The sequence below is a fragment of the Pseudomonas sp. SDO524_S393 genome, assembly GCF_054071875.1.
In genome coordinates this window covers 1-55,823 of sequence record NZ_JBSVVZ010000014.1, presented here as the reverse complement: position 1 = coordinate 55,823, position 55,823 = coordinate 1, and the positions used below count along the sequence as shown (strand labels likewise).

The 55,823-nt window shown below is 63.3% G+C and carries 50 protein-coding genes (1 of these 50 running past the window's edge); 19 read left to right on the top strand and 31 right to left on the bottom strand.

The features are described 5' to 3' along the window. Nucleotides 1-467: the 5' portion of an AraC family transcriptional regulator gene (locus ACW9IB_RS08765; RefSeq protein ID WP_457364064.1), read on the bottom strand. 322 nt of this gene lie to the left of the window's left edge; the window shows 467 of its 789 coding nt (coding positions 1-467); its start codon is at nucleotides 465-467; its stop codon lies beyond the left edge, outside the window. An 85-nt stretch (nucleotides 468-552) separates the two neighbouring features. On the opposite strand from ACW9IB_RS08765, the gene ACW9IB_RS08760 reads away from it, so the two are divergent. The 3 genes from ACW9IB_RS08760 to ACW9IB_RS08750 all read left to right on the top strand — a co-directional run bounded on the left by ACW9IB_RS08760 (nucleotide 553) and on the right by ACW9IB_RS08750 (nucleotide 3,194). Beyond that, nucleotides 553-1,551, top strand: coding sequence for a bile acid:sodium symporter family protein (locus ACW9IB_RS08760; RefSeq protein WP_457364063.1), 999 nt, complete (start codon nucleotides 553-555; stop codon nucleotides 1,549-1,551). Between the two features lie 87 nt (nucleotides 1,552-1,638). Further along, nucleotides 1,639-2,823, top strand: coding sequence for a sugar transporter (locus ACW9IB_RS08755; protein WP_457413262.1), 1,185 nt, complete (start codon nucleotides 1,639-1,641; stop codon nucleotides 2,821-2,823). A gap of 11 nt (nucleotides 2,824-2,834) precedes the next feature. Next, the gene (locus ACW9IB_RS08750) at nucleotides 2,835-3,194 is read left to right on the top strand and encodes a lysozyme inhibitor LprI family protein (RefSeq protein ID WP_457413260.1); all 360 of its coding nucleotides are present in this window, start codon (nucleotides 2,835-2,837) and stop codon (nucleotides 3,192-3,194) included. An 18-nt stretch (nucleotides 3,195-3,212) separates the two neighbouring features. Here the strand turns inward: ACW9IB_RS08750 and nadS are convergent, their stop codons facing one another. Beyond that, nucleotides 3,213-3,500, bottom strand: coding sequence for a NadS family protein (gene nadS, locus ACW9IB_RS08745; protein WP_457364060.1), 288 nt, complete (start codon nucleotides 3,498-3,500; stop codon nucleotides 3,213-3,215). A 2-nt stretch (nucleotides 3,501-3,502) separates the two neighbouring features. Further along, nucleotides 3,503-3,817: a type II toxin-antitoxin system RelE/ParE family toxin gene (locus tag ACW9IB_RS08740; protein ID WP_457413258.1), complete on the bottom strand. Its 315-nt coding sequence runs from the start codon at nucleotides 3,815-3,817 to the stop codon at nucleotides 3,503-3,505. A 280-nt stretch (nucleotides 3,818-4,097) separates the two neighbouring features. On the opposite strand from ACW9IB_RS08740, the gene ACW9IB_RS08735 reads away from it, so the two are divergent. Together ACW9IB_RS08735 and ACW9IB_RS08730 are read left to right on the top strand one after the other, a co-directional pair. Then, nucleotides 4,098-4,793, top strand: coding sequence for a hypothetical protein (locus tag ACW9IB_RS08735; RefSeq protein ID WP_457364058.1), 696 nt, complete (start codon nucleotides 4,098-4,100; stop codon nucleotides 4,791-4,793). After that, nucleotides 4,790-5,689 (top strand): hypothetical protein, encoded by a 900-nt coding sequence (locus tag ACW9IB_RS08730; RefSeq protein ID WP_457413256.1) that lies wholly within the window; start codon nucleotides 4,790-4,792, stop codon nucleotides 5,687-5,689. Before ACW9IB_RS08735 ends, ACW9IB_RS08730 begins: the two co-directional genes overlap by 4 nt. A 32-nt stretch (nucleotides 5,690-5,721) precedes the next feature. On the opposite strand, the gene tal is transcribed toward ACW9IB_RS08730, so the two are convergent. The 7 genes from tal to ACW9IB_RS08695 form a co-directional block, all read right to left on the bottom strand. Further along, nucleotides 5,722-6,645, bottom strand: a complete 924-nt coding sequence (gene tal / locus ACW9IB_RS08725; protein ID WP_457364056.1) for a transaldolase — start codon at nucleotides 6,643-6,645, stop codon at nucleotides 5,722-5,724. 24 nt (nucleotides 6,646-6,669) lie between these two features. After that, nucleotides 6,670-7,623, bottom strand: coding sequence for a sugar-binding transcriptional regulator (locus tag ACW9IB_RS08720; protein WP_457364055.1), 954 nt, complete (start codon nucleotides 7,621-7,623; stop codon nucleotides 6,670-6,672). Between the two features lie 45 nt (nucleotides 7,624-7,668). Continuing rightward, complete coding sequence (locus tag ACW9IB_RS08715; RefSeq protein WP_457413254.1) at nucleotides 7,669-8,469, bottom strand: glucose 1-dehydrogenase; 801 nt, start codon at nucleotides 8,467-8,469, stop codon at nucleotides 7,669-7,671. Nucleotides 8,470-8,493: 24 nt separating this feature from the next. Next, nucleotides 8,494-9,258 (bottom strand): SDR family oxidoreductase, encoded by a 765-nt coding sequence (locus ACW9IB_RS08710; RefSeq protein WP_457413253.1) that lies wholly within the window; start codon nucleotides 9,256-9,258, stop codon nucleotides 8,494-8,496. 106 nt (nucleotides 9,259-9,364) lie between these two features. After that, nucleotides 9,365-10,873: a sugar ABC transporter ATP-binding protein gene (locus ACW9IB_RS08705; RefSeq protein WP_457364052.1), complete on the bottom strand. Its 1,509-nt coding sequence runs from the start codon at nucleotides 10,871-10,873 to the stop codon at nucleotides 9,365-9,367. Nucleotides 10,874-10,887: 14 nt separating this feature from the next. After that, complete coding sequence (locus tag ACW9IB_RS08700; RefSeq protein WP_457364051.1) at nucleotides 10,888-11,820, bottom strand: substrate-binding domain-containing protein; 933 nt, start codon at nucleotides 11,818-11,820, stop codon at nucleotides 10,888-10,890. 50 nt (nucleotides 11,821-11,870) lie between these two features. Next, complete coding sequence (locus ACW9IB_RS08695; protein ID WP_457364050.1) at nucleotides 11,871-12,878, bottom strand: ABC transporter permease; 1,008 nt, start codon at nucleotides 12,876-12,878, stop codon at nucleotides 11,871-11,873. A 350-nt stretch (nucleotides 12,879-13,228) separates the two neighbouring features. Between ACW9IB_RS08695 and ACW9IB_RS08690 the strand changes: the two genes are divergently transcribed. From ACW9IB_RS08690 to ACW9IB_RS08680, 3 genes are read left to right on the top strand one after another with little or no spacing between them, the layout of a single operon-like run. Then, the gene (locus tag ACW9IB_RS08690) at nucleotides 13,229-14,065 is read left to right on the top strand and encodes a transketolase (protein ID WP_457364049.1); all 837 of its coding nucleotides are present in this window, start codon (nucleotides 13,229-13,231) and stop codon (nucleotides 14,063-14,065) included. Further along, nucleotides 14,055-14,987, top strand: a complete 933-nt coding sequence (locus ACW9IB_RS08685; RefSeq protein ID WP_457413251.1) for a transketolase family protein — start codon at nucleotides 14,055-14,057, stop codon at nucleotides 14,985-14,987. The genes ACW9IB_RS08690 and ACW9IB_RS08685 overlap by 11 nt, the downstream gene beginning before the upstream one ends. 4 nt (nucleotides 14,988-14,991) lie before the next feature. Further along, nucleotides 14,992-16,467, top strand: coding sequence for an FGGY family carbohydrate kinase (locus ACW9IB_RS08680; protein WP_457364047.1), 1,476 nt, complete (start codon nucleotides 14,992-14,994; stop codon nucleotides 16,465-16,467). A 144-nt stretch (nucleotides 16,468-16,611) separates the two neighbouring features. Here the strand turns inward: ACW9IB_RS08680 and ACW9IB_RS08675 are convergent, their stop codons facing one another. Then, a complete protein-coding gene (locus ACW9IB_RS08675) occupies nucleotides 16,612-16,911 on the bottom strand; it encodes a YciI family protein (protein WP_457364046.1) in 300 nt (99 codons plus the stop codon). Nucleotides 16,912-16,985: 74 nt separating this feature from the next. Then, on the bottom strand, nucleotides 16,986-17,930 hold the full coding sequence (locus ACW9IB_RS08670) for an aliphatic sulfonate ABC transporter substrate-binding protein (RefSeq protein WP_457413249.1): 945 nt from the start codon (nucleotides 17,928-17,930) through the stop codon (nucleotides 16,986-16,988). A 246-nt stretch (nucleotides 17,931-18,176) separates the two neighbouring features. On the opposite strand from ACW9IB_RS08670, the gene ACW9IB_RS08665 reads away from it, so the two are divergent. Beyond that, nucleotides 18,177-19,115, top strand: a complete 939-nt coding sequence (locus tag ACW9IB_RS08665; protein ID WP_457413248.1) for an aliphatic sulfonate ABC transporter substrate-binding protein — start codon at nucleotides 18,177-18,179, stop codon at nucleotides 19,113-19,115. After that, nucleotides 19,112-20,431 carry an LLM class flavin-dependent oxidoreductase gene (locus tag ACW9IB_RS08660; RefSeq protein ID WP_457413246.1) on the top strand — a complete coding sequence of 440 codons (1,320 nt, stop codon included), beginning with the start codon at nucleotides 19,112-19,114 and terminating at the stop codon, nucleotides 20,429-20,431. The genes ACW9IB_RS08665 and ACW9IB_RS08660 overlap by 4 nt, the downstream gene beginning before the upstream one ends. A 163-nt stretch (nucleotides 20,432-20,594) precedes the next feature. Here the strand turns inward: ACW9IB_RS08660 and ACW9IB_RS08655 are convergent, their stop codons facing one another. After that, a complete protein-coding gene (locus ACW9IB_RS08655) occupies nucleotides 20,595-21,137 on the bottom strand; it encodes a thioesterase family protein (RefSeq protein WP_457413245.1) in 543 nt (180 codons plus the stop codon). A 108-nt stretch (nucleotides 21,138-21,245) separates the two neighbouring features. Between ACW9IB_RS08655 and ACW9IB_RS08650 the strand changes: the two genes are divergently transcribed. Continuing rightward, the gene (locus tag ACW9IB_RS08650; RefSeq protein WP_457413243.1) at nucleotides 21,246-22,205 is read left to right on the top strand and encodes a GlxA family transcriptional regulator; all 960 of its coding nucleotides are present in this window, start codon (nucleotides 21,246-21,248) and stop codon (nucleotides 22,203-22,205) included. An 82-nt stretch (nucleotides 22,206-22,287) separates the two neighbouring features. Here ACW9IB_RS08650 and ACW9IB_RS08645 read toward each other — a convergent pair whose 3' ends face one another. Beyond that, nucleotides 22,288-22,557 carry a hypothetical protein gene (locus ACW9IB_RS08645; protein ID WP_457413242.1) on the bottom strand — a complete coding sequence of 90 codons (270 nt, stop codon included), beginning with the start codon at nucleotides 22,555-22,557 and terminating at the stop codon, nucleotides 22,288-22,290. Between the two features lie 156 nt (nucleotides 22,558-22,713). After that, the gene (locus ACW9IB_RS08640; protein WP_457413241.1) at nucleotides 22,714-23,436 is read right to left on the bottom strand and encodes a pirin family protein; all 723 of its coding nucleotides are present in this window, start codon (nucleotides 23,434-23,436) and stop codon (nucleotides 22,714-22,716) included. A 179-nt stretch (nucleotides 23,437-23,615) separates the two neighbouring features. Here ACW9IB_RS08640 and ACW9IB_RS08635 point away from each other — a divergent pair, with 179 nt between their 5' ends. Next, nucleotides 23,616-24,566 (top strand): GlxA family transcriptional regulator, encoded by a 951-nt coding sequence (locus ACW9IB_RS08635; RefSeq protein WP_457413240.1) that lies wholly within the window; start codon nucleotides 23,616-23,618, stop codon nucleotides 24,564-24,566. Between the two features lie 149 nt (nucleotides 24,567-24,715). Beyond that, a complete protein-coding gene (locus ACW9IB_RS08630; protein WP_457413239.1) occupies nucleotides 24,716-26,167 on the top strand; it encodes a winged helix-turn-helix domain-containing protein in 1,452 nt (483 codons plus the stop codon). On the opposite strand, the gene ACW9IB_RS08625 is transcribed toward ACW9IB_RS08630, so the two are convergent. After that, nucleotides 26,114-28,876, bottom strand: a complete 2,763-nt coding sequence (locus tag ACW9IB_RS08625; protein WP_457413238.1) for an ATP-binding protein — start codon at nucleotides 28,874-28,876, stop codon at nucleotides 26,114-26,116. The two genes, ACW9IB_RS08630 and ACW9IB_RS08625, sit on opposite strands and share 54 nt — an antisense overlap. A gap of 58 nt (nucleotides 28,877-28,934) precedes the next feature. Continuing rightward, the gene (locus ACW9IB_RS08620) at nucleotides 28,935-29,333 is read right to left on the bottom strand and encodes a helix-turn-helix domain-containing protein (RefSeq protein WP_457413237.1); all 399 of its coding nucleotides are present in this window, start codon (nucleotides 29,331-29,333) and stop codon (nucleotides 28,935-28,937) included. Between the two features lie 204 nt (nucleotides 29,334-29,537). Between ACW9IB_RS08620 and ACW9IB_RS08615 the strand changes: the two genes are divergently transcribed. The 5 genes from ACW9IB_RS08615 (at nucleotide 29,538) to ACW9IB_RS08595 (ending at nucleotide 35,015) form a co-directional block, all read left to right on the top strand. Continuing rightward, nucleotides 29,538-30,458, top strand: a complete 921-nt coding sequence (locus ACW9IB_RS08615; protein ID WP_457413236.1) for a LysR substrate-binding domain-containing protein — start codon at nucleotides 29,538-29,540, stop codon at nucleotides 30,456-30,458. Between the two features lie 413 nt (nucleotides 30,459-30,871). Then, entirely contained in the window at nucleotides 30,872-31,462 is a 591-nt protein-coding gene (locus ACW9IB_RS08610; protein WP_457364033.1) for an antibiotic biosynthesis monooxygenase, read from the top strand. Further along, the gene (locus ACW9IB_RS08605; RefSeq protein WP_457364032.1) at nucleotides 31,459-33,297 is read left to right on the top strand and encodes an amidohydrolase; all 1,839 of its coding nucleotides are present in this window, start codon (nucleotides 31,459-31,461) and stop codon (nucleotides 33,295-33,297) included. The genes ACW9IB_RS08610 and ACW9IB_RS08605 overlap by 4 nt, the downstream gene beginning before the upstream one ends. Before the next feature lie 33 nt (nucleotides 33,298-33,330). Further along, nucleotides 33,331-33,945 carry an isochorismate family cysteine hydrolase YcaC gene (ycaC, locus tag ACW9IB_RS08600; RefSeq protein WP_457364031.1) on the top strand — a complete coding sequence of 205 codons (615 nt, stop codon included), beginning with the start codon at nucleotides 33,331-33,333 and terminating at the stop codon, nucleotides 33,943-33,945. A 182-nt stretch (nucleotides 33,946-34,127) separates the two neighbouring features. Then, a complete protein-coding gene (locus tag ACW9IB_RS08595) occupies nucleotides 34,128-35,015 on the top strand; it encodes a LysR family transcriptional regulator (protein ID WP_457364030.1) in 888 nt (295 codons plus the stop codon). Here the strand turns inward: ACW9IB_RS08595 and ACW9IB_RS08590 are convergent, their stop codons facing one another. The 14 genes from ACW9IB_RS08590 to ACW9IB_RS08525 form a co-directional block, all read right to left on the bottom strand. Beyond that, nucleotides 35,016-37,472 carry a TonB-dependent receptor plug domain-containing protein gene (locus ACW9IB_RS08590; protein ID WP_457413234.1) on the bottom strand — a complete coding sequence of 819 codons (2,457 nt, stop codon included), beginning with the start codon at nucleotides 37,470-37,472 and terminating at the stop codon, nucleotides 35,016-35,018. 36 nt (nucleotides 37,473-37,508) lie between these two features. Further along, on the bottom strand, nucleotides 37,509-38,000 hold the full coding sequence (locus ACW9IB_RS08585; protein WP_457413233.1) for a RidA family protein: 492 nt from the start codon (nucleotides 37,998-38,000) through the stop codon (nucleotides 37,509-37,511). A 25-nt stretch (nucleotides 38,001-38,025) separates the two neighbouring features. Then, on the bottom strand, nucleotides 38,026-39,600 hold the full coding sequence (locus ACW9IB_RS08580) for an FAD-dependent oxidoreductase (RefSeq protein WP_457413232.1): 1,575 nt from the start codon (nucleotides 39,598-39,600) through the stop codon (nucleotides 38,026-38,028). A 25-nt stretch (nucleotides 39,601-39,625) separates the two neighbouring features. After that, nucleotides 39,626-41,746, bottom strand: a complete 2,121-nt coding sequence (locus tag ACW9IB_RS08575) for a TonB-dependent receptor (RefSeq protein WP_457413231.1) — start codon at nucleotides 41,744-41,746, stop codon at nucleotides 39,626-39,628. A 575-nt stretch (nucleotides 41,747-42,321) separates the two neighbouring features. Next, complete coding sequence (locus ACW9IB_RS08570) at nucleotides 42,322-43,266, bottom strand: D-isomer specific 2-hydroxyacid dehydrogenase family protein (protein ID WP_457413230.1); 945 nt, start codon at nucleotides 43,264-43,266, stop codon at nucleotides 42,322-42,324. Beyond that, entirely contained in the window at nucleotides 43,263-44,441 is a 1,179-nt protein-coding gene (locus ACW9IB_RS08565; protein ID WP_457413228.1) for an acyl-CoA dehydrogenase family protein, read from the bottom strand. Before ACW9IB_RS08565 ends, ACW9IB_RS08570 begins: the two co-directional genes overlap by 4 nt. A gap of 27 nt (nucleotides 44,442-44,468) precedes the next feature. Then, nucleotides 44,469-45,479, bottom strand: a complete 1,011-nt coding sequence (locus ACW9IB_RS08560) for an ABC transporter substrate-binding protein (RefSeq protein WP_457364023.1) — start codon at nucleotides 45,477-45,479, stop codon at nucleotides 44,469-44,471. A 13-nt stretch (nucleotides 45,480-45,492) separates the two neighbouring features. Next, complete coding sequence (locus ACW9IB_RS08555; RefSeq protein WP_457413227.1) at nucleotides 45,493-46,176, bottom strand: peroxiredoxin-like family protein; 684 nt, start codon at nucleotides 46,174-46,176, stop codon at nucleotides 45,493-45,495. Continuing rightward, nucleotides 46,173-47,537: an LLM class flavin-dependent oxidoreductase gene (locus tag ACW9IB_RS08550; RefSeq protein WP_457413225.1), complete on the bottom strand. Its 1,365-nt coding sequence runs from the start codon at nucleotides 47,535-47,537 to the stop codon at nucleotides 46,173-46,175. The genes ACW9IB_RS08555 and ACW9IB_RS08550 overlap by 4 nt, the downstream gene beginning before the upstream one ends. A 30-nt stretch (nucleotides 47,538-47,567) precedes the next feature. Beyond that, nucleotides 47,568-48,542 carry an ABC transporter substrate-binding protein gene (locus tag ACW9IB_RS08545; protein WP_457413224.1) on the bottom strand — a complete coding sequence of 325 codons (975 nt, stop codon included), beginning with the start codon at nucleotides 48,540-48,542 and terminating at the stop codon, nucleotides 47,568-47,570. A 344-nt stretch (nucleotides 48,543-48,886) separates the two neighbouring features. Beyond that, a complete protein-coding gene (locus tag ACW9IB_RS08540) occupies nucleotides 48,887-51,340 on the bottom strand; it encodes a TonB-dependent receptor plug domain-containing protein (protein ID WP_457413223.1) in 2,454 nt (817 codons plus the stop codon). 159 nt (nucleotides 51,341-51,499) lie between these two features. Continuing rightward, on the bottom strand, nucleotides 51,500-52,330 hold the full coding sequence (locus tag ACW9IB_RS08535) for a TauD/TfdA dioxygenase family protein (protein WP_457413221.1): 831 nt from the start codon (nucleotides 52,328-52,330) through the stop codon (nucleotides 51,500-51,502). 92 nt (nucleotides 52,331-52,422) lie between these two features. Next, nucleotides 52,423-54,006, bottom strand: coding sequence for a rhodanese-related sulfurtransferase (locus ACW9IB_RS08530; RefSeq protein WP_457413219.1), 1,584 nt, complete (start codon nucleotides 54,004-54,006; stop codon nucleotides 52,423-52,425). Beyond that, a complete protein-coding gene (locus tag ACW9IB_RS08525; protein ID WP_065906162.1) occupies nucleotides 54,003-54,614 on the bottom strand; it encodes a cysteine dioxygenase family protein in 612 nt (203 codons plus the stop codon). Before ACW9IB_RS08525 ends, ACW9IB_RS08530 begins: the two co-directional genes overlap by 4 nt. Nucleotides 54,615-54,833: 219 nt before the next feature. Here ACW9IB_RS08525 and ACW9IB_RS08520 point away from each other — a divergent pair, with 219 nt between their 5' ends. Next, nucleotides 54,834-55,739, top strand: a complete 906-nt coding sequence (locus tag ACW9IB_RS08520) for a LysR family transcriptional regulator (RefSeq protein ID WP_457413218.1) — start codon at nucleotides 54,834-54,836, stop codon at nucleotides 55,737-55,739. The last annotated feature ends 84 nt before the right edge of the window (nucleotides 55,740-55,823 follow it).

The window sequence follows — 55,823 nt, the reverse complement described above, 5'->3', positions numbered from 1 at the left end:
ATCAGGTCGACTTGCGGCGCCGCTGCCAACTGGTCCAGCACCACCTGGGCCAGGCGCCCGTCGGGGCCATCTTCGGCATATTCCACCGGCAACTGGCTGAAGCTGCGGATCAGCTCGCGCAGCAGGCTGCTGACTTCCAGCACATGGCAGCGCTCGGCGGCCCAGGCGGTGACGCTGCAATCCAGGTACAGGCTGCGCATCTCGGTATGGGGCGAGCTGAATACCCGATGCGGCACGCCCGCCGGGATCCACACCGCACGTTGGGGCGGGGCGACGAAACGTCCGACGCTGGTCTGGATCTCCAGCACCCCGGAAATCGCGTAGGACAGCTGCACCCACGGGTGGCTGTGCCGGCGGGTCAGTGCGCGATTGGGCAAGGATTCGGTGCGTCCATACACCGGCCTTGGCAGGCTGGAGAGCCCGGGGACACTGCGGCGGACGGTTTTGTCATGTCCTTTAGGCGGCATTTACTGGCTCATTGGCGTTAGTCGGTAACAGGCTGTTACGTTAGAGTCGCGGCGATGCTCTTGGCAACCCCTGGAAGATTTGCTTATGACCCGCCCGCGTTTTTTGCCTGACAATTTCACCCTGACGCTGATCGCCACGGTGGTTCTCGCCTCCCTGTTGCCCGCCAGCGGCCAGACCGCCGTGGCCTTCGGTTGGGTGACCAACCTGGCCATCGCGCTGCTGTTTTTCCTGCATGGCGCCAAACTGTCCCGCGAGGCCATTCTTGCCGGTGCCGGCCACTGGCGCCTGCACCTGCTGGTGTTCAGCCTGACCTTCGTGCTGTTCCCGCTGCTGGGCCTGGCGCTCAAGCCGGTGCTGTCGCCGCTGATCGGCAAAGACCTGTACATGGGCATGCTGTACCTCTGCGCCTTGCCGGCCACGGTGCAATCGGCGATTGCCTTCACCTCCCTGGCGCGCGGCAATATCCCGGCGGCGATCTGCAGTGCGGCGGCGTCGAGCCTGTTCGGTATTTTCCTTACGCCGTTGCTGGTGACCCTGCTGCTCAATGTGCATGGCGATGGCGGCTCGACCGTCGACGCCATCGTGAAGATCAGCGTGCAACTCTTGCTGCCGTTTGTCGCAGGGCAAATTGCCCGGCGCTGGATCGGTGCCTGGGTGGGGCGCAATAAAGCCTGGCTGAAGTTCGTCGACCAGGGTTCAATCCTGCTGGTGGTCTACGGCGCGTTCAGCGAAGCGGTCAACGAAGGCATCTGGCACCAGATTCCGCTGTGGGAACTGGGCGGCCTGGTGGTGGCGTGCTGTGTGCTGCTGGGGCTGGTGCTGGTGGCGTCGACCGTCCTGGGCAAGGCGTTCGGGTTTAATCAGGAAGACCGCATCACTATCTTGTTCTGCGGTTCCAAGAAAAGCCTGGCGACCGGGGTGCCGATGGCACAGGTGCTGTTCGCCGGGGCCACCATGGGCGTGTTGATCCTGCCGCTGATGCTGTTTCACCAGATTCAGTTGATGGTCTGCGCGGCACTGGCGCAGCGATATGCCAAGCGACCGGAGTCGATTCCGGAGTTGATGGGGCAGGTCGATCCCTGACGCGGCGTGTTACTATTTTTCGGCGCTGCTCAAGGGTCGGCACTGGGCCGGCTTGATCAGCGCTGAAACCGAGTACGACAGCCGTCAATGAGCATTTCCGCCGCAACGCCCCAAGCCAACTGGCAACCGGTCATCGCTCTCGCGTTGGCCGCCTTTGTATTCAATACCACCGAATTCGTCCCCGTCGGGCTGCTCAGCGCCATTGGCGCCAGCTTCGACATGCCCATCGCCAGCGTCGGCCTGATGCTCACCATCTATGCGTGGATCGTGTCCCTGACCTCGCTGCCGGTGATGCTGCTGACTCGCAACGTCGAGCGGCGCAAGCTGCTGATCGTACTGTTCGGCCTGTTTATCGCCAGCCATGTGCTGTCCAGCATCGCCACCAGCTTTGGCATTCTGATGCTCAGCCGGGTCGGCATCGCACTGTCCCATGCGCTGTTCTGGTCGATCACCGCGTCCCTGGCAGTGCGCCTGGCGCCGGAGGGCAAGCAGGTTCAGGCCCTGGGCCTGCTGGCGACCGGCACATCGCTGGCGATGGTCCTGGGTATTCCCCTGGGGCGTCTGCTTGGCGAAGCCATGGGCTGGCGCACCACGTTCCTGGTGATTGGCGCCTTCGCCGCCGGCCTGGTGTTCTGGCTGGCGCGCACCTTGCCGCTGCTGCCCAGCCAGAACTCCGGTTCGCTGCGCAGCCTGCCGCTGCTGTTCAAGCGCCCGGCGCTGGTGGCGCTTTACGTGCTGACCGCCATGACGGTCACCGCGCAATTCACCGCCTACAGCTACATCGAACCGTTCGTTGAAGGTGTCGCCGGCATGGGCGGCAACGCCGTGACCCTGATCCTGTTGGTGTTTGGTGGCGCGGGGATTATCGGCTCGCTGTTGTTCAGCCTCGTGCACCGCTTCAATCCCCATCTATTCGTGGTCAGCACGGTGTTCCTGCTGGCGGCGTGCCTGGCGCTGTTGCTGCCGTTGAGCGGGGCCGAGTCGTACCTGGTCATCCTCGCCGTGTTCTGGGGCATGGCCATCATGGGCTTCGGCCTGGCGATGCAATCCAAGGTGCTGGTGCTGGCCCCGGACGCCACCGACGTGGCCATGGCGATGTTTTCCGGCATCTACAACATCGGCATCGGCGGCGGTGCCCTGATGGGCAGTTGGGTCGGCAGCCACTTCGGCTTTGCCTGGGTCGGCGTTGCCGGCGGCTTGCTGGCGGCGCTGGCATTGATCGGTTACTGCCTGGCGATTCACCGCTACGGGCAGGGCGTAGCACGCCATTGAGGAGTCAATCCGTGATCAACAAATCCGCTGTTTTCGCGATTCTGGCCAGTGCGTCCGCACTGCTGCTCAGCCCTTCCAGCTCTGCTGCGAGCTTCGATTGCGCAAAGGCCAAGACGCCCGACGAAATCGCCATCTGCACCCACCTCAAGCTCAACGACCAGGACGTCACCCTGGCGTTGCTCTACGACCTGAGCAAACACTTCATGGCCATGGGCGGGCGCGACGCCTTGATGGACGGGCAAGCCGCCTGGCTCAAGCAACGTCGTGCCTGTGGTGAGAAAGTCAGTTGCCTGGGCGATGCCTATACCCAACGAATCGGCGTGTTGCGCGGGTTCATCGATGAGCGGGTGATGACAAAAGGGCCGTTTTGAGACGGCCCGCTACCGGCCTCAGATGGCCAAGGCGTTGAGCACATGCACAGGGTCGTTATGGATGGCCCGAAGTAAAGCCTTGGCGGGGCCCGTCGGTTCCCTGCGGCCTTGTTCCCAATTGCGTAGCGTACCGATTTGAACGTCGATCATCGCAGCGAATTTAGCTTGGGTCAGGCCGGTAGCCTTGCGTATTTCTTTGACTTGAAGCGCGTTGACGACAAATTCGCGGGAGGGCTGACGCTCGCCTCGGACGATTTCATCCATCTGTTGCACGCTTTCCATCAGCTCATCAAAGAATTTGCTCATGGTTATCTCCAGTGTTCGATGACGGCTTTCAGTGCTTTGCGTTCATCGTTTGTCAGGTCTTGCTGTTCGTTCTTTGTGTAGATCATCAATAACGCGATTTTAGAGGCCGTTACAAAGTGGTAGTAGATTACCCGGGCGCCTCCACGCTTGCCGTGGCCCTTTGCGGCGACTCGGATCTTTCGTATGCCGCCTGTTCCTTCAATCACATCTCCAGCGGTCGGGTTCACCATCAGTGCTACCTGCAGGGTCAGGTAAGCATCGTGATTCATAAGCTCCGTTATTCGCCGGGTAAAAATAGGGGTCTCAATAAAAATCATAGCAAATGTACGCCATTGACTTACTCAAGGGCAATGCTAGTTCAGCTTCGGCTGCAACTCTTCTTCCAGTTGTAAGCAGGTTTTAGGGCAAAGAAAGCGGCAACCAGCGCTTGCGCGAGCTACGACCACTGGTCGCTTCACACCCATCCCATAGTTATTAAGTTGACGCCATTTTCCCTGCCTTTTAATATCGCCAGCCAGTGATGGCAAGGTGATATCTTTTTTCGCCCACCACCACCCACACTGCTGATAAACCTCTCTCCCCTAAAAGGATTTTCCCGTGGGATTTCGCGCGTTCCGTAACTGCGTTGCCTTGATGCTCGTCTGCTCCGGCCTGTTTGGCTGTGCCGCCAATATCCAGAAACCCATCGAGCTCGACTCGCAGTTCTGGGCTGACAAGAACCAGACCATCGGGGTGGCCATGACCCCGCTGCCGCCGTCGGAGCTGGTACTGGGCGGTAACCAGGGCCTGCTGGACCTGGCTATCAACAAGGGCATCAACAGCAAGCTCAGCACCCAGGTCAGCACCTGGAAGCTGCAAGACACCGCGAGCATTCCCGATGAGATCGTCGCCAAACTGGTGGCCAAGGGTTACAAGGCCAAGCGCATCGACGAGACGGTGGATATCAAGCAATTCAAGGAAAACAAATTCCGCGAAGGTTATTTCGGTCGCGACCTGACGCCCCTGCAAGCCAAGTACGGGGTTGATCGTCTGCTGCTGATTTCCTACACCGCCAGCGGCGCTTACCGCACCTACTACAGTGTGGTGCCGACCAGCGTGCCGACGCCACAAGTGGGTGGCATGGGCCTGGTCATCGACCTGCATGACAACCACATGCTCTGGTACAAACCGTTCGCAGTGACGCAGCCGGCCCAGGGCGAGTGGGATCAACCCAACTACAACAACCTGTCCAATGCCTACTACCAGGCCGTGGACAGCAGCCGCCAACTGGTCATCACGCCGTTCGCCCAATGAAGCGGGCAGGCGGTGTCCTGCTGATCGCCACTCACTTGCTGCTGGGCGGCTGTGCCCAGCAGCAGGTGGCAGAGCCGAGCTTCAACACGCCCTCCGCACAGTCTTACCTCAACGCCCACGGCGCCAAGGTCGAAGTGCGGTTGCCGAAGGACGGGCTGGTCAGCGCCTCGATGGTGATCGACAGCAAGAACGCACAGAACGCAGCCCAGGTCAGTGACAACGTCACGCGCAGTGCGGTGCAGGCCGGCGGTGTGGTGGGGTTGCTGATCGCCAGTGCCATCAACACCCGTACCGGCGTCGGTGCGCTGGAGCGCGATGCACGCACCAGTGCCGAAAACGACGCCCGTCCGATGGTGGCGCTGCTCGGTGAGCAGAACCTCGATGAGGTGTTCACCCGGCGTTATCGCGACAGCAGTGTGGCGGCGGGAATTCCGGCGGCGCAAGGGCAGGTCAGCGGGTTGCTGTTGATCGAGCCGCGCCTGATGCTCAGTGCCGACCGTGGCAGTTTCATGCTGATCAACCGCGTGCAGGTCCAGGACATCGCCGGCTCCGTGCTGTACCAGCGTCGGGTTGAAGTGGTGGGGCAGCCTTTCCGCAGTTGCGGTGCGCAATGCATCGACGACGGGCGCCTGGAAGCGGCCAAGGTGAACGAACAACTGGAGCGCTGCATCGAGGAATCCATGCGCGTCGTGGCACAGGATCTGCGCGCCGCCGACAGTGACGCGCAGGGCACCGAACAGACCGTGCGCTACGTGCTCGACGGCCGCCGTGTGGTCGAGCGCGGACGGTTGCTGCCCTCCGCGGGTGTCTATCACCGTTATCGCAACCTGGATGGCGCGATCAAGTCAGTGCCCATCCCGTTCGAGAACGTCGCGTCCCAAAGCGTTTCACCGTAAACGCCCCCCCGGGATCAGGGGGGCGTCCGCCGTCAGGCGTTGCCCAGCAGCTGTTCGAGCTTTTCCTGATCCCGCGCGAACTGGCGAATGCCTTCGGCGAGTTTTTCGGTGGCCATCGCATCTTCATTCGACGCCCAGCGGAACTGCGCTTCGTCCAGTTGCAGGCGTGCTTCGCCCGTGGCACCCGGCACCAGTCTGCGTTCCAGCGTGCCGTTGTCTTCGGCCAGTTTTTGCAGCAGGTCCGGGCTGATGGTCAGGCGGTCGCAACCCGCCAACTGTTCGATCTGGCTGAGGGTGCGGAAGCTGGCGCCCATCACCACCGTTGGAATGGCGTTGGCCTTGTAGTAGTTGTAGATGCGTGTCACCGACTGCACGCCCGGATCATCCGCGCCGGTGTAGTCCAGGCCGGTGTTCTTGCGGTACCAGTCGTAGATGCGACCCACGAACGGCGAGATCAGGAACACCCCGGCATCGGCGCAGGCCGCGGCCTGGGCGAAGGAAAACAGCAAGGTGAGGTTGGTCTGGATGCCGGCCTTTTCCAGGCGCTCGGCGGTGCGGATGCCTTCCCAGGTCGAGGCCAGCTTGATCAGTACGCGGTCGCGGCCGATGCCGGCCTGGTCGTACAGGGCGATCAACTGGTTGGCCTTGGCCCACAGCGCTTCTTCGTCGAACGACAGGCGCGCGTCGACTTCGGTGGAGATGCGCCCCGGAATCACCTTGAGAATCCCGGCCCCCACCGACACCGCGAAATGATCGCACGCCACGTCCACATCACCCTTGGCATGGGCCACGGCGCTGCGCAGCAGTTCGGCGTATTCGGGAATGGCGGCGGCCTTGAGCAGCAGCGATGGGTTGGTGGTAGCGTCCACCGGACGCAGGCGGCTGATGGCCTCCAGATCGCCGGTGTCGCAGACCACGGTGGTGAATTGCTTGAGTTGTTCGAGCTTGGACGTCATGGGCGGCAGTCTCCTGAAAGGGGGTTAGTGGTTTAACGCCTGGGCGGTATCGAGGTCGGTGATCAGGATGTCGAGGTAGCCGCCCTTGAGCGCGCCACGAATCGCCTGCACCTTGTTCAGCCCGCCGGCCAGGCCGAGCACGCGTTGGATCGAGCGCAGTTTCGGCAAGGCCACCGACACCACGAATTCTTCATCTTCTTCCAGCACCGGTTTGCCCTGGGCATCGAAGTAGCGCAGGCAGATATCGCCCACCGCGCCACGTTCGGCCAGCAGGCGCAGCATGTCTTCGGTGTAGTAGTTGCCGCTGTTGCGCAGCAGCTGCGAGGGCTCCAGGTCGCCGATGCCGACGATGGCCAGGGTGATGCTGTCAAAGCGTTGCAGCACCTCCTTGACCTCTTCCATCTGCACGATGCGCTGTTTGCTTTCCACCGATTGCTCGATGCTTTGCGAGGGCAGCAGGAACGCCGGGCAGTTGAGCAGGGTGGCCAGACGCTGGGTGAGCAGGGTGGCTTCGAAGGCGCCTTTGTTGCCGACGCCGCCGAGCAACTGCACCACTTCCTCGGCGCCTTGCTTGCCCGGTTGCGCATGCAAGTGGCCGACCATGGCGCGGATGGTGCTGCTCCAGGATGAAATGCCGATATGGTCCTGGGGCGACAGGCTGGTCTCCAGGTAATGCGCGGCGGCCGAGCCGATGGCCTGCTTGATGCTCTCATCGTTGCCGGGTTCGGTGGCTTCCACCACGATCACCCGACGTACGCCGTAGCGGCGCTGGAGTTGGGTTTCCAGCTCCAGGTGCAGGCCTTGCAGGCGCATCACGCTGATCTTCACCACGCCGTCCTGCAGCGCTCGGCGCAGGGCGCGGCTGATGAACGACTGCGACAGGTCCAGCTGCGTGGAAATCTCGGACTGCTTGAGCCCTTCTTCGTAATAGAGGCTCGCGATCTTGGTGATCAGGCGCTGTTCTTCGATCTGGCTCATGAAGGCCTCGGTTGATGTATCAATGCCGGTGAGGATACCAAACCCTCACGACATGATCAGGCCGCCGTCGATATTGATCGCCTGCCCGGTGAGATAAGCCGCATCGTCCGACGCCAGGAACGCCACCAGGCCCGCCACATCCGAAGGTTTGCCGGCGCGGCGCAGGGGAATGTTCTTGACCCATTCGGCCATCAGTTCGCCCTTGCCGTAGCGTTTTTCTTCGGTGCTGAGGATTTCGCCCCAGACGCGGTCGTTGTAGTCCCACATTTCGCTTTCGATGATGCCCGGGCAGAACGCGTTGACCGTGATGTTGTGACGCGCCAGTTCCAGCGCCAGGCTTTGGGTGATGCCGATCACACCCATTTTGCTCGCGGCGTAGTGGGGCGTGTAGATGAAACCCTGGCGACCCTGGCCGGACGAGGTATTGATCAGTCGCCCACTGCCTTGCTTGACCATGTACTTGGCCGCTTCGCGGCAGCCCAGCCACACGCCGGTGGTGTTCACTTGCAGCACCTTGTCGAAGTCGGCGCGGGGCATTTTGTCGTAGTGGTCGATGGTGATGATGCCGGCGTTCTGCACCGACACGTCGATGCTGCCGAAGCGCGCGTGGCCTTCGCGGTAGAGCTTTTCGATGTCCTCTTCGCGGGTCACGTCGATGGCCATGGCCAGGGCGTTGACGCCGTATTCCTGGGCGAGTTGGTCGGCGGTGAAGGTCACGCGCTCCAGGTCGTTGGAGGCCAGCACCAGGTTGGCGCCTTCGCGGGCGAAGCGCTCGGCAATGCCGGCGCCGATGCCACGGCAGGCGCCGGTGATCACGATGGTTTTACCGCTGAAACGTTGCGACATGACAAAAGGCTCCAGAAAAAAGGCTTACCAGCACACGAAACCGCCATCGACCAGCAGGTCGACACCGGTGCAGAACGACGATGCCTGGCTGACCAGGAAAATCGCCGGGCCGACCATTTCTTCCACGCTGGCCATACGGCCCATGGGCGTGGTCTGTTCAAAGATCTTCACCTGATCGGCCACTTCCGGCCGCGAGTTCATCGGCGTGGCGGTGTAGCCGGGGCTGATGCAATTCACGCGCAGGCCCTTGTCGGCCCATTCCATCGCCAGGCTTTTGCTCAAGTGGATCACCCCGGCCTTGGAGGTGTTGTAGTGCGCCTGCAACAGCCCACGGTTGACGATGCTGCCGGACATGGACGCGATATTGACGATAGCGCCCTTGCCCCGGGGCAGCATCACCGCGGCCTGGGCCTGGCAACTCAGGAAAATCCCGGTGAGGTTGATGTCCAGCATGGTCTGCCAGCGTTGCAGCTCGAGGTCTTCGGCGGCCTGGGCGTTGGCGATGCCGGCGCAGTTGACCGCGACGCTCAGTTCACCCAGTTCGGACTCGGTACGGGCTACCGCTGCGTCCAGTACGGCGCGTTCGGTGACCGTGCCACCCAGCGCCAGGGCGCGACGGCCCAGGGCCTGGATGCGCTCGACGGTACTGGCGATGCCGGGGCTGTTCGGCAGGTCGAAACAGGCCACATCGGCACCGGCCTCGGCCAGCCCGACGGCAATGGCCTGGCCAATACCGCTGCCGGCACCGGTGACAAAGGCGACCTGGCCCTTAAGACTGAACAATTGCATAAATAGCTCCGTTAGTTGAAATCTCACCGAACCCCTGTGGGAGCGGGCTTGCTCCCACACAAGCCCGCTCCCACAGTGGATCTTCATTGTTTGTGAGGGTAGGGCACTAGGCCGTGGCCATCTCCATCACCGACACCGGAGTGGCCTCGCCACGCGCCAGAATCCCCATCTGCCTCCCGCGGCTCATCACCATCACGCGGTGAGAAAGTCCCAGCACCTCATCCAGGTCGGAACTCACCACAATCACTGCCATGCCCTTGGCGGCCAGGTCGGCGATCACTTCATAGATCGCTGCCCGCGCACCCACGTCGATGCCGCGCGTGGGCTCATCGAGGATGAAGACCTTGGGATTGCGCGCCAGCCATTTGGCAATGATCACCTTCTGCTGGTTGCCGCCGGACAGGCTGGAAATGCGCGATTGCGGCGCGCCTTTCACGCCCAGCCGCGCCACCGCCGTGCGGGCGAATTCGCGCAGCGGGGCAGGGAGCACCCAGCCGCGTTTATCCAGCAGGTCGGTGTTGCCGTAGATCAAGTTGTCTTCGATGCGGTGTTCCACCACCACGCCTTGCTGCTTGCGGTCCTCGGGTACCAGCACCACGCCGGCCTGGATCGCCTCGAAAGGCGAGCGCAATTGGCGCACTGCACCGTCCAGCACCATATGCCCCTGAATGTCCTGGGCCGCACCGGCGAGGGTACGCACCAGCTCGGTCCGCCCAGCGCCGACCACCCCGGCAATCCCGAACACTTCACCGGCACGCACGCTGAAATCGATGCCGTGCAAGGCGAATTCGCGGCAGCTCAAGTCCTTGACCTGCAACATCACCCGCTCCTGGGGCGCGTGCAGGGTGGGGAAAATCCGTTCCAGGCTGCGCCCGACCATCTGTTCCACCAGCTCGCGCACCGGCACCTGGGCCGTGGCGTGCAGTGCGATCTGGCGACCGTCGCGCAGCACCAGCACGCGGTCGGCGATGCGCGCGATTTCTTCCAGGCGATGGCTGATGTAAATGAACGACACGCCTTCGGCCTTGAGTCGTTCGACCTGCTGAAACAGCAGCTCGGTTTCTTCACCGCCCAGGGCCGCCGTGGGTTCATCGAGAATCAGCAGTCGCGCCTTGAGCGTCAGCGCCTTGGCGATTTCCACCAGTTGCTGGGCCGCCACACTCAGGCCCTCGACTTTGCGTGACGCCGGTACCTTGAGTCCCAGGCGTTCCAGCTGGATCTGCGCCTGGGCCTCGATGTACTCGCGGTCCACCCGCCCGTGACGCATGGGCAGGCGGCCGACGAAGATGTTTTCGGCGATCGACAATTGCGGCAGCAGGCGGATTTCCTGGTGAATCAGGCCGATCCCGGCCCCCAGTGCGGCCCCCGGCGAGTTTGGCGCGTAGGGCTGCCCGAGCCAGGTCATGCTGCCCCCGGCTTCGGGTTGCACCAGGCCCGCGATGATCGACGACAAGGTGGACTTGCCCGCGCCGTTTTCGCCGAGCAGGGCCAGCACTTCACCGGGGCGAATGTCCACGTTCACCTGGGACAGCACCTGTACCGGGCCGTAGGCCTTGCTGATATCACGCAGGCACAGCACCGCCTCGGCGGGCTGTTCCAGAGCGGCTGCGTTCATGACGACCTCCGGGTTCACGGGTGCTGTTGCAGGAACGGCGCGACGTTTTCTTGAGTGGTCAGCACGGTCGGCAGCAATTGCTCCTTGGGTACGTCTTTACCGGCCTTCAGGTCGATGGCCGAGGACACGGCCAGGCGGCCCATCTTCTGGGTCTGCTGAGTCATGGTCGCGTTCAGCACGCCACTTTGCACGGCCTTGAGCCCGGCCACGTCGCCGTCGAAACCCACCACCACGACTTTATGATCGAGGTTGCCGACCTTCACCGCCTGGGCGGCGCCGAGGGCCATGGCGTCGGCGCGACCAAAGAATACGCTGATGTTCGGGTCACGCTGGAGCAGGTCCTGGGCCACGGCGAAGCCTTTGTCCTGGGCCCATTCGGCGGGTTGCTGGGCCACGACCTTAAGGTCCGGGAACGCTTTGAGGCCTTCCTCAAAACCTTTGGCGCGGTCGATTTCCGGCGTGGTGCCCAACTGGCCTTGCAGGATGGCGATGCGGCCCTTGCCGTCGGTGATCTTGCCCACGTATTCGGCCAGGGTCTTGGCGCCGGCCACGCTGTCGCTGGCGATAAAGGTGTCGCCCGGCGCGTCGGGGGCGTTGCGGTCCACGGCGATCACCGGGATGCCCGCTGCCTTGGCGGCTTTCACCGGCACGCCGGCGGCGGTGGCGCCGGCCGGAATGTAGATCAGCACGTCGATCTGACGGGTGATCAGGTCTTCGATCTGGCTGACCTGGGTGGACGAGTTGCCCTGGGCGTCCACGGTGATCACCTTGACCCCCTTGGCTTTGCCCTCGGCTTCCACCGACTGCTTGATCTGGTTGAAGAAGTCGGCCTGCAGGTTCGCCACGGCCAGGCCGATGGTCAAATCCTTGGCCCAGGTGGTGCCGGCAGTGGTGAGGGTCGCGGCGGCGAGGGCGGTGGCAAGCAGCAGTTTCTTGGGGCTGAACATGTCGGTGACTCCTGGTTTTATTGTTGGAGGGTGTCAACTGTCGAACAGGTTTAACGGGCAGTGCTGGAGCGGCGGCGCAGGGTGTCGATGGTCACGGCCAGGGCGATGACCACGCCGATCACCACTTGTTGAATAAAGGGCGAGACGCCCAGCAGGTTGAGGCCATTGCGCAACACGCCAATGATCAGCACGCCCACCAGGGTGCCGCCGATGCTGCCGACACCGCCGCTGAGGCTGGCGCCGCCAATCACCACGGCGGCGATGGCATCCAGTTCCAGGCTCAGGCCGGCGCTGGGTTGGGATGAGTCGAGACGCGCGGCCAGGGTGACGGCGGCGATGCCGGCGAGGGCGCCGCTGACGGCGTAGACCCACAAGGTGATCGCGCGCACCTTGATGCCCGACAGGCGCGCCACTTCCGGGCTGCCGCCCATGGCGTAGAGGTTGCGACCACCGGCACGAAAGCGCAGGAACACCCATGCCACCAGCAGCATCACCAGAAACAACCCGACCGTGGCCGACAAGAAACCGAAATGCCGAACCGTGGCCAGGCTGGTGAACCAGTCCGGGTAACCGACGATCTGCCGACCTTCGGTGAGGATGTTCGCCAGGCCGCGCGCCACCGACATCATGGTCAGCGTGGCAATGAACGGTGGCAGCTTGGCGTAGGTGATCAGCGCGCCGGACACCAGCCCGGCGAGCATGCCGCTGGCAATCGAGATCGGGATGGCGAAACCCAGCGGTATCGCCTGGTCCTGATAGAGCCAGCCGAGCATCATCATCGAGAAGGCGAGGATCGAGCCGACTGACAGGTCGATGCCGCCGATCACGATCACCGCCGTCATGCCGATTGCCAGGATGCCCAGCACGGTGACCTGATCAAGAATGTTCAGGCCATTGCGCAACGAGAAGAAGAATTCGGAGCTGAAGGAGAAGACCAGCACCAGCAGCACCAGGCCGATCAGCGGGCCGCCGATATTGCTGGGGAGCAGTTTCACCAGCCGTGGGCGGCGGGTCGGCTTGAGGTCGGCCGGGTGATGGACAGAGGCTTTGGCGTCCACAGTGTTCTCCTGATTTATTTTTTTTGGAGTGCTTTCAGGTCGCTTGAATATTTATGCGTGCCTGACTGTTAATTCAGATTCCAGTGACACCGTGGCAAAGTCAAGCGCTTAATTTTTCATGTATGCCTCTAGCTCGCTGCTTTCACCTGGCGCAAAGCCACGGGATAGATAAGCCGCCGTAGGATTTTGGCCGTCTGTCCGAGGGATTTATTTCATTTTTCCGCTGTTCGGTCCCTTGACCGCGTGGTGGATCGGCGTCTAAATAGAAATATATTGTCAGTGCTGAATAAATATTCAAATGCAGTGCTGAACACTTTCACCCGCGTGGTCAGCCTCAAAGGAGCCGCTGCATGAATGCCTTCCAGTACGACGCCCACCAGATCAAAGAACAGGCCCGCCTGATCCGGCGCCACGTGATACGCCTCAATGCCGATTCGCCTGCCGGCGGGCATACCGGGGCCGACCTGTCGGAGACCGATATTCTCGCGACCCTGTATTTCCGCATTCTCAATACCGGCCCGGAACGCACCGAAGACCCTGAGCGCGATATCTATATCCAGAGCAAGGGCCACGGCGTGGGCGGTTTGTACTGCTGCCTGGCGCAGGCGGGTTACATCCCGGTCGACTGGTTGCCGACCTATCAGCATTTCAACTCCCATTTGCCCGGCCATCCGGTACGCCAGAAAACCCCCGGTATCGAACTCAATACCGGCGCCCTTGGCCACGGCTTGCCGGTGGCGGTAGGGCTGGCGCTTGCGGCGAAGATGTCCGGCAGCAAAAAACGTATCTATGTGCTGACCGGCGACGGCGAGCTGGCCGAAGGGTCGAACTGGGAAGCGGCGATGGCGGCGGCCAAATACGGCCTGGATAACCTGTTCGTGATCGTCGACAAGAACAAACTGCAACTGGCCGGGCTGACCGCCGAGATCATGCCGCTGGACCCGCTGGACGTGAAATGGGCCGCCTTCGGCTTCACCGTCAGCGAGTGCGACGGCAACGACGTGGGTCAGTTGATCGAAACCCTGGAAAACATGCAGACCCGCACGGGCGCGCCCCAGGTGTTGATCGCTCACACTATCAAAGGCAAGGGCGTGTCGTTTATCGAAGCCCGTCCCGAATGGCACCACCGCGTGCCCAAGGGTGACGAAATCAACGCAGCACTGGAGGAGTTGAATCATGGCGAGTGAACATCTGGCGAGCGTCATGGTGGAGGCGTTCATTGCCGCCGTCGACGCAGGCCTGGACCTGGTGCCGGTGGTCAGCGATTCCACGTCCACGGCCAAGATCGGCCCGTTCGCGCAGCGCTTCCCCGAGCGGCTGGTCAACGTCGGCATTGCCGAGCAGTCGTTGGTCAGCGTTGCCGCCGGGCTGGCGTTGGGCGGCAAGATCGCGACCACCTGCAATGCCGCGCCGTTCCTGATTTCGCGGGCCAATGAGCAGATCAAGGTGGACGTCTGCTACAACCAGGCCAATGTGAAAATGTTCGGCCTCAATGCCGGTGCCAGCTACGGCCCGCTCGCCAGCACCCACCACAGCCTCGACGATATTTCGGTGATGCGCGGCTTCGGCAATGTGCAGATTTTCGCCCCGGCCGATGCCGTGGAGTGTCGCCAGATCGTTGATTACGCCCTGCGCCACAACGGCCCGGTGTACATCCGGCTCGACGGTAAGGCCTTGCCCGACGTCCATGCGGGCGACTATCGATTCCAGCCGGGCCAGGTGGATATCCTGCGCCAGGGGGCCGACGTGAGCATCGTCGCCCTGGGCTCCGTGGTGCATGAAGCGGTGGACGCGGCGGCCACGCTGGCCGGGCAGGGCATCCAGGCGCAGGTGATCAACCTGTCGTCTATCCGCCCGTTGCAGCGGGACGTCTTGCTCAGTGCCCTGAGCGGCACGCGTGCGGTGATCACCGTGGAAGAACACAACATCAATGGTGGCGTCGGCAGCCTGGTCGCCGAGGTGCTGGCCGAGGCCGGGCTGGGCATCGCGCTGATCCGTCTCGGCATCGGCGATGGCGAATACGCCGCCGCCGGCGCCCGCGAACCCACCCGCGCCTTGCATCACATCGATGCAGCTGGGATCGTGGCGGCTGCCACTCGGTTGCGGTGACCCCATGACTAACCAAGCTCCGCTGATCCTGGCGATAGATGAAGGCACCAGCAACGCCAAGGCGGTGCTGGTCAACGAGCGCGGGCAAGTGATTGCCCGCGGCGCGCGGCCATTGAGCATCAGCCATCCCCAGGCCGGGTTTTCCGAGCAGGATCCCCTGGCGATCTGGCACGCCACCCTGGCGGCCATCGAAGAATGCCTGGCTCAGGTCGACCGTCCGATCACCGCACTGGCCATCAGCAACCAACGCGAGTCGGTGGTGGCCTGGGATCGGTACACCGGCGAGCCGTTGTCGCCGTGCATCAGTTGGCAATGCCGTCGCTCCACGGCGTTGTGCGCGCAACTGCATGCCCAGGGGCACGAGGCGCGGATCCTGGAAAAAACCGGGCTGGCCCTCGACCCGATGTTTTCCGCCGGCAAGTTCCGCTGGATCCTCGACCATCTGGACAACGGCCATGCCCGCGCCGCCGCCGGCGACATCTGCCTGGGCACCGTCGACAGCTGGTTGCTGTGGAAGCTCAGTGGCGGCCGGGTGTTTGCCACCGACTATTCCAACGCCGCGCGCACCCAATTGTTCAACCTGCACACCGGCGCCTGGGACCCTGAGCTGCTGGACCTGTTCGCCATCCCCTTGGCCGCATTGGCGCCGATCCAGCCCAGCGCCGGTTTCTTCGCCGACACCGTTGCAGCCGGTGCGTTGCCCGGTGGTGTTGCGGTGATGTCGATGATCGGCGACTCCCATGCTGCGCTGTACGGGCAGGGCGGTTTCGCCCCGGGACTGGTCAAGGCCACGCTGGGCACCGGCTCATCCCTGATGACCCCCATGAGCGGCCCGATTGCGTCCACCCATGGCCTGTCCACCACCCTGGCCTGGCACGACGGCGGCAACGCCACGTTTGGCATGGAAGGCAATATCGTCCACACCGGCGCTGCCGTGCAGTGGGCATCGCGGCTGGTGGCGGGAGAATCGCTGGATGTCTTGACCGAGCAGGCGGCGCAGTTGCCCGACAACGGTGGCGTGTACTTCGTGCCGGCGCTGTCCGGGCTGGGCGCGCCGCATTGGCAAGCCGATGCCCGTGGCCTGATCTGCGGGCTCACCGAAGCCACCTCGGGCGCGCATATTCTGCGGGCGTCGCTGGAGTCCATCGGCTATCAGATTCGAGATGTCTTCGAGGCCATGCAGCAGGATATCGGTACGCCGCTGAAGGAACTCTGGGTCGACGGCGGGGCGACGCGCAACCGCTGGCTGATGCAGTTTCTCGCCAACCTGTTGCAACGTCCTGTTGTGCGCAGCCTGTCCCCGGAAGTCTCGGCATTGGGCGCGGCGCACCTGGCGGGCAGGGCGCTGGGAATCTGGGCCAGCGATGAAGCCTTGGCGCAATTGGAACGCCAGCGCGAGCGGTTCGAACCGCAGGACGATCCGGCCATGTCAGCGCGTTATACCGAGTGGAAAAAGGCCCTGGCCCGCACCCTGCTGTGACAGTTTGCAGTGAGCAGGGTTTTCTTCTGACAGAAATGCGGCGTCTGGTTTCAGGGCCGCTGCGCGGCCCGGCGCAGGACAAGCCTGCTCACTACAGTAAATCCAGGTCACCACAGTAATGCCTGCTCACCCCACTGGATCGAATCAAACCTCGGGAAAGCCGGTTTTCTGCGGCCAGCGATTCTGGAAAATCTGCAGGTCCAGCCTGGCGAATAATCCGCCCTGGGTAAAAGGCTCTTCGGCCAGCCACGCCTTGGCGTGCGCTTCGTCGTCAAAGTCCACCACCATCAGCGAGCCCACCGGTTCGCCTTGGGCGTCGAGCAACGGCCCGGCAAACGCAATGCGTTGCGCGACGGTGGCTAGATAGGCGCGGTGGCTGGCCAGCAGGGCGGTACGGCGCTCGGCGACATCGGGTTTGTAGTGCGCGTGAATGGCAAAAATCATGCGAAGGAACCTGGTCATTGGCAGAGGGAATGCCCTTTATGCGGCAACCCGATCAGCTTGCCAAATGAAACTTTTCACGGCTTCCATGTCTGCACGTCCTGGGCATCCACCGTCTTGGGCAACAGCCCTGCCTTGAAGAACGCATCGGCGATTTTCTGCTGTTCGCCCAACTGATCGAGCGTCACCGGCTGTACCTGGTAGCTGCGGTGGGCGTTGGCGGCTTCGACCGTGGCCGTGTCCAGATTGCCCCACAGCGGGCCGAGGATTTTCGCCGCGTCCTGCGGGTTGGCTTTTACCCATTGGCCGGCTTTTTCCAGTTGCGCGTACACCACGTTCAACACCTCGGGGTGGGCCTTGGCGTAGGGCGTGCCGGTCAGGTAGTAGCGTTTGTAGCTGGCCAGCCCGGCGCCATCGGCCAGGGTGCGCGTCGGCAGTTGGCGTTGCACGCCGGTGAGGAAGGGTTCCCAGGTGACCCAGGCATCGACCTTGTTGTTTTCGAACGCCGCACGCCCGTCGGCCGGCGTCAGATAGGCCGGTTCGATATCGGAGAAGGCCAACCCGGCCTTGGCCAGCGCCGCGATCAACAGATAGTGGGTGCCGGCGGCCTTGGTCACCGCGATTTTCTTGCCCTTGAGATCCGAAAGCTGCTGGATCGGCGAGTCCTTGCGCACCACGATGGCTTGGGCCGAAGGCGATGGCGCTTCCTGGGCAAAGTAGGTGAGCTTGGCCTGGGCCGCCTGGGCGAAGATCGGCACGGTGTCGGCCACGTCCGCGCTGATGTCTACGTTGCCCACGTTGAGCGCTTCCAGCAGCGGCAAGCCGCTGGGGAACTCATGCCAAGTGACGTCGATATGCTCGGCCTTGAGCGCTTTTTCCAGGGTGCCCTGGGTTTTCAGCAGGGTGATCAAGGTGGAGGACTTCTGGTAGCCGATGCGCAGGGTTTGTTCGGCTTCGGCATTGATGGCCACGGAAAAGGCCAGTAGCCCCAGGACAGCGATGAGAGGACGACGGATGGACATGGCGAGCTCGATCTTCAGCGAAATATCGCCAAGCATAAAGTTCTAAAAACCATTCGCTAAATACTCTTTGGATCTGAGCTTAGGGCGCTTTTTGCACCGTCCGACGAATTGGGCATAACGATAGAATTATAGGGTTCTTTCATAATCGCTCGTCCTTAATATAATCGAATTAACTTTATTGCCAGGCTTTGTGCCGTCTTTGGGCATATGCAACTTCCTTTCACCGTTTCTACGCCAAGGCCTTTCATGACCCTCAGGAAAATCGTTATCGCCGCCAGCCTGCTATTTGCCGCAGCGGCAGCCCACGCCGAACAGACCCTCGATATCAGCTACCAGCGTTCGTCCACGTTGTGGATTCTGCTCAAGCAAAATGGCCAGCTCGAACAGCGCCTCAAGCCGCTGGGTTTCACTGTCAGCTGGCATGAGTTCAGTACCGGCCTGCTCAGCTCGCTGAACGCCGGCAGTGTCGATCTGCACGCGGACGTGGCCGATGCCTTCGCCCTGTTTACCCAGGCCGCCGATGCCCCGTTGACCTATTACGCCCAGGAAAACTCATCCCCCGGCGCCCAGGCGATCATCGTGCAGGACAAATCGCCGATCCACAGCCTCGCCGACCTCAAGGGCAAGACGGTGGCCGTGTCCAAGGGCTCGGGCAGCAACTTTCTGTTGATCTCTGCGCTGAAGAAAGCCGGGCTGACCCTGGCCGATATCACCCCGCGTTACCTCGAAGCGCCGGATGGCGGCGCGGCGTTCGCCAGCGGCAGCGTGGATGCATGGGTCATCTGGGACCCGTTCCTTGCCACCCAACAACTCGAGCACCATGTGCGGGTAATCGCCGACGGCAAGGATGGCCTCGCTGACTACAACCGGTTCTACCTGGCCACCACGAAGTTCGCCAAGGCGCATCCCGAGGTGCTGCAAGCCACCTTCGACACCCTGCGCGAGACCGGCCAGTGGGTGAAAGCCCATCCCAGGGAAGCCGCTGAAATTCTCGGACCGTTGTGGGGCAATATCCCACCGGCCACGGTGGAACTGGCCAACAGCCGACGCAGCTACGACATCATCCCGGTCAAGGTGGGCAACCTCGCCGAACAGCAACGCATCGCCGATACCTACTACGCCGCCAAGCTGATTCCCAAGCCGCTGAAAGCCGCCGATATCACCCTGTGGACGCCAAAACCATGAGCCGCCAGATCCATTTATCCGCATTCCTGTTGAGCGGGCCGGTGGTGCACAGCCATGCGGTATGGCGCCACCCGCAAACCCAGGGCAACTACCTCGATCCCGATTACTACGCCCGTGTGGCCAGGGTGGTGGAAGAGGGGTTGTTCGACTTTCTGTTCTTCGCCGACCGCCTCGCGGTGGGCGACCAGATGGGCGGCTCCCGCGAGTTTGCCCTGCGCCATGGCGCCCAGGACGCCACGCGCCTCGACCCGTTGCCGATCCTGTCTTATCTGGTGGGGCAGACCCGCAAGCTGGGCCTGGGCGCCACGCGCTCCACCACTTATTACGAACCGGCGCACATCGCCCGCGAGTTCGCCACCCTCGACCACCTGTCCAGGGGCCGCGCGGCCTGGAACATCGTCACCTCGATGAACGACAGCGAAGGGCGCCTGTTCGGCAAGGACAAGCATCTGGAACATGACCTGCGTTATGACCGCGCCGACGAATTCGTCGAAGTCGCGCTGAAACTCTGGAACAGCTGGGGCAAGGACGCCCTCAAGCTGGATCGCGAAAGCGGTGTGCTGGCGGACCCGGCATTGATTCGGTCGGTGCAGCACCAGGGCGAATGGTTCAAGGTCGAGGGCCCGTTGAACATTCCGCGCACGCCCCAGGGCCGGCCCGTGCTGATCCAGGCCGGTTCGTCCGGGCGTGGACGACGCTTTGGGGCACGTTGGGCCGAGGCGATTTTCACCATTCACCCGCACCTGGCGGCCATGCGTGCGTTTCGCGATGACGTGCGTGCGCAAGTGGTGCAACAAGGCCGCGGGGCTGACAGCTGCAAAGTGCTCACGGCGGTCATGCCGTTCATTGGCGGCAGCGAAGCCGAAGCCCGCGCCAAGCGCGACCGGCACAATGCCCTGGCGCGGCCGGAGTTGGGCCTGGTGACACTGGCCTCGCAACTGAACGTGGACCTGTCGCCATTCCCGCTGAGCGCTACCCTGGCCGAGATCGCCCAGTCGCCGCTGATCCATGCCGCTGCCGCCGAAAAGCTGCTGATGCAGGGCCCGGACACCACCCTGGAGCAACTCGGGCGCATCTTCGCCAGCAGCGTGCGCGTGCCGCAACTGGTGGGCACCGGCGCACAGATCGCTGACCAGTTGGCGGCGTTGTTCGAACAGGGCGGTTGCGACGGATTCGTGATTTCCCCGGGCTACCTGCCGGGATCGTTCACTGAGTTTGTCGAAAGCGTGATTCCACACCTGCAACGCAAGGGCTTGTTCCGCACCGCGTACGAAGGCTCGACCCTGCGCGAGCATCTGGGGTTGGCTGGTCTATAACCAGATCACCGCGTTTCTCCAGAAAAACGGGGTGGCAGGTCTCAGGGCCGCTGCGCGCCCCGGCGCGGGCGGTACGACGATTCGGCAAGCCTGCTCACCACAGTAATTCCTGTTCATCACAATCAATCGGCTTACCCCTGACCTGAACCCTCAAAGGTGTTGTTCAGGTGTGCTCTTCTTCCCGCAACTGTCCACTCATCTCGTCACAACTGCGCGCCCAGTCGCTGAGCCATTGCGGCATGGCCGGCGACGCTTCGGGCAGGCCCAATTCGCCCAGGAAGTCCGCCGGGGGCAGGGTGCCTTTGGCGGAGCGAAACAGCCCGCGCATCACCACCACGCCGACTACGCGACCGCCGCTGACAAAACGATGCTCCATATAGCTCCATTTGGCGTCCCAGCCGAGCATGCGTGTATGCACGTCGAAAGCTTCGAACAGTTTCAATTCGCGGCGGAACTTGCCCCAGGTGTCGCCCACGATCGGCAGTGCCTTGTTGCGCAAGGCCACGCGAAACGCGCCGGTGCGCAACACGAAGTCCATGCGTGCGATATCGGCCAGGGAAAAGTAGCGGCCATTGGTGACATGCCGGTTGATGTCCAGGTCCAGCGGCCAGACCCGCATGCGGATGACCGTGGTGTCCAAACCATGGGCCGGTGTGCGCCAGGGGCGGCGGGACAGCATGTGCAGCAAGCGAAACCAGAGATTCATAAAAACGCCAGGCAGTTGATCGATGGCTGCACTGTAAGGGCGTGGAATCGGCTAAGGTAGGTGCGTAAATGACGTATTGCATGCCAAAAGCGCAAACAAGGTTTCCTTATGCACATCACCTTGCTCCTCGCCGATCAATGTTCCGCCGCCAGTGCCACCCTGGCTTTGGAAATGCTCAGCGCCGCCAACCTGTTCGCCGACAGCCCGCCCTTTGAAATCACCGTCGCGTCCCTCGACGGCCAGGCCGTGAATGCCTGGGGCGGGCAGTGTTTGCAGGTAAACAGCGCGCTGGCGCAGGTTGGGCGGACCGACCTGGTGCTGGTTCCCGGGTTTCTGTTCACCTTGAAAGAGGCACTGCCTGCTTTCGCCGCCTATGGCCCGTGGCTGCGGGAACAACATGCGCGCGGCACCGTACTGGCTTCGATGTGCACGGCTACCTTCCTGCTGGCTGAAACCGGCGTATTGCAAGGGCTGCGCGCGACCACCCATTGGGCGTTCGCCGAGTGGTTCCGGAGGCGTTATCCCGGGGTGAACCTGGACGATGGGCAGATCCTCTGCGAAGAAAACCGCGTGATCACCTGCGGCGGCGCCAGTGCGGCGATGGATTTGATGCTGCACCTGATCCGTCGCTTCGGTTCGCCGGAACTGGCCCAGACCTGCGGCAAGTACCTGTTGATCGACAACGTGCGCACCGAGCAGTCGGTGTACGCCATGTGGTCGCTGCCCAAAAGCCACGGCGACGGCGATATCCTGAAGGTGCAGCATTGGCTGGAGCAGCACTTCGCCAAATCCCTGGTGATCGATGACGTCGCCCAGCGCTTCGGCTTTGGCGCACGTAATTTCAAGCGGCGCTTCAAGGACGCCACGGGGCTGACGCCGATTGCCTACCTGCAAACACTGCGTCTGGAGCGCGCCAAGCAGATGCTCGAATCCAGCCGCATGACGCTGGAAAGCATTACCTACGCGGTGGGTTATGAAGACAGCAACTCGTTTCGGCGACTGTTCCAGCAGCGGGTGGGCATGCTGCCGGCGGCTTATCGCAAGAAGTTCCTGGTCACTACGGACTGAATCAAGGGGGCGAAAGGTTATTGCGGACGAAAAAAAACCGGCTGATCAGGCCGGTTTGGGGTGTCCCGCCAACAGCGCGGGGTTATGCATGGTTGCTCAGCAGACGATCCGCGCCGCCTTCAGCCAGGCCACGTTCTTGCAGACGATCGGCACCGCCTTCAGCCAGGCCACGCTCTTGCAGACGATCCGCACCGCCTTCGGCCAGGCCACGTTCTTGCAGACGATCGGCACCGCCTTCGGCAACGCGGCTGTCCATCAGGCGATCAGCGCCGCCTTCGGCGACAACAGGGTGAGCGAAAGCGTTTACAGCGAAAACCGAGAAAGCGAGGCTAAGCAGGATTTGGCGTTTCATGATGGTGTGCTCCGAATGTTTGATTTAGGTGTTCGATTCAGGTGTCGCTTGGTATGGGGTTGATGTTACGCGCTGGATTTTTTAAGAGAACTTCATTGCACTGATGGTGACTATCGACGCCAGCGATGACCCATTTTGGGGCCACCGCCGTACCGGTCATGGCATCTGCGGAAGGTCGTGGGGACGCAGGTCGAACACCAGCACTTCGGCGTCTTCGCCCTGGCTCAGGCAGATGTATCGCTCGTCCCGCACCCTGGCGCCGTCGCCTTCCTGCAAGCGCTGACCGTTGACTTCAACGCTGCCCCGGGCCACGTGGATGTAGGCATGCCGTTGTGGCGGCAGGTCCAGAGTCGCGCTTTCGTCACCGTTGAACAGCCCGGCGTACACCCGTGCGTCCTGGCGTACGTTGAGGGAGCCGTCGGTGCCTTCCGGCGAGATGATCAACTGCAAGCGCCCACGCTTTTGCGCCTCGCTGAAATGCTCCTGCTGATAGCGTGGCTCGGCGCCGGTCACATTGGGCACGATCCAGATCTGCAAAAAGTGCACGCCACGGCTCTGGCTGTGGTTGAACTCGCTGTGGGCCACGCCGCTGCCGGCGCTCATCAGTTGCACATCGCCGGGGCGGATCACCGAACCGGTGCCCAGGGTGTCCTTGTGTTCCAGGGCGCCTTCAAGCACATACGAGAAGATCTCCATGTCGCGGTGCGGGTGTTGGCCGAAGCCTTTACCGGCCGCCACGCGGTCGTCGTTGATCACCAGCAGGTCAGAAAAACCCTGCTCGGCGGGGTTCCAGTAGTTGGCGAACGAGAAGGTGTGGAACGACTTCAACCAGCCGTGATTGGCGGCGCCGCGTTCGGAAGCTTTGCGAAGGGTCAGCATGGTCTTGTCCTCAAGTGAGCGCGGTCTGCAAAAGGCAGTGCGCTGGGGTTGAGAAAAGATTAATGGTTACTGGATGATCCATTAAGAAGATGAAATCTGAATAACTGTCTCTTTAAGGTTGACGATAAAAGACATGCCATAATGCGCACCGCCTTTCTTCTCAATGGACCTCTCCCGTTATGAAAACCGTGGCCATGGCGCTGTTTCCGGACTTCCTCTTGCTCGACATGGCCGGACCGCTCGAAGTGTTCTCCATTGCCAATCGCTACCTGCCGGCGGCGGCCCACTATCAGCTCCTCACCGTGGGCACCGAACCTGGCGCGTTGTACGCCTCCAATGGCGTCAAGGTGCAACCCGACCTGTCGCTGGACCAGGCACAGGACGCCTATGACCTGCTGCTGATCCCCGGCGGTCCCGGTGCCTATAACAAATGTCACCCCGAGCTGTTGCCCTGGCTGAGAGAGGCGGCGCCACGGGCGCAGCGCTTCGGTTCGATCTGCACCGGCGCTTTCGTGCTGGGCCATGCCGGGCTGCTGGACGGCCACCGCGTGACCACCCACTGGCATTACACCGAGCGGTTGATCAAGGCGTTCCCCAAGGCCATCGTCGAGACCGACCGCATTTACTTGCAGGACGGTCGCCTGATCACCTCGGGCGGCGTCACGGCAGGCATTGACCTGGCGCTGTCGGTCGTCGCCCAGGACCACGGCAAGCAGGTGGCGGTGGAAGTGGCGAAGGTGCTGCTGGTGGTGATGAAGCGCCAGGGCGGGCAAGCCCAGTTCAGCCCGATGACTGCCGCCGTGGCCCCTTTGGAAACCCCGGTCACCCGTGTGCAGAACCATGTGCTGGCCCATCTGGAGCAACCCTTCAGCATCGAGTCGATGGCGGAGTTCGCGGGCATGAGTGCGCGACACTTCTCGCGGTTGTTCACCAAGGAGGTGCAGATGACGCCCATGGCCTTTCTGCAAGGCGCACGCATCGACCGCGCGCGACAGCTGCTGGAAACCACCGACCTGCCGCTCAAGACCGTGGCCTTCCATGCAGGCTTCGGCAGCGTGCGCTACATGCGGTTTCTGTTCAGTGAAAAACTCGGCCTCAATCCCACCCAGTACCGCCAGCAGTTCAGTTGACCGGGTGATGTCCGTCTGACGCACCCGAATGTCCGTGTCGCTCCCCGTGCCGGCATTGTCCTGTCACAGGTAGCTGGCAAGATAGCCGGACGCTCCGGCAAAAGGATGCGCAGACGCCCAAGACCGGGCGTTCCAGCGCGGTGACCGTCATGAATAACCCCCACACGGTGAGCTTCGGCCCCTACATTTTTCATCGGCAACAACGCCTGGTCAGCAAGGGCGGTTGGCCGGTGCCGTTGGGCGGTCGGGCGCTGGACATTCTTGCGACGTTGCTGGAGACGCCGGGGCAATTCATCGGCAAAGACACCCTGATCGCCCGGGTCTGGCCCAACACGGTGGTGGAAGAAAACAACCTGCGGGTGCACATCGCCGCCTTGCGCCGCGCACTGGACGGGCAGCGCTACATTCTCAACGAGCCCCACCGGGGTTACTGCTTCGTGGTGCCGGCGCAGGACAGCGCTCCAGCCACCAGGCCTCGGCACAACCTGGCCACCCGTCTCAGCCCGGTGATCGGCCGCGACGAGCTGCTGGGGGCGCTGGTACGCCGTTTGTCCGGGCAACGCCTGATGACCCTCACCGGGTGTGCCGGCGTGGGCAAGAGCACCCTGGCCCTGGCATTGGCCGAGCGCGTGCTGCCGCGTTATCCAGACGGCGTGTGGTGGGTGGACCTGGCCACGGTGCAGGCGCCGGTGTCGATGCTGGGCCACATCACCCGCGCGCTCGACCTTGAGCCCTGCATGAACGCCAATGCGTTGGCCCGCCAGCTGCTGTCACGCCGGCTGTTGCTGGTGCTCGACGGTGCAGACTTGCTGCTTGGGGCCTGTCGCCATCTGGTCAAGGTGATGCACGCACTGGCGCCTCAGGTGAGTGTGTTGGTGAGCAGCCGCGAACCGCTGCATGTGCCGGGTGAATGGCTGCAAACCGTACCGCGCCTGGTGGTGCCGGCACTTTCGCAACTGGGTAGCGTTGAACAGGCCATGGCCTGCCCGGCAGTGCAGTTGTTCGTCGCACGCGTGCGGGCCGGCCAGCAGGGCTTCGAACTGCGCCCGCAGGACCTGGCGCCCCTGCGCGACATCTGCCGGCGCCTCGATGGCATTCCCCTGGCCCTTGAGCTGGCGGCGGCCCAGGTCGAAGCACTGGGCGTGCGCGGCGTGCAGGCACAATTGCGGCAGGGTCTTCAGGTACTGGTGGGCGGTCGACGTACGGCAGTGGAACGGCATCGATCGCTGACAGCCGCGCTGGACTGGACCTACGAGCGCTTGAGCCTGCCGGAGCGTTGGCTGTTCCTGCAATTGGGTTTGTTCAAGATGGCGGTGACCCTGCCCGTACTCAGCGAGCTGGTGGCCGGCACCGAGCTGGAACATGCCGACCTGTCCTACCTGCTAAAGCGCCTGGTGGCGACGTCGCTGCTGACGATGGAGCCCGGGCCGGGGCCCGAGCGCTACCGGTTGCTCAACAGCATTCGCAGCTATGCCCTGGGGCAGTTGCGCGACCCCATGCAGGTGGCGCGCTTGCAGCAGGGTTACGGGCATTACCTGGGGGCTTTTTCAGGCCGGCCGTTTGTCCTGCAACTCGTCGAGCAGGCTGCGTACGCGGAGTAGGTCACGGGTGGCGAAACCTTCGGTGAAGCGCCCGTAGACCGAGGTCAGCAGGTCGCGGGCAGCCTGTCGGCGCCCCTGGCCTTGCCACAACCGCGCCAGCGAGGCGGCACTGCGCAATTCCCAGGCCAGCGCGCCTTGTTGGTGGGCCAGCCCCAGGGCTTCCAGCAGCAAAGTTTCGCGAGCGCGTATATCCGGTACGGCTTCGGCGTGCACTCGCAGGATCTCTGGTGTGCACCAGCCGGCGGCGCCGCTTCTGGCGCGGTCATGCAGGGCATCGCTCACGTCGAGCGTTTCGAAGGTCACCAGGATGTCTTCAACCAGGCCAATGCCTTGCAAGTCCTCACGCTGAGCGCTGCCGTCGTAATGACGGGCCCAGGTGTGGAACAACTGCACCGAGTGTTTGTGCGCCTGTTGCAGCAACAGCTCCAGCAGTGAGTGGGCCGACGCGGTGTCACCGTTGTAGCGGGCGATCACTACGCCCGCCAGGGCCAGGGTGTAGCAGATCGAGGTGCCATGGTTGATCTGCAGGGCCAGTTCCAGCGCCTGGCTGGCGGTGCGCCAGGCGCGTTCGGGAAACCCCCGCAACCAGAGGATGCGCGCGAGGATGGTCAGCGACGCCACGCTCTGGTCGTACTGCACGCCAAAACCATGGGTGAAACGGTTGAGATGGCCGCTGTGGGCCATGCGCTGGATCACCTGTTCGGCGTTGTGCTGCGCCAGCGCCTGGTGGCCGGCGAAGTGCTGGGCCAGCACCCGCAGGCGTTGAGCGCTGAGGGCCAGCAACGGTTCGGTCTGCGGACCCAATTGATCGAAGTGCAGGCTTTGCGCCAAGGCTTCACGGTAGTTGCCGCAGCACAGGTTGACCGCCATGTGCCCCGATACCGCGCGCAACTGGCCGGCGAGATCCTTGCCTGCTTCCGCCAGGCGCCGCGCGCAGGCGAAGGCTTCGATGGTCTGCGGCGTACCGCCCTGGGTATGGTAGGCAAAGCTGCCCAGTGCCAGTTGCAATGCCATATGCAGACGTTGGCTCGGCGCCGTCGACTCGGCCAGCCGAGCCAGGGCTTTGCCCACGTACAGCCCGTGTTCGCGCAGCAATGACAGCTCCTGCCACAGTGGCATCGCGCTGACCGTCAGGCGAATGCCCAGCAGGTGCACGCCGTGTTCGCCCAGGCCCCAATCGAGGGCGGCGCGGATGTCTTCGCGCAGGGGCGCATACCGGTCGATCCAGGTCTGGGTCGCGGTCAATTCCCAATCGTCCTGCGCCTGATCCATCAGTGCCAGGCAGCGGGCGGCATGACGTTCGCGGGTGGTGTCGAGTTCTGCTGCGGCGCTGAGTTTTTCCAGGGCGTAGGTGCGCGTGATAGCCAGCAGGCGATAGGTCATTTCGTCATCGCCGACTTCCACATTCAGCAGCGACTTGGCCACCAGTTGGGTGATCGATCCCAGCACCTCGGTCGGTGCGATCCGGTCCCCGGCGATCACCGCCGCTGCGCTGGCCAGGCTGAATCCGCCCCGGAACACCGCCAGGCGACGCAGGCAAATCTGTTCGCACGGCGTGAGCAACTCGAAGCTCCAGTCCAGTGTGGCGCGCAGCGTCTGGTGACGGGGCAGGGCGCTGCGTCGGCCACGGGTCAGCAGGCGGAAATTGTCCTCCATCTGCGCCAGCAGCCCGGGCAGGCCGAAGCGCTCGAGCTGGGCCGCCACCAACTCGATGGCAAGGGGGATGCCGTCGAGGCGCTGGCAGATATCGATCGCCAGGGGCAATTGGGCTTCGCTGAGCTCGAAGCTGTCCTGATGGGACATCGCCCGTTCGATCAGCAGTTGCAGGGCCGGGTAACCCAGGGCCTGGGCGCGGTTACCGGTAGCGGGTGGGCACGCCAGGGGTTCCAGGCGTTGCACGTGTTCGCCTTCGGCGCGCAAGGCTTCGCGACTGGTGGTGAGAATATGCAGGCCCGGCGCATGGCGCAGCAGGGTCTCGCTGATCAGTGCGATATCGTCGAGCAGGTGCTCGCAGTTATCGATCACCAGCAACAAGTGATGGTCGTGCAGGCTGTGCGCCACGCCTGGCAGCGGGTCGTGTTCGGCCAGGGTGAGATCGAGCAGGGCGGCGAGGTTGGGCAGGATCAGTGAGGACGTGCTGAGGGGCGCCAGGTCGAGCAAGCGAATGCCGTCGCGGTAATGACCGATCAACAATTCCGCCACGCGCAGCGCCACGGTGGTCTTGCCGATGCCACCGGCGCCGGTCAGGGTGATAAAGCGCTGCTGCGGCAATTGCTGCACCAGCGTGTCGATCAGCGCCTGGCGACCGATCATCCGCGTACGCCGCAACGGCAGGTTGTGGCACGGGCGCTGTGGAGTGCCTTCGGTGGGCAGCGTCATCGGCTCGATGCTCAATGGCGCGACAAAACTGTAGCCCCGCTGGGCCACGGTGACGATATAGCGCTGACCGGCCTGGCCATCGCCCAACGCCTTGCGCAACGCCGCCATGTGCACCCGCAGGTTGCCGTCTTCCACCACGCTTTTGGGCCACACCCGTGCGATCAGTTCCTGCTTGCTCACCACGTTGCCGGCCTGCTCCAGCAGGATCAGCAGGATGTCCATCGCACGCCGGCCCAGGCGCAGCGGACGACCGGCTTCCAGCACCAGGCGCTGACGCGGGTGGATGCGGTAAGGACCGAAATGCACGGCCTGGTCACTGAGGTCACTCATGGGTGGCCATGCTCCGGTAAACAAGAGCGGCCAGCATAGGCCACGACGCCAAGGACCACTAGGCCGCGATCACGTGAGGTTTGTCGCGCACGTGGTGATTGCGCCAGGTCATCGGGTTGATGCCTTCGCTGCGGGTGAACATATGGCAGAAATGCGCCTGGTCGCAGAAGCCGCATTCCAGGCTGATTTGCGTGAGGCTCAGGGACGATCCGATGATCAACTCCTTGGCTCGCTGGATGCGCTGCTGGCGAATCCACTCCTGGGGCGACAGCCCGGTGCTGCACTTGAAGGCGCGGGAAAAATGGCTGCGCGACAGCGCACAGGCCTGGGCCAGTTCGGCGATCGCCAGGCTTTCGCCGAGGTTGTCGAGGATCAGTTGTTTGGCGATACGCTCGCGCCGTGGGCACAGGCCGCCGGTGGCGGATAAACGGGGAGTACAGTGCGCGAGTCGGGCCATGACAAATATCCGCAGTCGATGGGAGCGTTCCCGTTGAATGGATGCAGTGTAGACCGGCTCATTCTTGGTGCCGAACCGTCTGGCTGACGAGTTAATCGTTGTTAATTTCGCCAGCGGCGGGCACACAAAAGACAGCACAGGCGTGCAATCCCGGCGTGGCTTTGCGTGCTTTTCTGGCCGCCTGACAACCCTGTGGATACGCCCATGAACCGCAACGACCTGCGCCGCGTCGACATGAACCTGCTGGTGATTTTCGAGGCCTTGATGTTCGAGAAGAACCTGACCCGGGTCGCCGAAAAACTCTTCATGGGCCAACCGGCGGTGAGTGCGGCACTGGGGCGTTTGCGGGACTTGTTCGACGACCCGTTGCTGCTGCGCAACGGGCGGGGCATGGAGCCCACGCCACGCGCCGTGGCGATACTCAAGGAGTTGCAACCGGCCATGGACACCATTTCCGGCGCCGTCAGCCGCGCCAAGGATTTCGACCCTTCCTCCAGCTGCGCGGTGTTCCGCATCGGCCTGTCCGATGACGCCGAGTTCGGGCTGTTTCCGCCGTTGCTCAGCCGTCTGCGCGAAGAAGCCCCGGGCATTGTCGTGGTGGTACGCCGCGCCAACTACCTGTTGATGTCATCGCTGCTGGCCAGTGGCGAGATTTCGGTGGGGGTCAGTTACACCACGGAACTGCCGGCGAATGCCAAGCGCAAGAAACTGCGGGATATTCCGTGCAAGGTATTGCGTGGCGATGACGGCGCCGCGCCGCTGACCCTGGACGACTACTGCGAACGGCCCCATGCGATGGTGTCGTTTTCGGGGGACCTGAGCGGCAATATCGACCTGGACCTGGCGCGTATAGGCCGCGCCCGCCGGGTGGTGCTGGCGGTGCCGCAGTTCAGCGGGTTGCGGGCCTTGCTGGCGGGCACGCAGATCATTGCGACCGTGCCGGATTATGCGGCCTGTGCGTTGACCGAGGGGACCTCGCTGCGGGCCGAGGACCCGCCGTTCGAGATCGATGCGGCGGAGTTGTCGATGGTGTGGAGCGGGGTGCATGACAATGACCCGGCGGAGCGGTGGTTGCGGGGGCGGATTGGGGAGTATATGGCTCGGCATGCCCTCAGTCCGGCTTGAATCCGTGAGCCGCCGTCCTGGTAGCCGACGGGGTTCTGGAAGCCGGTCTCGGTCCAAATGTGGGAGCGGGCTTGCCCGCGAAGGCGGCGTGTCAGCTATTACATCTCTAACTGATCCACCGCTTTCGCGAGCAAGCCCGCTCCCACAATTTGGATCTCCTATATCAGGTAGATATCAATCTGCTCTGGCTTTGCTTTTGATTTTGATCTTGAGCGCCCCATCAAACACGCTGGCCGGCGTTCCGGCTCTTTTCAAAAGTGAGCCGCTGTAAAAGCGGAACCGCAACCCGCCGTTACCGCAGCAACGGATCTACCCACAATCCCAAAAAGCACAGCACAAACATCCAATCCCCACACCCCCAACTCCACCAAACTCCCCTCATCGCTCAACACTCCCGGGGGAGACGCATCACCATGGACCCAACACCCCAAACCGGCCCCGACGAAGTCGTCACCCTGGTCGTCAAGCACCTGATCAAACCAGGCTGTGAGGCCGACTACGAAACCTGGCTGCGCCGCATCGTGCGCATCGCCGGTGAACGCCCCGGCCACCTTGGCGTCGATGTGGTCCGCAGCCAGCAGAACGGCCTGGCGCTGTTCACCTGCGTACTGCGTTACCGCTCCACCGACGACCTCGAGTTGTGGCTCGACTCCCCCCAGCGCAAAGCACTGGTCGACGAAGCCGCGCCGATGCTCGCCGATGGCGACAACACTGAAGTCGGTGCGCTCAACGAATTCTGGTTCGCGCCACTGGCCGACAGCGCCTTCAAGCCGCCACGCTGGAAGCAGGCGGTGGTCACGCTGTGCGTGATCCTGCCGCTGACCCTGCTGGTGCCGATCCTGTGGGGCCCGGTGCTGCGTCTGCACCCGTTCCTCTCCAATTACGTGGTCGCCACCTTCCTGGTGACCCTGACCATCGTCTTGCTGGTGGTCTACCTGCTGATGCCGGCGGCCACCCGCCTGTTCGCTCCCTGGCTTGAAGCCTCTGTAAAGGAAACCCTATGAACGCCGACCTGATTCTGTTCAATGGACAGTTCCACACCGTGGACCGTGAAAACCCGCGCGCCACCGCCGTCGCCATCAGTGATGGGCGCTTCGTCGTCGTCGGCACCGACGGTGAGGCCCTGGCCTTGCGCGGCAGCGGCACCCAGGTCATCGACCTCAAGGGCCGTACCGTCATCCCCGGTCTCAATGACTCGCACCTGCACCTGATCCGTGGCGGATTGAACTACAACCTCGAGTTGCGCTGGGAAGGCGTGCCGTCCCTGGCCGATGCCCTGCGCATGCTCAAGGACCAGGCCGACCGCACCCCGACGCCGCAATGGGTGCGCGTGGTGGGCGGCTGGAACGAATTCCAGTTCGCCGAAAAGCGCCTGCCCACCCTGGACGAACTCAACCAGGCCGCGCCGGACACCCCGGTGTTCGTGCTGCACCTGTACGACCGCGCCTTGCTCAACCGCGCGGCCCTGCGCGTGGCCGGGTACACCAAGGACACGCCCAACCCGCCGGGCGGCGAGATCGTGCGTGACAGCCAGGGCAACCCCACCGGCATGCTGGTGGCGCGACCCAACGCGATGATCCTCTACGCCACCCTGGCCAAGGGCCCCAAGCTGCCATTGGAGTATCAGGTCAACTCGACGCGCCAGTTCATGCGTGAACTCAATCGCCTGGGCCTGACCAGTGCCATCGATGCCGGCGGCGGCTTCCAGAACTATCCGGATGACTATGCGGTGATCGAACAGTTGGCCAAGGAGGAACAGTTGACGGTGCGCATCGCCTACAACCTGTTCACCCAGAAGCCCAAGGAAGAGCTGGCCGACTTCAAGAACTGGACCGGCAGCGTCACCCTGCACCAGGGCGATGATTACCTGCGACACAACGGCGCCGGCGAGATGCTGGTGTTTTCGGCCGCGGATTTCGAAGATTTCCTGGAGCCACGCCCGGACCTGCCGCTGACCATGGAGCAGGAACTGGAACCGGTGGTGCGTCACCTGGTGGAACAGCGCTGGCCGTTCCGTCTGCACGCCACCTATGACGAGTCCATTTCGCGCATGCTCGATGTGTTCGAGAAGGTCAACCGCGACATTCCGTTCAATGGCCTGCCTTGGTTCTTCGACCACGCCGAGACCATCACCCCGAAAAATATCGAGCGCGTGCGTGCGTTGGGCGGCGGCATTGCGATCCAGGACCGCATGGCCTTCCAGGGCGAATACTTTGTCGAGCGCTACGGCGCCAAGGCCGCCGAGGCCACGCCGCCGATCAAGCGCATGCTGGCCGAAGGCGTGCCGGTGGGAGCGGGCACCGACGCCACGCGGGTGTCGAGCTACAACCCGTGGACCTCGCTGTACTGGATGGTCAGCGGTCGCACCGTCGGCGGCCTGGAGTTGCATGCCGAAGGCCTGCCGCGCCTCACCGCACTGGAACTGTTCACCCATGGCAGCGCCTGGTTCTCGTCCGAACAGGGCAAGAAGGGCCAGATCAAGGTCGGCCAACTGGCGGACGTGGCCGCGCTGTCGGCGGACTTTTTCAGCGTCGATGAAGAAGCCATCAAGTGGATCGAGTCGGTGTTGACCGTGGTCGGCGGCAAGGTGGTGTACGGCGCCGGTGACTTCGAGGATTACGCACCGCCACGGGTGCCGGTGCTGCCGGACTGGTCGCCGGTGGTCAAGGTGCCGGGGCACTGGCGTCCGGCTTCGCCGTTGCAAGCTCAGGTACACCAGTGCAGCGGTCCGTGCGGCGTGCACGCCCACGGCCACGAAAAAGCGCGTCTTTCCAACGTGCCGGTCAGCGACTTCCAGGGTTTCTGGGGGGCGTTCGGCTGCTCGTGTTTTGCCTTCTGAAAAACGCTTCAAACCCCCAAAGGAGTTACCCTCATGGCTTACAACCGTTTGAACAAAGATGATGCGGTCGTCCTGTTGGTCGATCACCAGACCGGCCTGATCTCCCTCGTACAGGATTTCTCGCCGAACGAGTTCAAGAACAACGTGCTGGCCCTGGCCGACCTGGCGAAGTTCTTCAAGTTGCCGACCATCCTCACCACCAGCTTCGAAACCGGCCCCAACGGCCCGCTGGTGCCCGAGTTGAAAGAGCTGTTTCCGGATGCGCCATACATTCCGCGTCCTGGCCAGATCAATGCCTGGGACAATGCCGACTTTGTCCAGGCGGTGAAAGCCACCGGTCGCAAGCAACTGATCATCGCCGGTGTGGTGACGGACGTCTGCGTGGCTTTCCCGACCCTGTCGGCCCTGGCTGAAGGCTTTGAAGTGTTCGTGGTCACCGACGCCTCCGGGACCTTCAACGAAACCGTGCAACAAGCCGCCTGGGCACGCATGACAGCAGCTGGCGCGCAATTGGTGAACTGGTTCTCCGTGGCCTGCGAGCTGCAAGTGGACTGGCGCAACGACATGGAGGGCCTGGCCAACCTGCTGTCGCCGCGCATCCCCAACTACCGCAACCTGATGAACAGCTACGCGGCGTTTACCCGCTAAGCAGTGCCGTAGAACCCTGTTGAACCCTGTGGGAGCCGGGCTTGCCCGCGATGGCGGTGTATCAGTCGACAGTAACGTCGGCTGACACAGCGCCATCGCAGGCAAGCCAGCTCCCACATTTTGTTTTGTGGTGTGGCCACTGGCAGGCTATAAATCCGAAAAATGTCCACCGAGAAGCGACAATGAACCCCTTCGAAGACATGCGCCTGTTCTGTCAGGTCATGGAGTCCGGCAGTTTCACCGCCGCCGCTGACCAACTGGGCCTGTCCAAGCAATTCGTCAGCCGGCGTCTGATCCAGCTGGAAGACCGCCTGGGCGTGCGCCTGCTCAACCGTTCCACGCGACGGCTGGATGTCACGCCGCTGGGCCAGAGTTACTACGAGTCCGCGCTGCGCCTGCTTGCCGAAGTCGAGCAGGTGGAGCAGGGCATTGCCGGCCAGAACAGCGAGCCGCGCGGCACGATTCGCCTGAGTGCGCCGCTGTCGTTTGCCATGGCGCACCTGGGCTGCCTGCTGCCGGTGTTTCTGCAACGCCACCCGCTGGTGTCGGTGGAGGTCGACCTGAGCGACCGCCCCGTGGACCTGATCGGCGAAGGCTACGACCTGGTGCTGCGCATCGGCACCCTGGAAGATTCCACCCTGATCGCCCGCCGCATCGCCAGCATCCCGCGGGTGTACTGCGCCAGTCCCGACTACCTGGCCTTGCGCGGTACGCCATTGAAACCCGAGGACCTGGCCGACCACGATTGCCTGCCCTACGGCCATGGCCGCCAGGTGCAATGGCGGTTCCAGACCAAGGGCAAGGTGCAGGCGTTGAATGTCAGCGGGCGGATGCGCGTCAACAACGGCGAGCTGTTGCGCGACACCGCCGTGGCCGGCCTGGGCATCACCTACCTGCCGACGTTCATCGTCGCCGAGGCCTTGCAGGACGGGCGCCTGGTGACCTTGCTGGACGCGTTCGCCCCCGAGGCTCTGACGTTGTCGGCGGTGTACCCCCAGCACCGGCAAAGCTCGCGACCGGTGCAGGCGCTGGTGGAGTTTCTGCGCGAGCGCCTGGCCAGCGGTTGCTGATCAGAACGCATACTGCACGCGACTGTAGTAATAACCCCCCGTGAACCCGAACGGCGAGTAACTGCCCCAGTTGTCGCCGAACGAGGAATTCTTCACGCCAATGTGGTCGGGGTACTTGTCGAACAGGTTCTGCGCGCCCACCGCCACGGTCAGTTGTTTGGTGAGGGCATAGGCCACGTCGAGGTCGGTGATCCACTTGGCCGAGTAGGTGCGATCGAGGCTGGCGTCGCTGGAGCTGTTGACCTCGGTGTAGGTGCCATAGCGGGTCAGACGCAGGTTCACGTTGACATCATGGATCGCCCAATCGGCCGAGAAAATCAGCTTGCTGCTGGGCGAGGTCTGGGTGATCAACGCACGGGACTGGCGCCCCATCAACTGGAAGTCGCCCAGGGCGCGCAGTTCCGCCGGCGTGTCGTTGACGCTGAGGATTTGCGTGTGGTTGTAGTTCAGCGCTGCCGTCCACTTCACCGACCCGTAGCGGTCGAGGTTCTGCCGGTAGTTGCCCACCACGTCGACGCCCGAGGTCCGGGTGTTGGCGCCGTTGGTGAAGTACTGCGCGCCCGCCGTGGCCGGCACGCCGATGCCCTCCAGCAGGGCCGCGACCCCCGGGCCCTGGAAGCGTTCGCTGAGCACCAGGCGGTCGCGCAGGTTGATCACGTAGCCGTCCACGGTCAGACTCAGGTCATCGCTGGGGGTGAGGGCAAAGCCGAGGCTGAAGTTGGTGGAGCGTTCCGGCTTCAACGACTTGGCTCCCAGCGCCTGGGCCCCGGCTGAGTCCACCGGCAGGATCACGTAGTTGTACGACTGGTATACGCCATTGATGGTGTCGAAACCGGTGGAGCGTGCGGTGAAGATCTCGTTGGCCAGGGACGGCGCGCGAAAGCCGTTGCTCAAGGTGCCACGCACCGAGAACAGCGGGCTGAACGCATAGCGGGTGCTGAGCTTGCCGCTGCGGGTGCCGCCCACGCCTTCGTTGTAATGCTCGTAGCGCCCGGCCACGCCGATGTACCACTGCTCGGTGGGGTAGAAACCCAGGTCGATGTAGCTGGCGACGCTGTTGCGGCTGATCTTCGCCGCGTCCTGCGGGCTGATGCCATTGGTCACCTGCGCCCCCGGGTCGGGGCTTTGCCCGGCACGCGGATGGCCGACCGGGAACACATAGCCGCCGTCGATGTAGGAGGCCTCGGAGCCGGCACGGGTTTCGTAGCTTTCACGCCGATGCTCGAAGCCGAACGCTACATCCAGCGGTTTGGCCAGGCCAATCTCATAGCTGTTTTTCAGGTCCAGGTTGCTGGTCAACTGGTCGGTGATGTAGATCCCCGAGGTGAACTTGTTCGGTGTGCTTTCTCCCAGGGACGGGTTCTGGTTGTCGTAGGTGCGTTGCTTGGCGTAGTTGCGCCCGTAGGTGCTGCTCAGGTCCCAGGCCCAGCCGGCCACATCGTCACCCTTGGCGCCGAAGGCCGACTGGAAGTCCGTCTCGTTGACCAGCCAGTACGGGCTGTAGCCGTCGGGATAGCCGTTGGGCCCGGTGGTGATGGTGTTGCGCCCGTTGGGCAGACGGAAGTTCTGGCCGTCGTTGTTCTCGCGGGTGGCCAGGGTAGAAAACGAATACAGCGTCAGGTGGTCGTTCAGCGGCAGGTCGAGGTTGTAGGCCACATCGGCCAGCTGGCTGCGCGGCGCGCCATAACCCTTGTAGGTATGGTGGCTGGCGCTGGCCTCGCGCGGGTCCGGCGAGCCGTCGGCCAGCGGGTAGTAATGGCTGCTGTAGCCGTTGCTGCCGGCCTTGTTGTCGCGCTCCTGATAACGGGTGTCGAGGGACACATTGAGCACACCGCCTTCACCCACCTGGAACCCGTAATTCAAGGCCTCCTGGCCAGTGCCGCGCTTGCCGTCGTAGTTCTGCCCCAGGATGGTGTCGGAACTGCCGCCAGTGGTTTGCTTGAGGATGATATTGATCACCCCGGAAATCGCATCCGAGCCGTACTGGGCAGCGGCGCCGTCGCGCAGCACTTCCACATGGTCGATGGCCGCCACCGGGATCAGGTCGAGGTCACTGGGCGCCGCGCCGCTGTTGATGCCGTTGATGTTCAGGGTCGCGCTGGTGTGCCGGCGCTTGCCATTGACCAACACCAGCACGTGAGAGGCGGTGAGGCCGCGCAGGGTGGCCGAGCGCACCACACCGCTGGCATCCCAGCCGGCGCGGTCGGGCAGGTTGAACGAGGGGATCAGCTTGCCCAGCGCTTCCAGCAGGCTGGGTTTGCCCACGGCGCGCAACTGCTCGCCGCTGATCACATCGATGGGGGTGGGGCTGGTGGTGACCGTGCGTTGTTCGGCGCCACGGTTGCCGGTGACCACCACGGTGTCGAGGGTGGGGGAACGTTCTTCGGCCGCGTCGAGGCCGAGCGATGCCAGGCCGCACGCCAGTGACAGCGGCAGCAATAGGGGGCGGGTGTGCATGGGAGTGAAGCTCCTTGAACTCGGTGGATGTCCTGGTCAGCGTTTGCGCGCGGCAACCGCCTCTATTTCCACCAGGCCGCCCGGCAGCGGCAGCGACACCACCTGCACGGCGGTGCGTGCGGGTTTCTTCGGTTGCTCGGCACTGCCGAAGAACGGTGTGTAGCCTTCCTGCAACCCGGCGAAATCCAGCTTGCCGCCCTTGGCCGGATCGCCTACCAGGAAGACACGCAGTTGCACCACATCGCCCAGGTCCAGGCCCTGGTCTTGCAGCACACCCTTGAGCTTGTTGAGGATCGACGTGGTCTGGGTCGCGGTGTTGCCGTAGGCGGCGAACGAATCCTTGGGCGCAGTGCGGTCATGCAGGTCGGCGAGCAGGCCGCTCACAAACAGCAATTCGGTCTGCGGCGGAACCGACACCGCCAAGGAAATCGGGAAGCTGGAGTTGGGCAGCGGCACACGCTTGATGTCATCGGCGTGGGCGGTGAGGGTGGTAGCGGTCATCAGCAAGCCTGCGAAGAGGGTTTTCATGGGATCAGTCCTTGAGTGAGAAATGTCAGGCGGCTACGCCCGGTTGCTGGCGTTCGGCGTGGCGGCCGATCAGCGACACGATGCGTCGCGCCGAATCGGCGGCGCTGTTCTGCCAGATGCCCACGCCGCCATGGGCCAGGGCGTCGCTGGCCAGGTAAGTGCGGCCCTGGGGCTCGTTGAGCAGGCGGTAGGCGCTTTCACCGACCTCGTCGTTGACGATCCACGGGCCCTTGCTGAAGCTGACCTTCGACCAGTTGATCGCCACCGGTTTGTGCAGTTTGGCGCTGTGGCCGGGGTGCAGCAGCTCCACCGCCTGGCGCGACGAGGCGAACTGTTCAGCGAGGGATTTGCGGCTGAATGCCTGGGCCGATTCGCTGGTGTTGTAGGCCGCCACCAGAATGCCCTGGGCACTGTTGAGGCGGTCGCTGGGGTACCAGAGGCCTTTGACTTCATGGTCGAGGTACGACAAGCCGCCGTAGATGTTGAAGTCGGTCTCCCAGAAGCGCGGCGACTGCCAGGCCACCTTGTTGGCCTGGTCGCTTTGCGCGGTCTGGATCGCTTGCTTGAACGGCGCGCTGAAGTTGCTCGGCAATTTCGCCAGCAACGGCAGGGGCACGGTGACGATGGCGTAGTCGGCACTCAGCACCTGAGCCTTGCCGCTGATACGGTCGCGATAAGCGATACGGCTACCGTGCTCGGAGGTCTGGATGTCGGTGACTTCGGCGTTCAGGCGCACCGCATCCTTGAGGTGCTCGTAGAACGCCGCCGGAATGCGGTCCATGCCGCCCACCGGCTGGAACATGGTCGAGGAGAACTCCGGGATTTCATCGAATACCAGCGCGCCCCACAGCTTGGGGTTGAGCAGGGTTTGCAGTTCCAGCGGCGCGCGGGTCACGCCGGTCTGGTCGCCGGCACCGGGCACGCGGGTGTAGCCGGAGCGCACAGAGCCTTTGTATTGGAAGTCGCTGTTGAGGTCGCCGTAGACCTTGAGGAAATTCAGCAACGCCTTGCGGTCATCCACGCTCAAGTCCTGGTCCAGGGCCTTGCGGCTTACCGTGCGCGCCAACAGTTCCGAGAGCTGGCCGCGGGTGTCATTCACCGCCTGGCGCAACTGGAACGCGGGTTGCCGGGTATCGGGCAGGGCCAGGGCGTTGCGGCTGCTGTTGACCAGCACCTGCAACTCCACGCCCAGCTCGCGGCAGTAACCGAGCAGCGTCTGGTGATGGCTGGGAATGCGCGCGGGGCCGGCGTTGAAGAACTGGCCTTCGTCAAAGTCGACGGTCTGGCTGATACCGTCATCGAAGTCGACCCGGGTACCACGGCGCAGGGTCCAGTTGCGCCCGCCCACACGGTCACGGGCTTCCAGGATCGTGACGTTGAAGCCGGCCTTGCGCAGCTCGTAGGCGCTGACCAGGCCGGAAATCCCGGCACCGACCACCACCACGTTCTTGCCTTTGCCGGCGCTGCCCAATTGCAGTGGGGTAAAGGTCGAGGCCACGGCCTGGGGCGTGAGCCCGAGGGCGCCCAGGGCGCTGACCGCGGCGGAATAACCGCCCACGGCGGCAATACGGGAAATCAGTTCCCGGCGAGTGAAAGCCATGATTCTCTCCTTGAAACAGCGGGGGTCAGAGGTCGTAGCGCACGGACAGCAACAGCGTCCGAGGGTCATTGATCGAGTAGTAGCGGGCACCGCTGGACGGCACGTAACCCACCGATTGCGGGTAGGCGCGATCCAGCAGGTTTTTCACCGCGAGGGTGGTGGTCCAGTGGCCGTCGCCGCTGATGTAGCGGGTGTTGGCGTTCCAGAAGGTCTGTTGCGGCACTTCCTGGATGTCGTCGTTCAACGCGTTGGCGTAGGACTTGGTCTGGAACTGCGCATCGGTGCCGGCCAGCCAGGTACCGGGCAAACCGGCGGGGATCGTGTAGTTCAAACCGACGCTGGCGTTCCAGCGCGGCGAGAGCACCAGCTGCTTGCCGTTGGCATCCACGCCGGCACCGGCGGCGTTCTGGAAGTCGTCGTACTGGCTTTCCAGGTAGCCGAGGTTGGCGCTCAGTTGCAGGTCGCGGCTCAGGGCGGTGAGGGTTTCCAGCTCAACGCCGTAGGTGTGGGCCCGACCAACGTTGGTGCGCAGGCTCACCCCCAGCGCCGGATCGTAGGCATTGGTCTGCAAGTCTTTGTAGTCGTTGTAGAACAGCGCCACGTTGGCGCGCAGGCGCTGGTCGAAGAAGTCACCCTTGAAGCCGGTCTCCCAGGTGGTCACATCCTCCGGAGAAAACGCCTGTTCAGCCGCGAGCCGGGTTGGCGCGCGGTTGTCATAGCCCCCGACCTTGAAGCCCTTGGCGACGTAGGCGTACTGGTTGAAGTGGGGCGTCCAGGCGTACTCGACGCCGATTTTCGGGCTGGTGGACTGCCACGATTTGCTCGACTCGGCCACGAAGTTGGTGCCGGTGATCTGCCGCTCGGTGGTGATCGCGTAATTGGTGAAATCGAAGTTCTTGTGTTCGCGGGTAAAGCGCAGGCCGGCGATCAGTGACAGTTGTGGCGTGAGCTTGTAGGTGCCCTGGCCATACAACGCGTAACTCTCGGTGTTGGTGGTGCTGTACTGGCCCTGGCCGATCACCTGGTTGCGCGTGATGGAATAGGTGAGGTTGTCGCGGTCGGCGTCGAAGCGTTCGCGGTACAGGTACAGGCCGGTGCTGAAACTGAAGTCGTCGTAGTCGCCGTTCAGCTGGAATTCATGGGTGGCGTAGTTCTGCTTGTAGAGGATCAGGTTGTTCTGGATCAGCGCGGCCTGGCCGGAGTTGTCGTAGTCCACCGGCTGGTTGAAGGACGACCAGGCGCTGACCGACTTGACGTTCAAGTGATCGTCGATGGTGTAGATCGCGCGCAGTACCGAACTGCCCTGATCGAGGCGGTTTTTCGGGTCGAGGCTGCTGTAGCTCTTGAACTTGTCGAAGTGGCCGTTGGCATCGAACGGTGTGTAGCTGGTGGTATCGCCACGGTCGAAGGTGCCGGCGAGGGTCAGTTGCACATCCCATGGCGAATCTTCGGGTTTGTAGCGCAGCTTGCCGCGATAGGACTGGATATCGATGTTGTTCACATCCTTGCCGCGCGTAGGGTCGGACACCGTGCCATCACGGCTCAGGCGGATCGCCGAAAAGCTGCCGAACAGAGCGTTGTCCACCAGGGGGCCGCTGATCAGGAAGCGCCCGTGCTGCGCGTTGTAACTGCCCGCGCCCAGCTCGACGAAACCACGTGTTTCCTGGGTGGGATCGCGGGTGATCACGCGTATCGCACCGGCGCTGCTGTTGCGTCCGTACAAGGTGCCTTGGGGACCGCGCAGCACTTCGACGCGCTCCACATCGTTGAAGTCGAGCATCGAGGAAATCGCCCGCGGGATGTAAAGATCGTCGGCATACACCGCCACGGCGGCTTCCTGGATCGGGTCGGTTTCACCGATACCGCGAATGCCGTAGGTCTGGGCGCTGTACGAGATCGACTGGCGGCTGAGGGTCAGGTTCGGCACCTGGCCCGCCAGGTCGCGCACGCTGCGGATCTGTTTATCGTCGAGGGTTTTTTCATCGAACGCAGAAATCGCCAGCGGGGTTTTCTGCAGGTCTTCGCTGCGGTGTTCGGCAGTGACGTTGACCACCGGCAGGGCGGCGTCGTCAGCGTGGACAGACGCACCGAACAGCGTGAGGGAAATGGCGAGTGCCAGGCGATCGGGAACGGCGATGTGACGCATGATGAACCCCTGATTGAATTGACGGTTTAGGCAAGGCCTCCACCTGGTCAGGGGTCGGTGCTGGATGTAACAGTATTTGTATAAATCGCCGTCGTAAAAGTCCGATTAGTTATAAGTTAATTATAAAAAATAGACATTTATATTTTTATAGTAATGCGAATATCTGATGATATTCCGGGTATGAAAAGCTGGACTGTAGTGAGCGGGCTTGCCCCGCGCCGGGCCGCGCAGCGGCCCTGAAACCTGCCACCCAGTTTTCTCTGGAAAAACGCGATGACCTTGTTGGGGCCGCTACGCGCCCCGGCGCAGGACAAGCCTGCTCACCACAAAAAACATCAGGCCAAGCCGATATTCCCGGGGCAAACAGGACCTTTGTAGTGAGCGGGCTTGCCCCGCGCCGGGCCGCGCAGCGGCCCTGAAACCTGCCCCCCAGTTTTCTCTGGAAAAACGCGATGACCTTGTTGGGACTGCTGCGCAGCCCGGCGCAGGCGGTGCGACGATTCGACAAGCCTGCTCACCACAAAAGCATCAGGCCAAGCCGATATTTCTGGGGTAAGCAGGACCTATCTCAACTATCAGGCGTTAACCAGGTTCGCCAGTGGCGCACCCGTCACATAACGCTCCAGGTTGGCCAGGAACGCATCGGCGATCTCATGCCGGCTATGGGTCGAAATCGCCGAGGTATGCGGCGACAGCCTGACCCTCGGGTGCGTATATAACGGGTGCCCGTCCGGCAACGGTTCAGGCTCCGTCACATCCAGCGAGGCCAGGCCGATCTGGCCGTTGTCCAGCGCTTCCAGCAGCGCCTCCTGATCCAGCAAACCACCACGCGCAATGTTGATCAGGTGCAGCCCCGGCTTGGCGCTGCGCAGTACGTCGCGGTTGATGATCGTGCGCGTGGCCTCGGTCAGCGGTGCGGCCACCACCAGGTGGTCAGCGCGGGCGAACAGGTCATGGATATCCCTGGCGGTTTCCACCCCCGCACTGAACGGCGTCCGGCTTTGGCGCAGCGCCACGACGTTGATTCCCAGCGCCAGGGCTTTGTGCGCCAGCCGCTCGCCAATCGCACCAAAGCCGAGAATGCCCAGGGTGGTGCCCTTGAGCGGGCGCAACGGCGTGAAATGCCACTGCGCGTCTTTCACCCAGATATCCGGCAAATACTTGGACGCCGCGAAGATCGCCGCCAGGGCAAATTCGGCCAGGTTATCCGCGGCGCTGCCTCTTGAAGTGGTCACTGGCGGGCCGTTGAACAGCCACTGTGGATAGAAGTCGATGCCCGACGACACCAGGTGCACCCACTGCGCCCCGTAGGGCCAGCCCGGTGGCGGGGTGTCCGGTGCGGTATAGCCGCGCACGTTGATGGGGCGCAGCAGCAGGATATTCGCCTGGGGCGGCAAGTCGCTCGGCACGCCGGTCGGCATGCCGATCACCTTGGCCTGCGGGTGACTCAGCGCCAGGCGCTGGCGGATCACGGCGTTGAATTCTTCGTCCAGCTGGCTGGCGACAATCACGTGGCTCATGGGCGTTCCTTCTGACGTTGGGCGAAGACGGCCTTGCCGACGCCTTGCAGCACGGCGTCGTTCTGTGGCGTATGCACGCGGCTGCACAGCACGTCGCGGTAATGCCGTTGCAGCGGGCTGTGGCGTGACAGGCCGGGGTTGCCCGACGCTTCGATGGCCAGTTCCACCGCGCGGATGGCATTGCCGGTAACCAGGTACTTCAACTGCGCGGCATTGGCCGCCGGGGTGTGGCCGTCGGCAGCGGCGTCGAGCAGGCTGCGGTTGGCGAACAGCAGGGTGTCGATGTGCCCGACGGTTTCCTGAAAGCGTGGCAGGCTGGACAGCGCGGCGCCGAGGTTGGACGGCTTGCGTTCTTCCAGCCAGTTCACCAGCCAGTCCCGCGCGGCCTGCGCCACCGCGTCGTACACCGACGACAGCAACACCGACATCCACAGGAACAGCTCGGCATCGAGCTCCGCTTGCGGGGCGCTCCACGGGCTGACGCTGACCGCGTGGTCCAGCGGTACCAGCACGTTGTCGAGCACGACTTCATGGCTGCAAGTGGCGCGCATGCCCAGGTGATCCCAGGTGTCGATGATGCTCACACCGGGGCTGTCCTTGGGCACCAGCCAGGCGCCTACCAACGGGTCGTCGTCGTCACTGCGCGCCCACACGGTGAACCAGCTCAGGCCATGGCTGCCGGTGGAGTAGATCTTGCGCCCGCTGATGCGCCAGCCTTCGGCAGTGCGCACCGCAGTGGTCGCCGGCAGGCCGCCACGGGCCGGGGTGCCGAGGTCGGGCTCGACGCGCAGGGCGTTGATCAGCGCGCCGTTGCGTACCGCGTCTGCGGCGACTTGCGTACGCAGGTGCGCCGGCCAGCTCTTGCTGTCTTGCAGGCGCGCGTGTTGCAGGTATTGCATCACCAGGATCAACGCGGTGGAGGGCTCGCCCTTGGCAATCGCACTGATCGCCTTGCGCGCCTGGGGCAGGCTGGCACCGCCGCCGCCCAGGGCCTTGGGCACGGTCAGGGCGACCAGACCCAGCGCGTGCAGCCGTTTGAAGTTGGCATGGGGGAAGGCGCCGCTGTCGTCGTACAGGTGCGCGGTGCCGGCCAGCTCGGCGCTGAGGCGTTCGAGCAACGCGTCGAAGTTGGCCACTTCCACGGAACGTAAAGAGGGTTGTGAGGATTGGCTCATGAGGGGCTCGTCGTGTGGAGGGCGGGTTCAGATCGGCAGCAGCTTGAACTGCCGGTCCCATAACGGGCTGACGTCCAGTCGTTCGCTCAACACACCGGCATTGAAAAACAGGTCCGCCACTTCCTGCTGGGAGGCGATGGCCGCGTCGTTCACTTCGCGCAGTTTGTAGGGCTGGCTGCGGCTGTTGTACATGTCGAGGAACACCGCCTTGTCCACCCCCAGCAGTTGCGCGGACTTCGCCGCCCAGGGCTCGGGATTGTTGTTCATCCATTCCAGTGTGCGGGCCTGGCGTTGCAGGTAGTCCTGGATCGCCGTGACGCGCAGCGGGTCCTGCAGTGCGGCGGGGCGGGCGCCGATCAGGTAGTTGCCCGAGAGATAACCCAGGGCGGTTTTCAGCACCCGCGCGCCGCTGCGGAATTTCGCCAGCTGGATAAACACGCCATAGATCACCCAGGCATCCAGCTGGCCGCTCTGGAACGCGCTGAAACCGTCCTGCGGGGTGAGCGGCACGGCGGTGATGTCGTTGAAGGTCAGGCCCTGTTCTTTCAGCGCCTTGATCAGAAAATAGTGGGACGTGGTGGAGCGCACGTACCCCACGCGCTTGCCCTTGAGCTGGTCGATGGTTTCGAGTCTTGAGTCCTTGGGAATCAGGATCACCTGGTTGTTCACATCGCCTTCGAGCACTGCGATCAGCCTGGGTTCGCGGTGGCTCTGGATCGCGAAGATCGGCGGGATCTCGCTCATGCCGCCGATGTCCAGGCTGCCGGAGGCCAGGGCTTCGACAATCAGGTTGCCGCCGGCGAACTCGGCGAAGTCGACCTTGTAGGGACGCTCGGAAACTCCGGCGTCATCGCTGAAGTAGGAGTCCTGGCCGCGATAGGTAGCCACCGCCAGGGTCAGCTCCGAGAGTGTATTGGCGGCGCCGAACGCACGCGGCGCCAGCCCCAGGGAAGACAACCCCAGGGCGCCCAGGGCCAGGGAACTGGCGCCGAGAAAGCCGCGACGATTGAACTGTCCGTGTTTGATCGTATGGGTCATGGTCGGCTCCGAATCAGATCGCCAGTTGCACAGGCTGTTGGCCCAACAGGTGTTCGACGACGCGCAGCACCGGTTCGGCTTCGGTGCGCACCAGCCAGTCCGGGCTGACCTCGACAAAGGCCACGGTGCCGTCCTGGGCAATCACCACAACGGTCGGTTGCGGCAACTCCCAGGTACCGGTGCCGGTGGTCTCGCCGATGCTGTTGCCCTTGGCCAGCGCTGCGCTGCGCGAGGCTTCGTCGAAGCTGTAGAGGATGCCCAGGCGCCGCCCGAGATTATTGTCCCGGTCGCTGGCTACCAGCAGTTGCAGGTGGTGGCGGGTCTTGATTTCCACCAGGCGCTCCGGCACCTGTGGGCTGACCGCTACCAGCGGCACGCCCAGTTCGCGCAAGCGCGGGTATAGCTGGCGTTGGTAATAGGGCAGGGCGATGTTGCACGCCGGGCAGCCGGCGAAGCGGAAGAAGATCAGCACCGCCGGGCCGTCGGCCAACAACAGGTCGCGACTGAGTTCGCCGCCTTCGACATTGAGCAGGGTGAACGGGTCAAGCTCGTCGCCCACCTGCACGTAGTCGTCTTCCCGCGCTTCATCCACCAGGCGCCGGCGCTGGTCGATATTGATCTTCAAGGCAGCCGGCGCCCAGGTCGCCACACGTTCGGCGTGCAGGTCGGCCAACTGACGATTGAGGGATTCGCTCATGCCAGCGCCTCCTGCGGTGCTTCGACCTCGGTGGTGACGTTGTAGCGGTTGGTCGGTACGTCCAGGCCGAGGTTGTCGCGCAGGGTCTGGCCGGTGTACTCGGTGCGGAACAGGCCGCGTTGTTGCAACACGGGCACCACCAGTTCGGTGAAGTATTGCAGGCCATCCGGCAGCACCGAGTTGATGATGAAACCATCGCTGGCGCCGGTTTCGAACCAGGTCTGGATCGCGTCGGCGACCTGCTCGGGCGTGCCGACAAAATCACGCTTGGGCCGCGAGAACCGCAGCGCCACTTCACGCAGCGTCAAGCCCTCGTCACGGGCCAGTTGCTTGATGCGGTCGGAACCGCCTTTCTGGCTGTTGGAACCGAGGTCACCGAGCTCCGGGAAGGGCGCATCCAGCGGGTACTGGCTGAAGTCGTGGTCGTTGAACGGGCGACCCAGGGCGACGATGGCGTCTTCCACCGTGACCAGGTCCACGGCCTGCTGGTAACGGCTTTCCACCTCGGCGGCATCACGCCCGACGATGGGGCGGATGCCCGGCAGGATCGACAGGCTGTCGGCGTTGCGGCCAAAGCCCCGGGCGCGGCGGTTGAGGTCAGCTGTATAGGCCTTGGCCTCGTCGATGTTCTCGACGTGCACGAAGATCGCGTCGGCATTCTCGGCGGCGAAGTTGCGCCCGTCCTCGGAGGTGCCCGCCTGGAAAATCGCCGGCTGGCCCTGGCGCGAGCGGGCGATGTTCAACGGGCCTTTTACCGAGAAAAACTCGCCCTTGTGATTCAGTGCATGCAGCTTGTCGGGGGTGAAAAATTCGCCGCTCTGCTTGTTATAGGCAAAGGCGTCGTCTTCCCAGGAATCCCACAGGCCCTTGACCACGTTGAGGTGTTCCTTGGCGATGCGATAACGCACGGCATGGGGTGGGTGCTCGGCCTTGCCGAAGTTGTCGGCGGTGCCGCTGAGCCACGAGGTGACCACGTTCCAGCCGGCGCGGCCGCCGCTGATATGGTCGAGCGAGGCGAACTGGCGCGCCACCTGGTAGGGCTCGGTGTAGCTGACGGTCACGGTGGCGACCAGGCCGATATTCGTGGTCAGCGCCGCGAGCGCCGAGAGGATGGTCAGTGGTTCGAAACGGTTGAGGTAGTGCGGGCTGGACTTGGCGTGGATGTGCAGGCTGTCGGCGATGAACACGAAGTCGAACTTGGCGCTTTCGGCCAATTCGGTTTGCTGCTTATAGAAACCAAAATTCGTGCTGGCATTCGGCTGGGCCTGCGGGTGGCGCCATTCGCCCCAGCCGTGTCCGACACCATGCACCATGGCGCCCAGCTTCAAATGACGGGGTTTGGTTTGCTCGGATTTGCTCATGTTCTGCTCCTTGGGGCGCGGTGCGCTTGATCAGCGTGAGGCTTGGGAAATAAGTGCGCGTTTGGCGTTAAAGCTTTTGTCGAAGCCTTGCGATACATCGATGTGTTTAGTCAGCAGGCCTTCTTGCTGGTAAATGTCGGCGGTGGTCTGCAGGCCGCTGATTACCTTGTCGTCAATCGCCACCGGGCTCAGGTGGGTGTCCTTGGCCACGGCCTCGTGCACGGCCAGGGGCAGGCCGGTGATCTTGGCCTGGGCGGCGGCGTATTCGTTGGGGTGTCCGTTGGCCCAGGCGTAGGCGCGGTCGAGCCGTGCGACAAAGTCATCCAGTTGCGCGCGCTTGGCGGCGATGGCCTGGCTGGTCGCCGCAAGGTAGAGGTGGTTGCTCAGCAACTGGTTGCCGCTGATCAGCACGCGGGCCTGGCTTTGGGAGGTGACCACGGTGGTGTAAGGGTCCCAGGTGGCCCAGGCGTCGGCGGTACCGTTGTCCAGCACCAGGCGCGACTCGCTGGGCAGCAGGAAAATGAACTGCACGTCCTGGGTACTCAGGCCGGCGCCGGCCAGGGTCTTGATCGCAAGGTAATGGCCGATGGAACCCCGGCCTGTGACGATTTTCTTGCCCTTGAGGTCGGCCACGGTCTTGATCGGCGAGTCCTTGGGCACCAGTACGGCGGTGGTGTTGCGCCCTTCGGCGTGGATGATGCTGACCACCTTGAGCGAGGCGCCGGCACCCAGGGCGAACACATAGGGCGCATCGCCCAGGGCACCGATGTCCACGGCGCCGGCATTCAAGGCTTCACCCAGGGGCGAGGCGGAGGGGAACTCCGACCACTGGATTTCATAGGGCACATTTTTCGCTTCGCCGGAAACCTCCAGCAGCGCCTTGATCGTGGATTTCTGGTTGGCCACCCGCAGCGGTTGCAGGTCGGCGGCGTGGGCGGTGGTGATCAGGCCGAGGGCCAGGGCGGTGCCCAGGAGCAGGCGTTTGAACGGAGTGACAAAGACCATGGGATACAGGCTCCAGGCAAATCAGAAAGGGGTTGGGCTACCTCCGCCTGGAGAAGGGGTCGGTGAGAGGTTTAAGTTATGCCTATAAAAACTACCTGTGAAGTTCTTTTTGGTTATATATTAATTATTAAAATAACTGATTATTTTTCGATTGATTATTCTCTTGTTGCATTTGGTGGGGCGTGGGGGTACACCCCCCGTTGTCTAATGTCATGGGTTTTCTGTAGTGAGCAGGCTTGCCCTGCGCCGGGACGCGCAGCGCCCCCAGACCTGCGCCTGCGGTCCGCCAGGAAAACCTCGGTGGCCGCAGCGGGCCGTGTCGCAGCCCAGCTCCCGCAACGACCTCAGAAGTTGTACGCCAGGCGCGTGTAGTAGTACGCGCCGCCGAAGCCGAACGGCGAGAATTGCCCGTATTCATAGGCGCCGGCCCAATCCTTGATGCCTTTTTTGTCCGGGTACACGTTGAACAGGTTGTTGGCGCCCAAGGCCACGGTGAAGTGCTTGTCGATGTCGTAGGCGGCATCGATATCGCTGATCCATTTGGCACTGAACGTGCGGTCGTTGATCGGGTTGTTGTCGCCTTCGGTGTAACTGCCGAAGCGGGTCAGCGCCAGGTTCAGGGTGTAGGCGCTGACCTTCCAGTTGGCCGCCAGAATCAATTTGGATTGCGGGGTGGCGACGGTCAGGTCCTTTTGCAGGCGCCGGTTGAAGATCTGGTAGTTGGAGCCCAGGCTGGCCAGTGCAGGCGGGGTGTCCTGAAGTTTTTCGATTTTGGTCTGGTTCCAGTTGTAGGCGAGGCTCCAGCGCACCTGGCCGTAGCGGTCGAGCTGCTGGCGGTATTCATTGACGATGTCGATGCCACGGGTGCGGGTGTCGACAGCGTTGGTGTAGTACTGCGCGTACAACCCCGGCGACAGGCCATTGGCGACCAGGATCTGCGACACCGCCGGCCCGCCCAGCAGGCTGGTGGAGACGATGCGATCACGGATGCCGATCTGGTAAACGTCGATGGTCAGGCGGTAGTTCGGCGTGGGTTCGTAGGTAAAGCCAACGCTGTAGTTGAGCGACTTTTCCGGCTTGAGTTTTTCGGCGCCCAGGGCCTGGGCCTCGGGGGTGTCCACCGGCAGGACCTTGACCGGCACCGAGACCTGCTGGCCGTTGACCACGCCGCCGGAGGTGAAGGTGGACGACGCATAAATCGTCTGCGCCAGCGACGGTGCGCGAAAGCCATTGTTGATCGTGCCACGCAAGGAAAACTCGGGCGTGAGCTTGAAGCGCGTCGACAGCTTGCCGCTCCAGGTGCTGCCGATGTCCTGGGTGTAACGCTCGTAGCGCGCCGCCGCGCCGACGTACCAACGGTCCGTCACGTCGAGGCCCAGGTCCAGGTAACTGGCGACGTTACTGCGGCTGATCTCGCCGGCATCCGCCGGGCTGGTGCCGTTGTAGGAGGCCAGCCCCGGTAGCGGGGTCTGCCCGGCGAACGGGCCGCTGGGCAACACGTAAGTGCCGGGCGTATAGGACGCGTAGTCGCCGGCCTCGATCTGGTACTTCTCCCAACGGTATTCAAAGCCGAATGCGGTTTGCAGCGGGTGGCCGAGGCCGATGTCGAAGCTGCGGCTCACGTCCAGGTTGTTGGTCCACTGGTCGAAGATCTGCGAAGCCAGGTTGAACGAGGTCGGACTGGTCGGCCCCCATGACGGGTTGAGCGTGTTGTTGGCGTTGAGCGTGGAATCGTCTTCGCCCCAGGTGGAACTGATGTCGTAATCCCAGCCACCGACCAGGCCCTTGAAACCGCCGGCGATCTGGAAGTCCTTGGTGCGGTTGCGCCGTTGCGCATGAATGCCGTCGGGGTAGGGCGTGTTCGGGTCGCCGGCCAGGGCGGTGATTTCGTTGGGACGATAGTTGCCGGTGACCTTGGTGGTCTCCAGGTAACTGGCGGTGGAAAACGAGTAGAACTTGAGGTCATCCTGCAGCGGCAGTTCAAGGTTGTAACTGGCGTTGGTGACTTTCTCGCGGCCCAGGCCATAGCTGGGGTTCCAGCCATGCCGGTTGACGGTCTGGTCACGGCTGTCGGGGGCGGCAGCAGTGCCGTAGAGCCGGCCCGTGGCACTGCCGGTGCGGTCGAAGGGTTCCTGTTCCTTGGTGTCGAGGGCCAGGTTGGCGAAGCCGTCGTTGGGCAGCGCCAGGCCGTAGTTGACGGTCTGGTGCACCGTGTCGCCGTCGCCCGCGCCGTAGCGGCCAAAAGAGGTTTCGGCGCTGCCGCCGCTGTCGTTTTCCTTGAGGATGATATTGATCACCCCGGCAATCGCATCCGAGCCATATTGGGCGGACGCGCCGTCGCGCAGCACTTCGATATGGTCGATGGCCGACACCGGGATCAGGTCCAGGTTGACCGGGACCGCCGCCGTGCCGATGCGCGCCAGGTTGTTGATCAGCGCGGTGTTGTGGCGGCGCTTGCCGTTGACCAGCACCAGCACCTGGTCGCCGGACAACCCACGCATGGTCACCCCGCGTACCGACCACGACGTACCGCCGCCGTTGATCGCCGGCAGGTTGAACGAGGGCAGCAGGCGCGCCAGCAATTCCTTGAGACCGACCTTGCCGCTGGCCTGCAATTGTTCGGCGCTGATCACGTCGATGGGTGAAGGGCTGTCGGCGATGGTGCGCGCCTGGTTGCCGCGGTTACCGGTGACGACCACGGTACCGAGGGTTTTGTCGGGATCTTCGGCGTGGGCGGGCAGGTGCAGCGCGAGCAGACTCAAGGCTACCGCGCTGTATTGACTACGGGATGGAGGCATGGGGTTGATTCCAAAAGACGAGAGAACACCGCAAATCTCCTGTGGAAGCGGGCTTGCTCGCGATTACGGTGCGTCAGCCATGGATGAGCCGGCTGAATCAACGCATTCGCGAGCAAGCCCGCTCCCACATGGGATCTGTGCAGGTTTTACGGAGTGCGATCAGGCCGCGCTGGCCGCTCTGACCCGATGGGGAATGTCGTCGTAGGCAATCAGCACCCGTTCCATGCGGCGGGGGTAGTCGCCGTAGTTGTAGACCGGGTAGTGCAGGGTGGAGCGGTTGTCCCAGAAGGCCACCGAGCCTGGGCGCCATTTGAAGCGCACATGGTGTTCCGGCTTGTTGAACTCCTGCAACAGGCGGTCGATCAGTTGCTTGCTTTGTTGCGGGGTCCAGCCGATCACTGACGGGTTTTGCGAGAAATTGATGAACAGGCCGTCTTCGCCGGTCTCCGGGTGCGTGCGCACCAGTGGGTGGGCGAGGATCGGATAGTCGTAGCCAACCTTGTCCAGGGACTTCTTGAAGTCGTGCACCACATAGAGGTTGTCGATTTCTTCGCGCAGCTCGTCCGGCAGCGCCCGGTACACCGCGCCGGTGTCGGCCCACAGCGTGTCGCCGCCGACGTCGGGCAAGTCCACGGCGCGCAGTACCGCGCCGAGGGTTGGTTGCAGCAGCCAGCTGGTGTCGGTGTGCCAGCGCCCGCTGATGCGCGGACCGTAGAGTTTGCGTTCGTCCTGGGCCTCGATCAGGTGCGCGTGGGGGCGCGTCGGATCGTTTTGCTGGGTGGTGGGGTGAACGTACAGCTCGCCGAATTGCTTGGCGAAGGCGATCTGCTGTTCGGTGTCGATGGCCTGGTCGCGAAAGAACAGCACCTTGTGCTTGAGCAGTAATTGGCGCAGTTCATCGCGCAAGGCGGGGGACAGTGGCCGGCGCAGGTCGATACCGGCGATTTCGGCGCCGAGGGTGGGTTCCAGGCGAGTGATGTGCAAGGTCATGCGGGTGTCCTCTCGTTGTGGGTTCAGCCTCCGCCTGGAGAGGGGTCGAATGTGGGGCCTGCACCCTCGGTGGGTGCAGGTGTCGGGGTGGGTCAGATCACGTAGAAACCGTGGGTGCCGTCGCGGCCCAGTTGGGCCACCAGGCCGAACTCCCAGTCGAGGTAAGCCTGCATGGCTTCCTTCGGGTTATCGGTACCTTCGTAGGGGCGGCGGTAGCGGTCGATGCGCGGCGAGGCCAGGTTCGTCTCGCCTTCTTCCAGCGGCAACTGTTCGGCGATCCAGTGGGTGGTGCCGCCTTGCAGCAGGAACACCGGCTTGCCGGTCAGGGCTTCGACTTCGGCCACCGCCAGCCGCGCCAATTGGCTGCTGCCGCACGTGAGCACATAACGCTCGGCCGGCGGTACCTTGGCCAGGGCCTCGGGCAGTTGCGCGCGCAGCGCCCAGAAAGCACCGGGGATATGGCGTTTGACGTAATTCACGCTCGGGGTGAAATCCAGCACCGCCGTGTCACCGTGCTTCAGCCAGTCGGCCAGGGTGTGGGGGCTGATCAGTTCGGCCTGTTGCGGGGCGGGTACCGGGGCGATCCACGCACCGGGCTCACTGAAATGCGCCGGTTGCAGATCGTCCAGCACATGCACCTCCCAGCCCAGTTGCGCGAGCCACGAGGCAGACATATTCGCGCGCACACCGTCGTCATCCGCCAGTACCAGGCGTGCACCGCGCACGCTGGCGACGTGATCGGTCTCTTGCACCAATTGGCCGCCGGGGGTGGAGCGGGCGCCCGGCAGGTGGCCGGCTTCGAATTCTTCCGGAGTGCGCACATCGAACAGGTAGGTGGTGCGCGTCGTGTCCTGCTGCCAGCGTTGCAGGTCGGCGAGGGTGGCGCGACCGACGCGGGCCTTGTCGGCGACACGGCGCGCGTCCACGGCGGCGACCTGGCGATGTTCTTCGGAGGTGGGTGCGAAGCGGCGCGACTGGCCATGGGCGAGCTTCTGCCCGGCCAGGGTCCAGCCGATGGTGCCGTTGCGCAGTGCCGACACCGGGTTGGCCACGCCGGCATTGATCAGCGACTGAGTGCCGATGATGCTGCGGGTGCGTCCGGCACAGTTGACGATGATGCGGGTGGACGGGTCCGGCGCCAGTTCACGGGCGCGCAATACCAACTCGGCCCCGGGCACGCTGATGCCGGTGGGAATGCTCATGGTCTGGTACTCATCGAAGCGGCGCGCGTCGAGTACCACCACGTCGGCCTGGCTGTCGAGCAGCGCCTGTACTTCTTCGGCGGCCAGGGACGGGGTGTGGCGTTCGCTTTCGACCAGTTCGCCAAAGGCTTTGCTCGGTACGTTGACGTCGATGAACAACTCGCCACCGGCCTGGCGCCAGCCTTCCAGCCCGCCTTCGAGCAGCGCCACATTGCTGTAACCCAGATGCAGCAGGCGCTCTGCGGCGCGGACGGCCAACCCTTCGCCGTTGTCATAGACGGTGATGCGCGTGTCTCGGCGCGGAATCCGCGAATACACCTCCAGTTCCAGCTTGGACAGCGGGATGTTCGCGGCGAACAAGGGGTGAGACTCGGCAAACGGCGCTTCCTCGCGCACGTCGACCAGGGCGACTTCTTCACGGTCCAAGAGGGCCTGGCGAATCTGGGCGAAGCTGCGGTGCGATACGGTGCTCATAGGGCAGGGCTCTTTTCTTTGGACAAATCCCAGATGTTCGGGAGGAAGGCGTTGGAATAACCGGAGATAAACAGTTTCTCGCTGCCGTCGGGTTGGTACACCGCGCGGCGCACCGCACCGATATTGGCGCCGTAAACATGAATGCTGATGGACACCTGGTCGCTGTGGGCATTGCTGACCTGGTGGATGTCCCCGACCTTGGGCGACACCGCCTCGACCTGGCCCGGCACCAGTTGAATGGGCTTGCCTTCGGCCACCAGGCGGCCGTCAGGCGCGCGTTCGAAACCCTGGGAAAATTCCGCGCCACGCAGCATGCCGATCAGGCCCCAGACCCGATGGTCATGGATCGGTGTGCTTTGCCCCGGCCCCCACACAAAGCTGACGATGCTGAAACGCTGGCGCGAATCGGCGTGCAGCAAAAACTGCTGGTAGCGCTCGGGATCGGGTTGGGCGAATTCGTCGGGGAGCCAGTCGTCATGGCTGACCAGTTGCGCCAGCAGCTTGCCGCCACGGTGCAACAGGTCGCCTTCGCGAGGATTGCCGTCGATCAATTCCGCCAGGGCGCCTATGAAGGCTCTGAGTCTCTCGGGGTGTCGGGCCTGGGTCATGACAATTCCATCGTGGGTGTTCGGTGGTGATGGGCTTATCTAAGCATAATGTTTATAGTTAATATGCTATTTTTTAATGATTAGCTTATAGCAGAAGGTAATTTAGAACTGGTCTGAATAGCGTTAGACGTTATCGATAGCAGCACGGACTATCCAGAGCGTGTCCGGACAACTATGCTTCGCACACATCTTAATGACGGTTCTCTATGTGCGGTCCAAATGAAAATTGACGATATCGATGCCTTTGTCGAAGTGATTCGTTGCCAGTCCATCAGCCATGCCGCCGAGTCGTTGCAATTGACCCAGCCGGCGATTACCCGTCGCGTGCAGAACTTCGAGCAGGCGCTGGGGGTGGAACTGTTCGACCGCAACACCAAGCCCCTCAAGCCTACGCTGATCGGCACGCGGGTGTATGAACAATGCCGGCTGATCCTGCGCGAGATGGACGCCCTGCGCGAGTTGGTGGCCACCGACGCGCCGCCCACCGGCCTGCTGCGCCTGGGGGTGCCGCAGACCATCGGCGACGTGGTGCTGCTGGATGCGCTCAAACACCTGCGCACCGAATACCCGGACCTGCGCGCCCAGGTCGCCACCGGCTGGGGCAGCCAGTTGGTGGGCAAGATCGAGCGCGGCGAGCTGGACGCGGCGGCGGCGTTGTTCCCGGCGGGCAAGATCTTCCCCGACAACATCATCGGCGAGTCCATCGGCAAGATGGAACTGGTGGTGGTGTGTGCCAAGGCACAACTGCCGAAGAAACCGTGCAAGCTGGCGGACGTGTACCAGAACGGCTGGATCCTCAACCCGGATGGCTGCGGCTTCCGTGCCGGTTTGCAGCGCACCTTGTCGGACCAGGGCCTGGCCTTGCAGGTCAACCTGGAAACCTTCGGCACCGAGCTGCAACTGGGGCTGGTCGCCGACGGCCTGGGCCTGGGCCTGGTACCCCGCCCGTTACTGGAGCGCAGCGCCCACCGCGAGCAGTTGGCGGCAATGCCGCTCAAGGACTTCAAGCCGGTGATGGATCTGTGGCTGATCTACCCGCATTTCCTGGGCAACCTGCAGGGACCGGTGGATGCGTTTGGCAAGTGGGTGGCGGCTTCGTTGCACAAAATCAGAGATGCCGCATAATTTCAGCGAAAGAAGCTTATGTGGGAGCGGGCTTGCTCGCGAATGCGCTGGATCAGTTGATGAATCCGTCGACTGACACTACGC

What these genes read in the sequence shown, in the direction of transcription:
- ACW9IB_RS08760 (WP_457364063.1), top strand. Translation starts at nt 553, where the DNA reads ATGACCCGCCCGCGTTTTTTGCCTGACAATTTCACCCTGACGCTGATC.
- ACW9IB_RS08755 (WP_457413262.1), top strand. Translation starts at nt 1,639, where the DNA reads ATGAGCATTTCCGCCGCAACGCCCCAAGCCAACTGGCAACCGGTCATC.
- nadS (WP_457364060.1), bottom strand. Translation starts at nt 3,500, where the DNA reads ATGAGCAAATTCTTTGATGAGCTGATGGAAAGCGTGCAACAGATGGAT.
- ACW9IB_RS08740 (WP_457413258.1), bottom strand. Translation starts at nt 3,817, where the DNA reads ATGATTTTTATTGAGACCCCTATTTTTACCCGGCGAATAACGGAGCTT.
- ACW9IB_RS08730 (WP_457413256.1), top strand. Translation starts at nt 4,790, where the DNA reads ATGAAGCGGGCAGGCGGTGTCCTGCTGATCGCCACTCACTTGCTGCTG.
- tal (WP_457364056.1), bottom strand. Translation starts at nt 6,645, where the DNA reads ATGACGTCCAAGCTCGAACAACTCAAGCAATTCACCACCGTGGTCTGC.
- ACW9IB_RS08720 (WP_457364055.1), bottom strand. Translation starts at nt 7,623, where the DNA reads ATGAGCCAGATCGAAGAACAGCGCCTGATCACCAAGATCGCGAGCCTC.
- ACW9IB_RS08715 (WP_457413254.1), bottom strand. Translation starts at nt 8,469, where the DNA reads ATGTCGCAACGTTTCAGCGGTAAAACCATCGTGATCACCGGCGCCTGC.
- ACW9IB_RS08710 (WP_457413253.1), bottom strand. Translation starts at nt 9,258, where the DNA reads ATGCAATTGTTCAGTCTTAAGGGCCAGGTCGCCTTTGTCACCGGTGCC.
- ACW9IB_RS08705 (WP_457364052.1), bottom strand. Translation starts at nt 10,873, where the DNA reads ATGAACGCAGCCGCTCTGGAACAGCCCGCCGAGGCGGTGCTGTGCCTG.
- ACW9IB_RS08700 (WP_457364051.1), bottom strand. Translation starts at nt 11,820, where the DNA reads ATGTTCAGCCCCAAGAAACTGCTGCTTGCCACCGCCCTCGCCGCCGCG.
- ACW9IB_RS08690 (WP_457364049.1), top strand. Translation starts at nt 13,229, where the DNA reads ATGAATGCCTTCCAGTACGACGCCCACCAGATCAAAGAACAGGCCCGC.
- ACW9IB_RS08685 (WP_457413251.1), top strand. Translation starts at nt 14,055, where the DNA reads ATGGCGAGTGAACATCTGGCGAGCGTCATGGTGGAGGCGTTCATTGCC.
- ACW9IB_RS08680 (WP_457364047.1), top strand. Translation starts at nt 14,992, where the DNA reads ATGACTAACCAAGCTCCGCTGATCCTGGCGATAGATGAAGGCACCAGC.
- ACW9IB_RS08675 (WP_457364046.1), bottom strand. Translation starts at nt 16,911, where the DNA reads ATGATTTTTGCCATTCACGCGCACTACAAACCCGATGTCGCCGAGCGC.
- ACW9IB_RS08670 (WP_457413249.1), bottom strand. Translation starts at nt 17,930, where the DNA reads ATGTCCATCCGTCGTCCTCTCATCGCTGTCCTGGGGCTACTGGCCTTT.
- ACW9IB_RS08665 (WP_457413248.1), top strand. Translation starts at nt 18,177, where the DNA reads ATGACCCTCAGGAAAATCGTTATCGCCGCCAGCCTGCTATTTGCCGCA.
- ACW9IB_RS08660 (WP_457413246.1), top strand. Translation starts at nt 19,112, where the DNA reads ATGAGCCGCCAGATCCATTTATCCGCATTCCTGTTGAGCGGGCCGGTG.
- ACW9IB_RS08655 (WP_457413245.1), bottom strand. Translation starts at nt 21,137, where the DNA reads ATGAATCTCTGGTTTCGCTTGCTGCACATGCTGTCCCGCCGCCCCTGG.
- ACW9IB_RS08650 (WP_457413243.1), top strand. Translation starts at nt 21,246, where the DNA reads ATGCACATCACCTTGCTCCTCGCCGATCAATGTTCCGCCGCCAGTGCC.
- ACW9IB_RS08645 (WP_457413242.1), bottom strand. Translation starts at nt 22,557, where the DNA reads ATGAAACGCCAAATCCTGCTTAGCCTCGCTTTCTCGGTTTTCGCTGTA.
- ACW9IB_RS08640 (WP_457413241.1), bottom strand. Translation starts at nt 23,436, where the DNA reads ATGCTGACCCTTCGCAAAGCTTCCGAACGCGGCGCCGCCAATCACGGC.
- ACW9IB_RS08635 (WP_457413240.1), top strand. Translation starts at nt 23,616, where the DNA reads ATGAAAACCGTGGCCATGGCGCTGTTTCCGGACTTCCTCTTGCTCGAC.
- ACW9IB_RS08630 (WP_457413239.1), top strand. Translation starts at nt 24,716, where the DNA reads ATGAATAACCCCCACACGGTGAGCTTCGGCCCCTACATTTTTCATCGG.
- ACW9IB_RS08625 (WP_457413238.1), bottom strand. Translation starts at nt 28,876, where the DNA reads ATGAGTGACCTCAGTGACCAGGCCGTGCATTTCGGTCCTTACCGCATC.
- ACW9IB_RS08620 (WP_457413237.1), bottom strand. Translation starts at nt 29,333, where the DNA reads ATGGCCCGACTCGCGCACTGTACTCCCCGTTTATCCGCCACCGGCGGC.
- ACW9IB_RS08615 (WP_457413236.1), top strand. Translation starts at nt 29,538, where the DNA reads ATGAACCGCAACGACCTGCGCCGCGTCGACATGAACCTGCTGGTGATT.
- ACW9IB_RS08610 (WP_457364033.1), top strand. Translation starts at nt 30,872, where the DNA reads ATGGACCCAACACCCCAAACCGGCCCCGACGAAGTCGTCACCCTGGTC.
- ACW9IB_RS08605 (WP_457364032.1), top strand. Translation starts at nt 31,459, where the DNA reads ATGAACGCCGACCTGATTCTGTTCAATGGACAGTTCCACACCGTGGAC.
- ycaC (WP_457364031.1), top strand. Translation starts at nt 33,331, where the DNA reads ATGGCTTACAACCGTTTGAACAAAGATGATGCGGTCGTCCTGTTGGTC.
- ACW9IB_RS08595 (WP_457364030.1), top strand. Translation starts at nt 34,128, where the DNA reads ATGAACCCCTTCGAAGACATGCGCCTGTTCTGTCAGGTCATGGAGTCC.
- ACW9IB_RS08590 (WP_457413234.1), bottom strand. Translation starts at nt 37,472, where the DNA reads ATGCACACCCGCCCCCTATTGCTGCCGCTGTCACTGGCGTGCGGCCTG.
- ACW9IB_RS08585 (WP_457413233.1), bottom strand. Translation starts at nt 38,000, where the DNA reads ATGAAAACCCTCTTCGCAGGCTTGCTGATGACCGCTACCACCCTCACC.
- ACW9IB_RS08580 (WP_457413232.1), bottom strand. Translation starts at nt 39,600, where the DNA reads ATGGCTTTCACTCGCCGGGAACTGATTTCCCGTATTGCCGCCGTGGGC.
- ACW9IB_RS08575 (WP_457413231.1), bottom strand. Translation starts at nt 41,746, where the DNA reads ATGCGTCACATCGCCGTTCCCGATCGCCTGGCACTCGCCATTTCCCTC.
- ACW9IB_RS08570 (WP_457413230.1), bottom strand. Translation starts at nt 43,266, where the DNA reads ATGAGCCACGTGATTGTCGCCAGCCAGCTGGACGAAGAATTCAACGCC.
- ACW9IB_RS08565 (WP_457413228.1), bottom strand. Translation starts at nt 44,441, where the DNA reads ATGAGCCAATCCTCACAACCCTCTTTACGTTCCGTGGAAGTGGCCAAC.
- ACW9IB_RS08560 (WP_457364023.1), bottom strand. Translation starts at nt 45,479, where the DNA reads ATGACCCATACGATCAAACACGGACAGTTCAATCGTCGCGGCTTTCTC.
- ACW9IB_RS08555 (WP_457413227.1), bottom strand. Translation starts at nt 46,176, where the DNA reads ATGAGCGAATCCCTCAATCGTCAGTTGGCCGACCTGCACGCCGAACGT.
- ACW9IB_RS08550 (WP_457413225.1), bottom strand. Translation starts at nt 47,537, where the DNA reads ATGAGCAAATCCGAGCAAACCAAACCCCGTCATTTGAAGCTGGGCGCC.
- ACW9IB_RS08545 (WP_457413224.1), bottom strand. Translation starts at nt 48,542, where the DNA reads ATGGTCTTTGTCACTCCGTTCAAACGCCTGCTCCTGGGCACCGCCCTG.
- ACW9IB_RS08540 (WP_457413223.1), bottom strand. Translation starts at nt 51,340, where the DNA reads ATGCCTCCATCCCGTAGTCAATACAGCGCGGTAGCCTTGAGTCTGCTC.
- ACW9IB_RS08535 (WP_457413221.1), bottom strand. Translation starts at nt 52,330, where the DNA reads ATGACCTTGCACATCACTCGCCTGGAACCCACCCTCGGCGCCGAAATC.
- ACW9IB_RS08530 (WP_457413219.1), bottom strand. Translation starts at nt 54,006, where the DNA reads ATGAGCACCGTATCGCACCGCAGCTTCGCCCAGATTCGCCAGGCCCTC.
- ACW9IB_RS08525 (WP_065906162.1), bottom strand. Translation starts at nt 54,614, where the DNA reads ATGACCCAGGCCCGACACCCCGAGAGACTCAGAGCCTTCATAGGCGCC.
- ACW9IB_RS08520 (WP_457413218.1), top strand. Translation starts at nt 54,834, where the DNA reads ATGAAAATTGACGATATCGATGCCTTTGTCGAAGTGATTCGTTGCCAG.